The 56,438-nt window shown below is 51.8% G+C and carries 58 protein-coding genes, 1 pseudogene and 2 riboswitches (1 of these 61 running past the window's edge); of the genes and pseudogenes, 34 read left to right on the top strand and 25 right to left on the bottom strand.

Going from position 1 to position 56,438, the window contains the following annotated elements; translation table 11 throughout:
* The 3 genes in view from ACMV8I_RS00295 to ACMV8I_RS00285 are tightly spaced (at most 2 nt apart) and all read left to right on the top strand, a layout consistent with a single transcriptional unit that may run on beyond the window.
* A protein-coding gene (locus tag ACMV8I_RS00295; protein WP_498863255.1) for an amino acid ABC transporter permease crosses the window boundary here: on the top strand, window positions 1–331 show its final stretch. Its footprint begins 410 nt before the window's first position; 331 of the gene's 741 nt are visible here — the last part of the coding sequence; its start codon lies off the left edge, out of view; its stop codon occupies window positions 329–331.
* Between the two features lie 2 nt (window positions 332–333).
* A complete protein-coding gene (gltK, locus tag ACMV8I_RS00290) occupies window positions 334–1,011 on the top strand; it encodes a glutamate/aspartate ABC transporter permease GltK (protein WP_498863254.1) in 678 nt (225 codons plus the stop codon).
* The gene (locus ACMV8I_RS00285; RefSeq protein ID WP_498863253.1) at window positions 1,008–1,733 is read left to right on the top strand and encodes an amino acid ABC transporter ATP-binding protein; all 726 of its coding nucleotides are present in this window, start codon (window positions 1,008–1,010) and stop codon (window positions 1,731–1,733) included. Before gltK ends, ACMV8I_RS00285 begins: the two co-directional genes overlap by 4 nt.
* Before the next feature lie 56 nt (window positions 1,734–1,789).
* Here the strand turns inward: ACMV8I_RS00285 and ACMV8I_RS00280 are convergent, their stop codons facing one another.
* Window positions 1,790–2,290, bottom strand: coding sequence for a zinc ribbon-containing protein (locus ACMV8I_RS00280; protein ID WP_498863252.1), 501 nt, complete (start codon window positions 2,288–2,290; stop codon window positions 1,790–1,792).
* Window positions 2,291–2,582: 292 nt separating this feature from the next.
* Here ACMV8I_RS00280 and leuS point away from each other — a divergent pair, with 292 nt between their 5' ends.
* The 13 genes from leuS (at window position 2,583) to lipA (ending at window position 16,460) form a co-directional block, all read left to right on the top strand.
* Entirely contained in the window at window positions 2,583–5,165 is a 2,583-nt protein-coding gene (gene leuS / locus ACMV8I_RS00275) for a leucine--tRNA ligase (RefSeq protein ID WP_498863251.1), read from the top strand.
* Window positions 5,166–5,179: 14 nt separating this feature from the next.
* Window positions 5,180–5,827, top strand: a complete 648-nt coding sequence (gene lptE / locus ACMV8I_RS00270) for an LPS assembly lipoprotein LptE (RefSeq protein ID WP_498863250.1) — start codon at window positions 5,180–5,182, stop codon at window positions 5,825–5,827.
* Window positions 5,824–6,864, top strand: coding sequence for a DNA polymerase III subunit delta (holA, locus tag ACMV8I_RS00265; protein ID WP_498863249.1), 1,041 nt, complete (start codon window positions 5,824–5,826; stop codon window positions 6,862–6,864). The genes lptE and holA overlap by 4 nt, the downstream gene beginning before the upstream one ends.
* A gap of 46 nt (window positions 6,865–6,910) precedes the next feature.
* A complete protein-coding gene (nadD, locus tag ACMV8I_RS00260) occupies window positions 6,911–7,576 on the top strand; it encodes a nicotinate-nucleotide adenylyltransferase (protein ID WP_498863248.1) in 666 nt (221 codons plus the stop codon).
* Window positions 7,577–7,791: 215 nt separating this feature from the next.
* Window positions 7,792–8,109 (top strand): ribosome silencing factor, encoded by a 318-nt coding sequence (gene rsfS / locus ACMV8I_RS00255; protein WP_188469525.1) that lies wholly within the window; start codon window positions 7,792–7,794, stop codon window positions 8,107–8,109.
* Window positions 8,110–8,112: 3 nt separating this feature from the next.
* A complete protein-coding gene (gene rlmH, locus ACMV8I_RS00250) occupies window positions 8,113–8,583 on the top strand; it encodes a 23S rRNA (pseudouridine(1915)-N(3))-methyltransferase RlmH (RefSeq protein ID WP_498863247.1) in 471 nt (156 codons plus the stop codon).
* Between the two features lie 39 nt (window positions 8,584–8,622).
* Window positions 8,623–10,524, top strand: coding sequence for a peptidoglycan DD-transpeptidase MrdA (mrdA, locus tag ACMV8I_RS00245; protein WP_498863246.1), 1,902 nt, complete (start codon window positions 8,623–8,625; stop codon window positions 10,522–10,524).
* 6 nt (window positions 10,525–10,530) lie between these two features.
* On the top strand, window positions 10,531–11,643 hold the full coding sequence (gene mrdB, locus ACMV8I_RS00240) for a peptidoglycan glycosyltransferase MrdB (RefSeq protein ID WP_498863245.1): 1,113 nt from the start codon (window positions 10,531–10,533) through the stop codon (window positions 11,641–11,643).
* A gap of 9 nt (window positions 11,644–11,652) precedes the next feature.
* On the top strand, window positions 11,653–12,750 hold the full coding sequence (gene rlpA, locus ACMV8I_RS00235) for an endolytic peptidoglycan transglycosylase RlpA (protein WP_498863244.1): 1,098 nt from the start codon (window positions 11,653–11,655) through the stop codon (window positions 12,748–12,750).
* Window positions 12,751–12,926: 176 nt separating this feature from the next.
* A complete protein-coding gene (gene dacA / locus ACMV8I_RS00230) occupies window positions 12,927–14,135 on the top strand; it encodes a D-alanyl-D-alanine carboxypeptidase DacA (RefSeq protein ID WP_498863243.1) in 1,209 nt (402 codons plus the stop codon).
* A 164-nt stretch (window positions 14,136–14,299) separates the two neighbouring features.
* The gene (gene ybeD, locus ACMV8I_RS00225) at window positions 14,300–14,563 is read left to right on the top strand and encodes a DUF493 family protein YbeD (RefSeq protein ID WP_140470528.1); all 264 of its coding nucleotides are present in this window, start codon (window positions 14,300–14,302) and stop codon (window positions 14,561–14,563) included.
* Between the two features lie 91 nt (window positions 14,564–14,654).
* On the top strand, window positions 14,655–15,323 hold the full coding sequence (lipB, locus tag ACMV8I_RS00220) for a lipoyl(octanoyl) transferase LipB (protein ID WP_498863242.1): 669 nt from the start codon (window positions 14,655–14,657) through the stop codon (window positions 15,321–15,323).
* A gap of 171 nt (window positions 15,324–15,494) precedes the next feature.
* Window positions 15,495–16,460: a lipoyl synthase gene (lipA, locus tag ACMV8I_RS00215; RefSeq protein ID WP_498863241.1), complete on the top strand. Its 966-nt coding sequence runs from the start codon at window positions 15,495–15,497 to the stop codon at window positions 16,458–16,460.
* Window positions 16,461–16,605: 145 nt separating this feature from the next.
* On the opposite strand, the gene tatA is transcribed toward lipA, so the two are convergent.
* Window positions 16,606–16,806: a Sec-independent protein translocase subunit TatA gene (tatA, locus tag ACMV8I_RS00210; RefSeq protein WP_498863240.1), complete on the bottom strand. Its 201-nt coding sequence runs from the start codon at window positions 16,804–16,806 to the stop codon at window positions 16,606–16,608.
* A gap of 293 nt (window positions 16,807–17,099) precedes the next feature.
* On the opposite strand from tatA, the gene ACMV8I_RS00205 reads away from it, so the two are divergent.
* A complete protein-coding gene (locus ACMV8I_RS00205; RefSeq protein ID WP_498863239.1) occupies window positions 17,100–18,164 on the top strand; it encodes a diguanylate cyclase in 1,065 nt (354 codons plus the stop codon).
* Window positions 18,165–18,192: 28 nt separating this feature from the next.
* On the opposite strand, the gene ACMV8I_RS00200 is transcribed toward ACMV8I_RS00205, so the two are convergent.
* Genes ACMV8I_RS00200 through ACMV8I_RS00190 form a run of 3 tightly spaced genes read right to left on the bottom strand, consistent with a single transcriptional unit; the run spans window position 18,193 to window position 20,863 of the window.
* On the bottom strand, window positions 18,193–18,978 hold the full coding sequence (locus ACMV8I_RS00200; protein WP_498863238.1) for an amino acid ABC transporter ATP-binding protein: 786 nt from the start codon (window positions 18,976–18,978) through the stop codon (window positions 18,193–18,195).
* Complete coding sequence (locus ACMV8I_RS00195; RefSeq protein WP_498863237.1) at window positions 18,975–19,958, bottom strand: amino acid ABC transporter permease; 984 nt, start codon at window positions 19,956–19,958, stop codon at window positions 18,975–18,977. Before ACMV8I_RS00195 ends, ACMV8I_RS00200 begins: the two co-directional genes overlap by 4 nt.
* Window positions 19,955–20,863, bottom strand: coding sequence for an ABC transporter substrate-binding protein (locus ACMV8I_RS00190; RefSeq protein WP_498863236.1), 909 nt, complete (start codon window positions 20,861–20,863; stop codon window positions 19,955–19,957). The genes ACMV8I_RS00195 and ACMV8I_RS00190 overlap by 4 nt, the downstream gene beginning before the upstream one ends.
* Before the next feature lie 65 nt (window positions 20,864–20,928).
* Here ACMV8I_RS00190 and ACMV8I_RS00185 point away from each other — a divergent pair, with 65 nt between their 5' ends.
* On the top strand, window positions 20,929–21,063 hold the full coding sequence (locus ACMV8I_RS00185) for a hypothetical protein (protein WP_498863235.1): 135 nt from the start codon (window positions 20,929–20,931) through the stop codon (window positions 21,061–21,063).
* 19 nt (window positions 21,064–21,082) lie between these two features.
* Here ACMV8I_RS00185 and ACMV8I_RS00180 read toward each other — a convergent pair whose 3' ends face one another.
* Window positions 21,083–21,883: a deaminated glutathione amidase gene (locus tag ACMV8I_RS00180; protein WP_498863234.1), complete on the bottom strand. Its 801-nt coding sequence runs from the start codon at window positions 21,881–21,883 to the stop codon at window positions 21,083–21,085.
* Between the two features lie 15 nt (window positions 21,884–21,898).
* Window positions 21,899–22,870, bottom strand: a complete 972-nt coding sequence (locus ACMV8I_RS00175; RefSeq protein ID WP_498863233.1) for a substrate-binding domain-containing protein — start codon at window positions 22,868–22,870, stop codon at window positions 21,899–21,901.
* A gap of 178 nt (window positions 22,871–23,048) precedes the next feature.
* On the opposite strand from ACMV8I_RS00175, the gene ACMV8I_RS00170 reads away from it, so the two are divergent.
* The 4 genes from ACMV8I_RS00170 to ACMV8I_RS00155 all read left to right on the top strand — a co-directional run bounded on the left by ACMV8I_RS00170 (window position 23,049) and on the right by ACMV8I_RS00155 (window position 27,266).
* On the top strand, window positions 23,049–24,392 hold the full coding sequence (locus ACMV8I_RS00170; protein WP_498863232.1) for an aminotransferase class I/II-fold pyridoxal phosphate-dependent enzyme: 1,344 nt from the start codon (window positions 23,049–23,051) through the stop codon (window positions 24,390–24,392).
* Window positions 24,393–24,450: 58 nt separating this feature from the next.
* Window positions 24,451–24,513: riboswitch (Fluoride riboswitch) on the top strand.
* A gap of 69 nt (window positions 24,514–24,582) precedes the next feature.
* Window positions 24,583–24,966 carry a fluoride efflux transporter CrcB gene (gene crcB, locus ACMV8I_RS00165; protein ID WP_498863231.1) on the top strand — a complete coding sequence of 128 codons (384 nt, stop codon included), beginning with the start codon at window positions 24,583–24,585 and terminating at the stop codon, window positions 24,964–24,966.
* A gap of 408 nt (window positions 24,967–25,374) precedes the next feature.
* Window positions 25,375–26,028, top strand: a complete 654-nt coding sequence (locus ACMV8I_RS00160; protein WP_498863230.1) for a TetR/AcrR family transcriptional regulator — start codon at window positions 25,375–25,377, stop codon at window positions 26,026–26,028.
* Window positions 26,029–26,069: 41 nt separating this feature from the next.
* Entirely contained in the window at window positions 26,070–27,266 is a 1,197-nt protein-coding gene (locus ACMV8I_RS00155; RefSeq protein WP_498863229.1) for a multidrug effflux MFS transporter, read from the top strand.
* Between the two features lie 65 nt (window positions 27,267–27,331).
* Here ACMV8I_RS00155 and cspE read toward each other — a convergent pair whose 3' ends face one another.
* The 8 genes from cspE to ACMV8I_RS00115 form a co-directional block, all read right to left on the bottom strand.
* Window positions 27,332–27,541, bottom strand: a complete 210-nt coding sequence (cspE, locus tag ACMV8I_RS00150) for a transcription antiterminator/RNA stability regulator CspE (protein WP_140470542.1) — start codon at window positions 27,539–27,541, stop codon at window positions 27,332–27,334.
* 168 nt (window positions 27,542–27,709) lie between these two features.
* Entirely contained in the window at window positions 27,710–28,480 is a 771-nt protein-coding gene (locus ACMV8I_RS00145) for a DUF2076 domain-containing protein (RefSeq protein ID WP_498863228.1), read from the bottom strand.
* A 229-nt stretch (window positions 28,481–28,709) separates the two neighbouring features.
* The gene (locus ACMV8I_RS00140) at window positions 28,710–29,840 is read right to left on the bottom strand and encodes an ABC transporter substrate-binding protein (RefSeq protein WP_498863227.1); all 1,131 of its coding nucleotides are present in this window, start codon (window positions 29,838–29,840) and stop codon (window positions 28,710–28,712) included.
* 221 nt (window positions 29,841–30,061) lie between these two features.
* Window positions 30,062–32,137: a prolyl oligopeptidase family serine peptidase gene (locus ACMV8I_RS00135; RefSeq protein ID WP_498863226.1), complete on the bottom strand. Its 2,076-nt coding sequence runs from the start codon at window positions 32,135–32,137 to the stop codon at window positions 30,062–30,064.
* A gap of 114 nt (window positions 32,138–32,251) precedes the next feature.
* Window positions 32,252–32,398, bottom strand: coding sequence for a hypothetical protein (locus ACMV8I_RS00130; protein ID WP_498863225.1), 147 nt, complete (start codon window positions 32,396–32,398; stop codon window positions 32,252–32,254).
* Window positions 32,399–32,620: 222 nt separating this feature from the next.
* Window positions 32,621–32,800, bottom strand: coding sequence for a hypothetical protein (locus tag ACMV8I_RS00125; protein WP_498863224.1), 180 nt, complete (start codon window positions 32,798–32,800; stop codon window positions 32,621–32,623).
* Window positions 32,801–33,132: 332 nt separating this feature from the next.
* Window positions 33,133–35,094 (bottom strand): glycoside hydrolase family 127 protein, encoded by a 1,962-nt coding sequence (locus tag ACMV8I_RS00120; RefSeq protein WP_498864676.1) that lies wholly within the window; start codon window positions 35,092–35,094, stop codon window positions 33,133–33,135.
* A gap of 55 nt (window positions 35,095–35,149) precedes the next feature.
* Window positions 35,150–36,541 (bottom strand): MFS transporter, encoded by a 1,392-nt coding sequence (locus ACMV8I_RS00115; RefSeq protein ID WP_498864675.1) that lies wholly within the window; start codon window positions 36,539–36,541, stop codon window positions 35,150–35,152.
* 293 nt (window positions 36,542–36,834) lie between these two features.
* Between ACMV8I_RS00115 and ACMV8I_RS00110 the strand changes: the two genes are divergently transcribed.
* The 3 genes from ACMV8I_RS00110 to ACMV8I_RS00100 all read left to right on the top strand — a co-directional run bounded on the left by ACMV8I_RS00110 (window position 36,835) and on the right by ACMV8I_RS00100 (window position 39,460).
* A complete protein-coding gene (locus ACMV8I_RS00110; RefSeq protein WP_498863223.1) occupies window positions 36,835–37,650 on the top strand; it encodes a cupin domain-containing protein in 816 nt (271 codons plus the stop codon).
* Window positions 37,651–37,755: 105 nt separating this feature from the next.
* Window positions 37,756–38,442, top strand: coding sequence for a GntR family transcriptional regulator (locus tag ACMV8I_RS00105; protein WP_188469478.1), 687 nt, complete (start codon window positions 37,756–37,758; stop codon window positions 38,440–38,442).
* A 154-nt stretch (window positions 38,443–38,596) separates the two neighbouring features.
* Window positions 38,597–39,460, top strand: coding sequence for a hypothetical protein (locus ACMV8I_RS00100; RefSeq protein WP_498863222.1), 864 nt, complete (start codon window positions 38,597–38,599; stop codon window positions 39,458–39,460).
* A 48-nt stretch (window positions 39,461–39,508) separates the two neighbouring features.
* Here ACMV8I_RS00100 and thiD read toward each other — a convergent pair whose 3' ends face one another.
* Together thiD and ACMV8I_RS00090 are read right to left on the bottom strand one after the other, a co-directional pair.
* The gene (gene thiD / locus ACMV8I_RS00095; protein ID WP_498863221.1) at window positions 39,509–40,318 is read right to left on the bottom strand and encodes a bifunctional hydroxymethylpyrimidine kinase/phosphomethylpyrimidine kinase; all 810 of its coding nucleotides are present in this window, start codon (window positions 40,316–40,318) and stop codon (window positions 39,509–39,511) included.
* A complete protein-coding gene (locus tag ACMV8I_RS00090) occupies window positions 40,315–40,506 on the bottom strand; it encodes a hypothetical protein (RefSeq protein ID WP_498863220.1) in 192 nt (63 codons plus the stop codon). The genes thiD and ACMV8I_RS00090 overlap by 4 nt, the downstream gene beginning before the upstream one ends.
* 34 nt (window positions 40,507–40,540) lie before the next feature.
* Window positions 40,541–40,643: riboswitch (TPP riboswitch) on the bottom strand.
* A 72-nt stretch (window positions 40,644–40,715) separates the two neighbouring features.
* Between ACMV8I_RS00090 and ACMV8I_RS00085 the strand changes: the two genes are divergently transcribed.
* The 5 genes from ACMV8I_RS00085 to yjiA all read left to right on the top strand — a co-directional run bounded on the left by ACMV8I_RS00085 (window position 40,716) and on the right by yjiA (window position 45,499).
* Entirely contained in the window at window positions 40,716–41,141 is a 426-nt protein-coding gene (locus ACMV8I_RS00085) for a GNAT family N-acetyltransferase (protein WP_498863219.1), read from the top strand.
* A gap of 137 nt (window positions 41,142–41,278) precedes the next feature.
* The gene (locus ACMV8I_RS00080; RefSeq protein WP_498863218.1) at window positions 41,279–41,710 is read left to right on the top strand and encodes an OsmC family protein; all 432 of its coding nucleotides are present in this window, start codon (window positions 41,279–41,281) and stop codon (window positions 41,708–41,710) included.
* 362 nt (window positions 41,711–42,072) lie between these two features.
* Complete coding sequence (locus tag ACMV8I_RS00075) at window positions 42,073–44,226, top strand: carbon starvation CstA family protein (protein WP_498863217.1); 2,154 nt, start codon at window positions 42,073–42,075, stop codon at window positions 44,224–44,226.
* A 93-nt stretch (window positions 44,227–44,319) separates the two neighbouring features.
* Complete coding sequence (locus ACMV8I_RS00070) at window positions 44,320–44,523, top strand: YbdD/YjiX family protein (RefSeq protein WP_129953656.1); 204 nt, start codon at window positions 44,320–44,322, stop codon at window positions 44,521–44,523.
* 13 nt (window positions 44,524–44,536) lie between these two features.
* The gene (yjiA, locus tag ACMV8I_RS00065; protein ID WP_498863216.1) at window positions 44,537–45,499 is read left to right on the top strand and encodes a GTPase; all 963 of its coding nucleotides are present in this window, start codon (window positions 44,537–44,539) and stop codon (window positions 45,497–45,499) included.
* 13 nt (window positions 45,500–45,512) lie between these two features.
* Here the strand turns inward: yjiA and btsR are convergent, their stop codons facing one another.
* The 3 genes from btsR to ACMV8I_RS00050 form a co-directional block, all read right to left on the bottom strand.
* Window positions 45,513–46,232, bottom strand: a complete 720-nt coding sequence (gene btsR, locus ACMV8I_RS00060; protein WP_498863215.1) for a two-component system response regulator BtsR — start codon at window positions 46,230–46,232, stop codon at window positions 45,513–45,515.
* Window positions 46,226–47,914 (bottom strand): LytS/YhcK type 5TM receptor domain-containing protein, encoded by a 1,689-nt coding sequence (locus tag ACMV8I_RS00055; protein ID WP_498863214.1) that lies wholly within the window; start codon window positions 47,912–47,914, stop codon window positions 46,226–46,228. Before ACMV8I_RS00055 ends, btsR begins: the two co-directional genes overlap by 7 nt.
* Window positions 47,915–48,052: 138 nt before the next feature.
* Window positions 48,053–48,946 (bottom strand): LysR family transcriptional regulator, encoded by an 894-nt coding sequence (locus tag ACMV8I_RS00050; RefSeq protein ID WP_498863213.1) that lies wholly within the window; start codon window positions 48,944–48,946, stop codon window positions 48,053–48,055.
* Between the two features lie 86 nt (window positions 48,947–49,032).
* Here ACMV8I_RS00050 and ACMV8I_RS00045 point away from each other — a divergent pair, with 86 nt between their 5' ends.
* Complete coding sequence (locus ACMV8I_RS00045) at window positions 49,033–49,809, top strand: NAD(P)H-dependent oxidoreductase (protein WP_498863212.1); 777 nt, start codon at window positions 49,033–49,035, stop codon at window positions 49,807–49,809.
* Between the two features lie 261 nt (window positions 49,810–50,070).
* Window positions 50,071–50,697 carry an SMI1/KNR4 family protein gene (locus ACMV8I_RS00040; protein ID WP_498863211.1) on the top strand — a complete coding sequence of 209 codons (627 nt, stop codon included), beginning with the start codon at window positions 50,071–50,073 and terminating at the stop codon, window positions 50,695–50,697.
* Between the two features lie 134 nt (window positions 50,698–50,831).
* On the opposite strand, the gene ACMV8I_RS00035 is transcribed toward ACMV8I_RS00040, so the two are convergent.
* A complete protein-coding gene (locus tag ACMV8I_RS00035) occupies window positions 50,832–51,059 on the bottom strand; it encodes a helix-turn-helix domain-containing protein (protein ID WP_498863210.1) in 228 nt (75 codons plus the stop codon).
* A 337-nt stretch (window positions 51,060–51,396) separates the two neighbouring features.
* A complete protein-coding gene (locus tag ACMV8I_RS00030; protein ID WP_498863209.1) occupies window positions 51,397–51,930 on the bottom strand; it encodes a GNAT family N-acetyltransferase in 534 nt (177 codons plus the stop codon).
* Between the two features lie 361 nt (window positions 51,931–52,291).
* Between ACMV8I_RS00030 and ACMV8I_RS00025 the strand changes: the two are divergent.
* Window positions 52,292–52,653 (top strand): annotated as a pseudogene (locus ACMV8I_RS00025) (transposase); the annotation flags it as partial.
* Window positions 52,654–53,025: 372 nt separating this feature from the next.
* Here the strand turns inward: ACMV8I_RS00025 and ACMV8I_RS00020 are convergent.
* Window positions 53,026–53,520 (bottom strand): hypothetical protein, encoded by a 495-nt coding sequence (locus ACMV8I_RS00020; protein WP_498863208.1) that lies wholly within the window; start codon window positions 53,518–53,520, stop codon window positions 53,026–53,028.
* A 564-nt stretch (window positions 53,521–54,084) separates the two neighbouring features.
* Between ACMV8I_RS00020 and ampC the strand changes: the two genes are divergently transcribed.
* Complete coding sequence (gene ampC / locus ACMV8I_RS00015; protein ID WP_498863207.1) at window positions 54,085–55,227, top strand: CMY2/MIR/ACT/EC family class C beta-lactamase; 1,143 nt, start codon at window positions 54,085–54,087, stop codon at window positions 55,225–55,227.
* Window positions 55,228–55,380: 153 nt separating this feature from the next.
* Here the strand turns inward: ampC and ACMV8I_RS00010 are convergent, their stop codons facing one another.
* Together ACMV8I_RS00010 and ACMV8I_RS00005 are read right to left on the bottom strand one after the other, a co-directional pair.
* The gene (locus tag ACMV8I_RS00010; protein WP_498863206.1) at window positions 55,381–55,707 is read right to left on the bottom strand and encodes an NIPSNAP family protein; all 327 of its coding nucleotides are present in this window, start codon (window positions 55,705–55,707) and stop codon (window positions 55,381–55,383) included.
* Window positions 55,708–55,802: 95 nt separating this feature from the next.
* The gene (locus tag ACMV8I_RS00005) at window positions 55,803–56,198 is read right to left on the bottom strand and encodes a VOC family protein (RefSeq protein WP_498863205.1); all 396 of its coding nucleotides are present in this window, start codon (window positions 56,196–56,198) and stop codon (window positions 55,803–55,805) included.
* Window positions 56,199–56,438: the final 240 nt, after the last annotated feature.

Here is a 56,438-nt window from a genome sequence, read left to right as displayed (position 1 = left end):
GCCGAGTGGGCAACGCAACGCAGGGCTGGCAATGGGACTGACTCTGCCGCAAACCTACCGCTACGTGCTGCTGCCTAATGCTTACCGCGTGATCGTGCCACCAATGACCTCTGAGATGGTCAACCTGGTGAAAAACTCTGCCATCGCCTCAACCATTGGCCTGGTCGACATGGCAGCACAAGCCGGAAAATTGCTGGATTATTCAGCCCATGCTTATGAGTCATTTACGGCCATTACCGTCGCCTACGTCATCATCAATGCGGTGATCATGCTGCTGATGCATTTTGTAGAACGTAAAGTCCGCCTGCCGGGCAACATGGGAGGTAAATAATCATGCATGATTTTGACTGGAGTTCTATTGGTCCTGGCCTGCCTTATTTGTGGCAAGGGATGCTGATCACGCTGCAAATAACCGGCATTGCGATTGTGTTCGGTATTTTGTGGGGAACCCTGCTGGCCGTGATGCGCTTGTCGACGTTCAAGCCAATCAGCTGGTTTGCTGCTGCTTATGTGAATTTGTTCCGCGCCGTCCCGCTGGTCATGGTGTTGCTGTGGTTTTACCTGATTGTGCCAAGCTTTCTGCAAAAGGTACTGGGGTTGTCACCGAAAACCGACATCCGTCTGATTTCCGCTATGGTGGCCTTTGCACTGTTTGAAGCGGCTTATTATTCCGAAATTATTCGTGCCGGGATAATCAGCATAGCGAGGGGCCAGTCCTCCGCTGCGCTGGCGCTTGGTATGACGCAGTGGCAATCGATGAAGCTGGTGATTTTACCGCAGGCATTCCGTGCCATGGTTCCCTTGCTGCTCACTCAGGCGATTGTATTATTCCAGGATACCTCGCTGGTCTTCGTTCTCGGCCTGGCGGACTTCTTCCGCAGCGCATCGAATATTGGTGACCGTGACGGTACTCTGGTTGAGATGGTGCTGTTTGCAGGACTTATCTACTTTATTATCAGCCTTTCCGCTTCCTTGCTGGTGCGCTATTTGAAGAAAAGGACCGTTTCATGATTTCACTGAAAAATGTTTCTAAGTGGTATGGGCACTTCCAGGTGCTGACCGATTGCAGCACCGAAGTTAAAAAAGGTGAGGTTGTGGTGGTTTGCGGCCCGTCAGGATCAGGTAAGTCCACGCTGATTAAAACCGTTAACGGCCTTGAGCCGATTCAGAAAGGGGAAATTCTGGTCAACGGCACGCCGGTCAACCATAAGAAAACCAACCTGGCACAGCTACGCGCTAAAGTGGGTATGGTGTTCCAACATTTCGAATTGTTCCCGCATCTGTCGATCATTGAGAACCTGACGCTGGCGCAAGTCAAAGTGCTGAAGCGCGACACCGCCGCCGCAAAAGATAAAGGACTAAAACTGCTCGAACGCGTCGGGTTGTCCGCACATGCCAATAAATTTCCCGGCCAGCTATCAGGCGGCCAACAACAGCGTGTCGCGATAGCCCGGGCATTATGTATGGATCCGATAGCGATGCTGTTCGATGAACCGACCTCCGCACTCGACCCGGAAATGATCAATGAAGTTCTGGACGTCATGGTCGAACTGGCGAACGAGGGCATGACCATGATGGTGGTTACCCACGAAATGGGTTTTGCACGCAAAGTGGCTAACCGGGTGATTTTCATGGATGAAGGAAAAATTGTCGAAGACCGTAACAAAGACGACTTCTTCAATAATCCTGAATCAGATCGCGCCCGTGACTTTCTGGCGAAGATTCTGCACTGATTTATCCCTATACACTGAATTGCCAAGCCGCCAAGTACTGGCGGCTTTCATCTTTCTTAGGGTTCGAAGGCTTTTCTGCTGAACTCAGTTCCGCCACACTCAGGACATTTTGAAAGTATTTCCGGCGTATAGACCGCCAGCGTAAAGTGGCATTTTTCGCACACCAAATTCCCGAGCCCCACGACTTCACCGCTATGATAGATACCGTGGTGGTTAACGTCCTTAAATACCTCTTTCCACTCCAACTGAGTTTTATCGGTCATATCAGCCAGTTCTTTCCACAAACTCTCTTTTATTATGCGCATAAAGACGCTGTCATCTTCATTATCCTCAACCGGAGCCGCCTGCTGGTTGACCTCATAGTTGCGGGCAAATTCGTGAAGATCGCGTCGTATAGAATAGAGTAACTGCTCAATTTGCAGGTCGGTCAGCTTGCCTTCCCTTTCCAGCGTAGCGCGGGCATCCTGAACCAGGACATCGATATCGCGTTCGCCGTTTTGCAAACGCTCAGTTAATGACGTCACTAACTGACGATAATATTGCGCAACATTGTTCATAAAATCCCCTCAGCAAAACAACATTTAACCAACGTAACTCTTTATTTAACCCACCTAACTCCGTCGAGCTTCTCAATCTACTTTAGCCGTAAATCACTGATCCGGTACGGACAATATCCCGAGGTGCCTCGCACTTTAAGAATAATCACGTCCCATAAAGCAGAAAACCCCCTCCACAGCGTGCTTGGTGTTGTTGCCTCAGGCGCTTATCAGCTATGCTATGCGGATCTTTTGATTAAAACTATTAGAGCTACAGGCGTAGCTGTTTTCACTCACAGGACCACCGGCCGCCATGCAAGAGCAATACCGCCCAGAAGACATAGAGACACAAGTTCAGCTTCACTGGCAAGAGAAGCAGACCTTCAAAGTTACCGAGCAACCTGGAAAAGAGAAGTATTACTGTCTCTCGATGCTGCCCTATCCGTCAGGCCGCCTGCACATGGGCCACGTGCGTAACTACACCATTGGCGATGTGATCTCCCGCTATCAGCGCATGCTCGGCAAAAACGTTCTACAGCCGATTGGCTGGGACGCATTTGGTTTGCCGGCGGAAGGCGCCGCAGTGAAAAACAACACGGCACCCGCTCCGTGGACTTACGAAAATATCGAATATATGAAGAACCAGCTGAAATTGCTGGGCTTCGGCTATGACTGGGATCGCGAACTGGCAACCTGTAAGCCTGATTACTATCGTTGGGAACAGTGGTTCTTCACCAAGCTGTATGACAAAGGCATGGTCTATAAGAAAACCTCGGCAGTAAACTGGTGTCCGCATGACCTCACCGTTTTGGCGAACGAACAGGTTATTGACGGTTGCTGCTGGCGCTGTGATACCAAAGTGGAACGTAAAGAAATTCCCCAGTGGTTCATTAAAATCACCGCTTACGCAGACCAATTGCTGAACGATCTGGACCAGTTGGAAAACTGGCCTGAGCAGGTCAAAACGATGCAGCGCAACTGGATTGGCCGCTCTGAAGGTGTTGAGATCACTTTCGACGTCGAGAACAGTGAAGAGAAAGTGACCGTGTACACCACGCGCCCTGACACTTTCATGGGCGCCACTTACGTTGCCGTGGCCGCAGGACATCCGCTGTCCTTGCAAGCCGCTGCCACACAGCCTGCGTTAGCTGATTTCATCGACGAATGCCGCAACACCAAAGTTGCCGAAGCGGAAATGGCGACGATGGAGAAAAAAGGCATGGCCACCGGTCTGTTTGCTATCCATCCGCTGACTGGCGAGAAAGTAGCAATCTGGGTGGCTAACTTTGTGTTGATGGAATACGGCACTGGCGCGGTAATGGCCGTCCCTGCCCACGATCAGCGTGACTGGGAATTTGCCACCAAATATCATCTGCCTATTAACCCGGTTATCCTGAATGCGGATGGCACACGGCCGGATGTCACCTCCGAAGCGCTGCTGGAAAAAGGCACGCTCTATAATTCTGGTGAATTCGACGGTCTGACCTACGAGCAGGGCTTTAACGCCATCGCAGATAAACTGGTCAGCCTTAACGTTGGCCAGCGCAAAGTAAATTACCGCCTGCGCGACTGGGGTGTCTCCCGTCAGCGTTATTGGGGTGCGCCAATTCCAATGATCACTCTGGAAGATGGCACCGTGATCCCGACACCAGAAGATCAACTGCCAGTGATCCTGCCGGAAGATGTAGTAATGGACGGGATCACCAGCCCAATCAAAGCCGATCCGGAGTGGGCAAAAACCACTGTGAACGGTATGCCAGGCCTGCGCGAAACGGATACTTTTGATACCTTCATGGAGTCTTCCTGGTATTACGCGCGCTATACCTGTCCGCAATACGACCAAGGTATGCTGGACCCGGCTGCGGCCAACTACTGGCTGCCGGTTGATCAATACGTTGGTGGTATTGAACACGCCATCATGCACCTGATGTATTTCCGCTTCTTCCATAAACTGATGCGCGACGCGGGTCTGGTTAATTCTGATGAACCGGCCAAACGTCTGCTATGTCAGGGCATGGTTCTGGCTGACGCCTTCTATTACTCCGGCAACAGCGGTGAGCGCGTTTGGGTTTCCCCAGCCGATGCCACTGTAGAACGTGATGAGAAAGGGCGTATCGTGAAAGCCAGCGACCCGCAGGGTCGTGAGTTGGTTTACGCCGGTATGAGCAAGATGTCCAAATCAAAGAATAACGGCATCGACCCGCAAATCATGGTGGAAAGATACGGTGCTGATACCGTACGTCTGTTCATGATGTTTGCTTCTCCGGCAGAAATGACGCTGGAATGGCAGGAGTCAGGCGTCGAAGGGGCAAACCGCTTCCTGAAACGTGTCTGGAAACTGGCATTTGAGCATGCTGAAAAAGGCGCAACAGTCGCGCTGGATGTTGCAGTATTAAGCGAAGCGCAAAAAGATCTGCGTCGCGACCTGCACAAAACCATCGCTAAAGTCACCGATGATATTGGCCGTCGTCAGACCTTCAACACCGCCATTGCGGCCGTAATGGAGCTGATGAACAAGATGGGCCGCGTATCGCAAGATTCTGAGCAAGACCGTGCGTTACTGCAGGAGGCTCTGCTGGCTGTAGTTCGCATGCTTTATCCATTCACTCCACATATCTGTTTCAGTTTATGGCAGACTCTGGGTGGAGAAGGCGATATCGATACCGCACCGTGGCCACAAGCTGACGAAAAAGCGATGGTCGAGGACTCCAAGCTGGTCGTAGTTCAGGTCAACGGCAAAGTGCGCGGTAAAATTACGGTCCCAGCTGATTCGACGGAAGAGTTCGTGCGCGAACGAGCAGCGCAGGAACACCTGGTCGCTAAATATCTGGATGGAGTTACTGTACGTAAAGTAATCTACGTTCCGGGCAAACTGCTCAACCTGGTTGTAGGTTGAGTCAAGGAGGAGTTGTGCGACATCGTATTGTGATGCTGTTACTGAGTGCGGCAGTTTTGGTCATCTCCGGCTGCGGGTTTCACCTGCGTGGCGTAACCAATGTGCCTGACGACATGAAAACCATCGTTCTCGACAGTTCCGACCCTTACGGACCGTTAACGCGGAATATTCGTACGCAGTTGCGTCTTAACGGTGTGACCATCGTTGATGATCCAAAGCGCAAAGATATTCCTTCGCTGCGTATAATGGGTGAAATATCCGGACAAACTACGGCGTCAATCTTCCAGGACGGTAAAGCCGCTGAATACCAGATGGAAATGACAGTCAACGCTCAGGTGCTGCTGCCAGGTAAAGATCTCTATCCTCTGCAGGTGAGAGTGTTCCGTTCATTCTTCGACAACCCGCTGGCCGCGCTGGCGAAAGATAATGAACAAGATATCATTCTCCAGGAGATGCGCCAGCAAGCCGCTCAGCAATTGATACGTAAATTGCTAACCGTGCGTGCAGCCGAGAAAGAGAAACAGGAAGCTGCCGCCGTTGATGGAACGCCGGTTGTCATCACCACCCAATCCTCTGCCCGCGAAATGGCCGAGCAGAACGGGACAAGCGTATCAGAGGGTAAAACTGTCACGCCTAAACCGGTCAGTTCTTCCGCTCAATGATTCGACTTTATCCTGAACAACTTGCCGCGCAGCTCCGTGAGGGGCTGCGTGCATGTTATCTGTTATGCGGGAACGATCCTCTGCTGCTCCAGGAAAGTCAGGACAGCATTCGAAAAACAGCTCAGGCTGCAGCCTTTGAAGAACACTACACGTTTACCCTTGATGCCCATACCGAGTGGGATGCTATTTTCAGCATCTGCCAGGCACTCAGTCTGTTTGCTACCCGTCAAACCCTGCTGCTGATGCTGCCTGAAAATGGCCCACCGGCTCCGATGGGTGAACAACTGGTGAAACTCACCACGCTTTTGCACGACGACATCTTGCTGGTTTTGCGTGGCACCAAGTTGACCAAAGCGCAAGAGAACAGCGCCTGGTTCAAGGCCCTCAGCGATCGCAGCATCTTTGTCACGTGTCAGACGCCAGAACAGGCGCAGCTCCCACGCTGGGTAGCCAAACGTGCCAAAGCGTTATCGCTTGAACTTGATGAACCCGCGAATCAGCTGTTGTGCTACTGCTATGAAGGTAATCTGCTCGCGCTAGCGCAATCACTCGAGCGCCTTTCCCTGCTCTATCCTGACGGAAAGCTGACTCTGCCTCGGGTTGAAGAAGCGGTAAACGATGCTGCGCATTTCTCGCCTTATCACTGGTTAGACGCATTGCTGGCAGGGAAAAGTAAACGCGCATGGCATATTCTGCGTCAGTTAAAGCAGGAGGATAGTGAACCGGTGATCCTATTGCGCACCCTGCAGCGCGAGCTACTCATGCTGCTGAACCTCAAACGCAAAATGGACATCACGCCGCTGCGCGCCCTGTTTGATCAATACAAAGTGTGGCAGAACCGCCGCACAATGGTGACCCTGGCCCTGCAACGGCTATCACTACGCCAGCTGCAACAAGCCGTTCATTTGCTGACAAAAATGGAAATCACGCTCAAACAGGACTACGGTCAATCCATCTGGCCTGAACTTGAGAGCCTTTCCATGCTGCTATGCGGAAAACCTCTGCCTGAAAGTTTTATTGAGACCCGCGACTTTTGAAAGCTGGAAAGTTGCAAGTGGCAGGCACTAATCCAGGAACGCACTGATGGTACTGAACACCTCTCCTGACTCCTCTTTACTCGCGCTGTTTGGCGGCACTTTTGATCCCATCCATTATGGGCATCTCAGGCCGGTGGAGCAGTTGGCGAAAGAAACTGCGCTAGATCAGGTGATATTGCTGCCCAACAATGTGCCGCCGCATCGTGCCCAGCCTCAGGCCTCGGCACAACAACGGCTGAGGATGGTTGAACTGGCCGTGGAAGGTAACCCACTGTTTTCAGTCGATGCGCGTGAACTGGCGGTAGAAAAACCCTCCTACACCATCGAGACTCTTGAAACGTTACGTAAAGAACATGGCGCACTGCGTCCGATGGCGTTTATCATCGGCCAGGATTCATTACTTTCACTCTATAAATGGCACCGATGGGAAGAATTACTGGATTTTTGTCATTTGCTGATTATGGCGCGTCCAGGTTATTCCGAGTACCTCGATACGCCACCATTGCAGTGCTGGTATGACAAACATCGAGTCACAACGCCGGCAGAACTGAAAAGACGCCCACACGGCGTGATTTATCAGGCGAATACGCCGTTGCTCGACATCTCGGGAACTGAAATTCGTCAGCGTCGGCGAGAGGGTAAAAACTGTGCAGACCTCTTACCCGCCGCCGTTGAGCGCTATATCGATTCGCAGGGCTTATACCACGCGTAGTTAACGCGTGGTATACTTCGCCGCTTAATTTCGGCTTGCGACATAGCTGTAACAATAATGGGTGTAATTCATTGATTACCCATCATTTTCAGCATTAATCTCGTAGGTCAGCATATACTCTTTTTTGAAAGCCCTCTTCTGCACGCCGCGCAAGCGCCCTTGCAGCAGAAGGTTTTCATCAAGCTAACCCGTTTCAACATCCCCAGGGGGAACCTTTGCAAGGTAAAGCGCTCCAAGATTTTGTTATCGATAAAGTCGATGACCTTAAAGCACAGGACATCATTGCCATCGATGTTATCGGTAAATCCAGTATTACTGACTGCATGATCATCTGCACCGGCACGTCCAGCCGCCATGTGATGTCTATCGCCGGTCATCTGGTTGAAGAAGTGAAAGCGTTAGGCCTCGACGCCATGGGCGTTAAAGGTATTAACGAAGCTGATTGGGTGGTTGTCGACCTGGGAGAAGTGATTGTTCACGTCATGCAGGAAGAGAGCCGCCAGTTGTATGAGCTTGAGAAACTCTGGGCTTAAGACGTGAAACTGCAACTTGTCGCTGTCGGAACCAAAATGCCCGACTGGGTTCAGACCGGATTTAACGATTATTTAAACCGTTTTCCGAAAGATATGCCCTTCGAGCTGGTCGAAGTGACGGCAGGTAAGCGTGGTAAAAACGCGGACATAAAACGTATTCTTGAAAAAGAAGGCGAACAGATGTTGGCGGCTGTCGGAAAAGGTAACCGTATTGTGACCCTGGATATTCCAGGGACACAATGGGAGACACCCCATCTGGCCCAACAGCTGGAACGCTGGAAACAGGATGGCCGTAACGTCAGCCTATTGATAGGTGGTCCTGAAGGATTAGCTCCGGCCTGTAAAGCAGCTGCTGAGCAGAGCTGGTCGCTCTCTCCGCTGACTTTGCCCCATCCTTTGGTGCGAGTGCTGGTTGCGGAAAGTCTTTACCGCGCATGGAGTATTACCACCAATCATCCATACCACCGGGAATAATCGGTTGGTGAATGTCAGCAACATGAATTAAGTAGTGGGATGAAAATAGATCGTAACCCTTTTCGCGACTATACGGCTGAATCAGCCCTCTTTGTGCGCCGTGCACTGGTGGCGTTCGTCGGTATTCTGCTACTCAGCGGTATTCTGGCATTCAATCTTTACAACTTACAGATTGTGCGCTTTCAGGATTACCAGACCCGTTCTAACGAGAACCGCATCAAACTGGTGCCTATCGCCCCCAGCCGCGGCATTATTTATGACCGCTACGGTACGCCGCTGGCGCTGAACCGCACTATTTATCAGCTCGAACTAATGCCGGAAAAAGTCGACAATCTTCAGGCAACCCTTGAAAGCCTAAAGCCGATTATCGATTTAACCGCGGAAGATATCGATAATTTCCAAAAAGAGCGCAAACGCTCGCGCCGTTTCACTTCAATTGCCGTTAAAACTGGCCTGACCGAAGTTCAGGTCGCCCGGTTCGCGGTTAATCAGTTCAACTTCCCCGGCGTTGAAGTCAAAGGCTATCAGCGGCGTTATTATCCCTACGGTTCCGCTCTCACGCACGTCATTGGCTATGTGTCGAAAATCAACGACCGCGACGTCGAACGTCTGGATAAAGACGGCATACTGGCAAACTACGCGGCCACGCACGACATCGGTAAGCTGGGTATTGAGCGCTACTACGAAGATACTCTGCATGGTAAAACCGGCTATGAAGAAGTGGAGGTCAACAACCGTGGACGGGTGATCCGCCAACTTCACGAAGAGGCGCCGCAGGCAGGTAAAGATATCTATCTGACCATCGATTTACCACTGCAAACCTATATCGAAGCATTACTGGTGGGCAGCCGCTCCGCAGTCGTGGTCTCCGACCCGCGCGATGGCAGCATACGCGCTCTGGTATCGAATCCCAGCTATGACCCGAACCTGTTCGTTGACGGTATTTCGAGCAAGGATTACCGCACCCTGTTGGAAGATCTGAACAAGCCGCTGATTAACCGCGCCACACAGGGGATCTACCCGCCTGCATCGACGGTAAAACCCTATATTGCGGTCTCTGCGTTAACGGCCGGTGTGATCACCAAAAGTACCTCGCTGTTTGACCCCGGTTGGTGGCAACTCCCCGGCTCTGACAAACGGTTTCGTGACTGGAAACACTGGGGCCACGGCCGTCTGAATGTGACCAAAGCGCTGGAGGAGTCCGCTGATACCTTCTTCTATCAGGTTGCCTACGATATGGGTATTGACCGCCTGTCCGAGTGGATGGAGAAATTTGGTTACGGACATTATTCCGGCATTGACCTGTCCGAAGAGCGCAGTGGCAACATGCCGAACCGCGACTGGAAATTCAAACGCTACAAAAAGCCTTGGTATCAGGGCGATACCATACCGGTCGGTATCGGGCAGGGTTACTGGACCGCGACGCCAATCCAAATAATGAAGGCGATGACGACGCTGATTAATGACGGTACGGTTAAAACGCCACATCTGCTGCTCAGCACCAAGGTGGAGGGTAAACTTGTCCCTTATGAGCAGCAGGAAAAAACACAGATCGGCGATGTCCATTCCGGTTATTGGGAAATAGCGAAGGACGGAATGTATGGAGTGGCCAATCGGCCAAACGGTACGGCTCGCAAGAGTTTCGCTGATGCGCCTTATAAAGCTGCAGCTAAATCCGGTACAGCACAAGTTTACGGTTTGAAAGCCAATGAAATATATAATGCGCATAAGATAGCCGAACATCTGCGCGACCATAAATTAATGACTGCCTTTGCGCCATTCAATAATCCGACGGTTGCCGTCGCCGTTATTCTTGAAAATGGCGGGGCTGGTCCTGCTGTGGGTACCATTACCCGCCAGATACTCGACCATATTTTGTTGGGCGATAACACGACACAATTACCGGCTGACGCACCACCGCCGGGAACCGAAGGTGATTAACCAATCATGACTGAAAGCCAACAAAAAGGGTCGCTGTGGTCGAAGATGCACATCGACATTACCCTGTTACTGATTGTGCTGGCGTTGCTTGCCTACAGCGCCTTCGTGATGTGGAGCGCCAGCGGTCAGGATGTTGGCATGATGGAGCGCAAAATCGGCCAGATCGTAATGGGCCTAATTATCATGCTGGTGATGGCGCAAATCCCACCGCGTGTCTATGAAAGTTGGGCACCCTATTTGTATCTGTTATGCGTGCTGCTGCTGGTACTGGTTGATGCTTTCGGCACCATCAGTAAAGGCGCGCAGCGCTGGCTTGATCTCGGCGTAGTGCGTTTTCAGCCCTCAGAGCTGGCGAAAATCGCCGTACCGCTGATGGTCGCCCGCTTCATCAACCGTGACATCTGCCCGCCGTCACTTAAAAACACAGCTATTGCACTGGTGCTGATCTTCATTCCAACCCTGCTGGTGGCAGCGCAGCCCGATCTGGGCACTTCCATTCTGATTGCGGCCTCCGGCCTGTTCGTGCTGTTCCTTTCCGGGATGAGCTGGAAGCTGATCGCCGTTGCCGCATTGCTGGTGGCCGCTTTCATCCCCATTCTGTGGTTCTTCTTGATGCACGACTATCAGCGCGATCGCGTGATGATGCTACTCGATCCTGAGAGCGATCCACTCGGCGCCGGATACCATATTATTCAGTCCAAAATCGCTATTGGCTCCGGCGGATTATCGGGTAAAGGCTGGCTGCATGGAACGCAGTCGCAGCTCGAATTCCTGCCCGAACGACATACTGACTTTATCTTTGCCGTATTGGCAGAAGAACTCGGTCTGATTGGCGTTCTGGTACTGCTTGGGCTCTATTTATGTCTCATCATGCGTGGTCTGGTGATCGCCGCCCACGCACAAACTACCTTTGGCCGCGTTATGGCCGGGGGTCTGATGTTAATTTTATTCGTTTATGTGTTTGTTAACATCGGTATGGTCAGTGGTATTGTCCCGGTGGTTGGGGTACCTTTGCCACTGGTCAGCTATGGTGGCTCAGCGCTCATTGTGCTAATGGCAGGGTTTGGTATCGTCATGTCGATACATACTCATCGAAAAATGTTGTCGAAAAATTTATAGAGGTGAGCAATGCGTAAGCAATGGCTTGGAGCTGTCATCATTGGGTTGCTGTTGAGTGGTTGTGTGACTGACGAAACACAGCCACAACAAGCTGCACCGCAACAAGCCTATAACGGGCCGGTGGTAGAAATTGGTGGGGCGGACCCGCGTTACGAACCTTATAATCCAGGCACCAGCCAGGATTACTCCGTCAACGGCAAAACCTATAAGATTATCAAAGACCCTTCCAACTTTACCCAGACCGGTTTAGCCTCGTGGTATGGTCAGGAAAATGGCAGCAACACCACGGCTATTGGCGAAGAGTTTGATCCCAATGCCCTGACAGCAGCCCACCCTACGCTGCCTATCCCAAGCTATGTGCGTGTCACTAACGTGGCTACGGGACGTATGCTGGTTGTGCGCGTTAACGATCGTGGACCTTATACGCCCGGACGTATTATTGACCTCTCTCAGGCTGCTGCTGAGCGCCTGAACCTCACCAACAGCACCAAAGTTAAAATCGACTTTATCCGTGTTGCACCCGACGGTTCACTTTCTGGCCCTGGTACTATTGGCACGACCGTCGCCAAACAGTCCTACGCCTTGCCTGGCCGCCCTGATTTAGCGTCAAGCGGTATGGGAACTCCAGTGCAAAACACCCCACCGGATACCAGCGCAAGCGTCCATCCGATTGATAACAGCACGCTGAGCAACGGAGATGAATCCAACGCATCAGCCGCAGCCACAACCGGCGCATCGGGAGGCGGTTTTCTGAAAGCTCCCTCTTCCGTCCCGCAGGGGATCCTGGAAAGAGATGAACCTGCTGCACCAGAGATGGTGGCCGCTGTTGCCGCACCAGCTGCTATCGCCGCGCCATCAGCACCTTCCTCTTCGTCAACAACCGGCGGCAATTACATGGTGCAGGTCGGCGCGCTGAGCAATCCTCAGAACGCGGCATTGTGGCAGAAAAGCCTGAGCCAGAAGTTCTCTGTGCCCGGTAAAGTTCAGCCGAATGGAGGGATGTATCGGGTTCAGCTCGGGCCATTGACCCGTCAGCAGGCCGAGCAGCTAAAACAGCGCCTGGCCAGCGAAGCTCAACAGCAGTCTTTTGTTGTTTCAGCGATGTAATGGCAGCGTGAAATCGTTTCTTGAACGGGGCTGCAGCCCCGTTTCTGCAGGTTACCTTTTAAGGGTAAAAAGGATAAACACTTTCAAGCCGCGGTAATGGCAGATGTCCGAATATGTCGATTCTGCTATAGTGTGGCACGTTTTTAACTTACCTCTACGGATGTTGCTGTCCCCTCATGAAACTTGTAAATACCCCACTTTTAGTCAAGAGCCTCGCTTTTGGCACAGCCCTGACTCTCTGCGCAGCGTCCGCCTATGCCGACGATGTTAACTTAAAGACGATGATCCCAGGCGTTCCGCAAATTGATGCAGAAGCCTACATACTGATCGACTATAACTCAGGGAAAGTGCTGGCAGAAATGAATGCCGACGCACGCCGTGACCCTGCCAGCCTGACTAAAATGATGACCAGCTACGTCATCGGTCAGTCAATCAAAGCCGGTAAAATCACACCAGCCGACATCGTTACCGTGGGTCCGGATGCCTGGGCAACCGGCAATCCAGTGTTCAAGGGTTCTTCCCTGATGTTCCTCAAACCAGGCGATCGCGTGCCGGTATCTGAGTTGAACCGCGGCATCATTTTGCAATCAGGTAACGATGCCTGTGTGGCGATGGCAGATTATGTTGCTGGCAGCCAGGATGCCTTCGTTGGTCTGATGAACAATTACGTCAACGCATTGGGCCTGAAAAACACCCACTTTGGTACCGTGCATGGTCTTGATGCTGCCGGCCAGTTCAGTTCAGCGCGAGATATGGCACTGATTGGACAGGCGCTGATCCGTGACGTACCCGAAGAGTATGCGACCTACAAAGAGAAAGAGTTCACCTTCAACAAAATCCGCCAAATGAACCGTAACGGTCTGTTGTGGGACTCCAGCATGAACGTAGATGGCATAAAGACCGGCCACACCGAATCAGCCGGTTATAATCTGGTGGCTTCTGCAACCGAAGGACAGATGCGCCTGATCTCAGCCGTCATGGGCGGTCATACCTATAAAGGCCGCGAAGTTGAAAGCAAAAAATTACTCACCTGGGGCTTCCGTTTCTTCGAAACCGTTTCTCCACTGAAAGCGGGTAAAGAGTTCGCCTCGGAGCCAGTATGGTTTGGTGATACTGACCGTGTGGTGCTGGGCGTAGATAAAGACGCTTATCTGACCATTCCACGTGGCCGCATGAAAGATCTGAAAGCCAGCTATGTACTCAACAGTCCTGAGCTGCATGCGCCATTGCAGAAAAATCAGGTAGTGGGTTCAATCAACTTCCAGTTGGATGGCAAAACGATTGACGAGCGCCCATTGGTGGTGCTGAATGAAGTCAAAGAGGGCGGTTTCTTCAGCCGTATCGTCGATTATATCAAGCTGATGTTCCATCATTGGTTTGGCTAAGTCAGACTTGAAATAACCAACAACGTCCCCATTTGATAGTAATAAATTTTGATTTTAATAACTTTTTATTTCAATAAGTAATGCCATCAAATTTTATCACTCCCGCTTCAGATTGGCGGGAGTAATAATTTTATCAATACGTTGCTAACCACGCTGGAGTGCACATGAAAACCAAACTTAACGAACTGCTCGAATTTCCATGCTCCTTTACTTACAAAGTAATGGGCCTGGCACAACCCGAGTTAGTTGATCAGGTTGTGGAAGTCGTGCAACGCCATGCACCTGGCGACTACAATCCTCAGGTAAAACCGAGCAGTAAAGGCAATTACCACTCCGTCTCAATTACGATTAACGCCACCCATATCGATCAGGTCGAAACCCTGTATGACGAATTGGGTAATATCGAAATTGTCCGCATGGTGCTGTAAATCTTCGCTCACAAACTGACTAACGCAGTCCCCTGACAGGTGCTGCGTTAATTTTTTGCCCCTCCCTCTTTTCTAAATAACGATGGCTGCTGTGCTACAAGATAACCTGCAACAACGCATTGTGTTACGTCAGCTGGGTCTACAGCCTTACGAACCGGTATCCCGCGCGATGCACCTGTTCACCGACACCCGGACCGCCGACACGCAGGACGAAATCTGGTTGGTTGAACACCAGAAAGTCTTCACACAAGGTCAGGCTGGCAAAGCGGAACACCTGCTGCTTCCCGGTGATATTCCTGTGATTCAAAGCGATCGTGGCGGACAGGTAACCTATCACGGTCCCGGCCAGCAGGTGATGTACGTGATGGTAGACTTGAAGCGCCGAAAAATGGGCGTCCGTCAGCTCGTCACCGCTATTGAACAAACCGTTGTCGATACGCTGGCACACTTCGCCATCAACGCTTACCCGCGTGCCGATGCGCCTGGCGTCTATGTGGATGACAAGAAAATCTGCTCTTTGGGCCTGCGGATCCGCAAAGGTTGTTCACTGCATGGCCTGGCGCTCAACATCAATATGGATCTCGAACCCTTCCTGCGCATTAATCCCTGCGGATATGCCGGTTTACAAATGACCCAAGTTAGCGTCGAGAAGCCGGGGATCACCGTCGATGACGTCATGCCAGTATTGGTGAAATCCTTTAATGATCTGATGAATTATCAACAAATTGATTATCTTCCGTGGCAGGAAGAATCGTATTGATGTTAAAAAATTGTACGCTTTGTTGCCTGTAAGCACTTCCGGGGGCTGAATATTGATCGGCATCAGTGTTATAATTTTTGCAATATTCCTCATTTTTTAATAAATCAGCCCGTTCATTGAATGTCCTGAAAAACTCGAGTTACGAGAGACAAACCTGGAACCTGCAAGCTTATGAGTAAACCGATTCAGATGGAACGCGGTGTTAAGTACCGCGATGCAGATAAGATGGCGTTAATCCCGGTGAAAAACGTGGTCACTGACCGGCAGGAAATGTTACGTAAGCCGGCATGGATGAAAATCAAACTTCCGGCAGATTCGACCCGAATTCAGGGCATCAAAGCTGCACTGCGCAAGAATGGCCTGCACTCAGTGTGTGAAGAGGCAGCCTGCCCTAACCTCTCCGAATGTTTTAACCACGGCACTGCGACTTTTATGATCCTCGGCGCAATTTGTACTCGTCGTTGCCCATTCTGCGACGTTGCCCACGGGCGTCCGACAGCCCCAGACACTAACGAACCTGAAAAGTTGGCACAGACTATCGCCGATATGGGCCTGCGCTACGTGGTGATCACCTCTGTAGACCGTGACGACCTGCGGGACGGAGGGGCTCAGCACTTTGCCGACTGTATCGCCGCCATTCGCGCCAAGAACCCAACCATTAAAATCGAGACGCTGGTGCCCGATTTCAGAGGCCGTATGGATCGTGCACTGGAGATCCTCAACGTCACACCGCCGGACGTCTTTAACCATAACCTTGAGAACGTGCCACGCGTTTACCGTCAGGTTCGCCCTGGGGCAAACTACGAGTGGTCACTGACGCTGCTACAACGTTTCAAAGAAGCGCACCCTGAAATCCCGACCAAATCCGGTTTGATGGTGGGTCTGGGAGAAACTAACGCGGAGATTGTGGAAGTGATGCGCGATTTGCGCCGCCACGGTGTCACTATGCTCACTCTCGGCCAGTATTTACAGCCAAGTCGTCACCACTTACCGGTGCAGCGCTATGTTAGCCCGGAAGAGTTTGATGAAATGAAAGCCGAAGCGATGGCGATGGGCTTTACCCATGCCGCCTGCGGACCTTTCGTCCGTTCGTCATACCATGCGGACCTGCAAGCTAAAGGTCTGGAAGTGAAATAAGGGTTACACCTTGTTACGTCTTAAACGCTAAAAAAGACAAAACGGTTGCTCGCAAGAGCAACCGTTTCTATTTAGACACAACATGCTTATACACAGACCTTCAGGTGCAAGGAATAGGCGTATCCGAATAAAAAGCAGGCAGCAATCAGTCTTTGTGTTCTACGCGTGGTTCGACAGGCGTGGCATCAGCCTTTGCGGCTGGGGTAGGCTCATCGCTCATGGCTTTCTTGAAGCCACGTAGCGCAGCGCCCAAGTCACCGCCCAAAGAACGCAGTTTGCTGGTACCGAACAGCAGAATGATTAAAACGCCCACAACCAACAATTTAGTAATGCTTAAACCTTCCATACACACCTTCTTTTCACGAATAGCGAAACTGTTACCGGCGTAATGATAACCGGTACTTTTTGCATAAAAGAACCAAATCTATTGTCACTATTTACAAATAATAATGACGAAAATACAACCAAAATATGTAACAGAAATAATCGCGCGAAGATCCATCAGTGCGCATTATAACCAGACTGAGCTATTATGAACTTCAATAAGAGAGTCTTGAAGCATTTACTGGGTAAATCCGTTTTACGGCGATTTCCGCCGGATCATGCCGTGTTCCCCGCCCCGAACCATAATGAGCTCCGATGCCAAAAACGCCTCAAACCACGCTAATCAGCGATGCCCATCATTCAGGTCTGAGATTTGCGAGACGTGCCTATCTCCCTCGCATTATCGGATTGGGTATGGGTAGCATCTGCGTGGCACCCGTCCTTATCACATATTCGATTCACCCTGCGGTCTGGCTCATGCTGCTGCTGAACGGTTTTCTCTGGCCGCACATTGCCTACCTGATGGCTATACGCGCCAGCAACCCGTTCAAAACAGAGATCCGCAACCTGAAAATCGACGCCGCCTTAGGAGGCGTGTGGCTGGCCGCTATGGGTTTTAACGCCCTGCCGTCCGCCGTTATTATTTCCATGATGGGGATGAACAACATTGCTGCCGGCGGCAAAACCTTGTTCTTCAAATGCATACTTGCTCAGGCGGTGGTTGCTCTGGCAGTTTTTCTACTGACTGAAATTCCTTTTCAGCCGGAAACCACTCCGCTCCAGCTCTATCTCTGCCTGCCGATGATTGTGATTTACCCTATTCTTCTGGGTAATGTCACATTTAGGACCTCCAGAAGACTGTCTGAGCATAAAAATGCCATCATGCAGATCAGCGTTCGCGACGGCCTGACTGGCCTCTATAACCGCCATCACTGGGAATCACTGCTGGATAATGAAATTGAAAGTCATCGCCGTTATAACTACAAGACTACGCTAGTCCTCATCGACATCGACCACTTTAAGGAAATTAACGATAACTACGGCCACAACGTCGGCGATCAGGCGATTATACTTTTGGCGCAGGAGTTACAGCAGGCCATGCGCGTTGCCGACATTATTGGCCGCTATGGCGGTGATGAATTTGCTGCCATTCTTCCTCACAGCACGGCAGAGCAGGCGAAAAAAGCCATGGAGCGTTTACAGAGCCGGTTGGATAACGACCTGTTCCCCAATCACCCTGAGCTGCGGGTGCATGTCAGCGCGGGTATTGCCGAGTGCCGTAAAGACCATGAGAGCGCAGCACAATGGCTAAATGCAGCCGATACCGCTCTGTATAAAGCCAAAAACGGCGGACGAAATCGGATCGAAACGCGGATATAAGCGCCTATTTCCCGCTTGCCCGCCACTTTCAGATGAAACGGCTGAGAAACGTCTGCGTGCGCGGATGCTGCGGATTAACCAACACTTCATCCGCCGAGCCCTGCTCAACCACATAACCGCGATCCATAAACACCACCCGATCCGCCGCTTCTTTAGCGAAACCGATCTCATGCGTGACCACGATCATCGTCAACCCTTGCTGCGCAAGATCACGCATCGTCGTCAGTACTTCACCCACTAGCTCAGGGTCCAGCGCCGACGTGGGTTCATCAAACAGCATCAGCTTAGGTTTAACCGCCAGCGCACGTGCAATTGCCACGCGCTGCTGCTGCCCGCCGGAAAGATGGCGCGGATAAGCATTGGCTTTATCACTCAGCCCAACCTTTTCCAGCAGCTCACCGGCATACTTCTCTGCCGCCTGACGGCTCTGTTTATGCACACCAATCGGCGCTTCAACAATGTTCTGCAACACGGTCATGTGCGGGTAAAGATTAAACTGCTGGAATACCATACCAATATCGCGCCGCTGGCGGGCAATGGCCTTTTCCGGCAGCTTATGCAACCGGCTACCGCGCAGTGCGTAACCAATCTGTTCACCGCCCACCATGATCGAACCGCGATCGATATCTTCCAGATGATTAATACAGCGCAGAAACGTGGATTTCCCTGAGCCTGAAGGTCCGAGGATCACCACCACTTCGCTTGGCATGACATCCAGATCAATGCCCTTAAGCACTTCGTTGTCGCCATAGCTTTTATGCACATTACGCGCAACCACCAGAGGTGACGGCTGGTCGCTCTGCTGCTGACTCATAGATTATCCTTCTGGGCGACGCCCGGTTGCCTGACAATCGGGATAGTCTTCTCTTCAGCGGAAGTCTGACGGCGTTTAGTCGCGGATCCTGAACTGCGGGTACCACGTGAGTAATAGCGTTCGATGGCCGACTGGGCGACGTTCAGCACGGAGGTGATCAGCAAATACCAGATCACCGCCACCAGCAGCATCGGCACCACTTCGAAGGTGCGGTTGTAAATGGTTTGCACCGAGTACAGCAGGTCGCCCATGGCGATCACACTAACCAGCGAGGTCGCTTTTATCATGCTAATCAACTGATTGCCGGTCGGCGGTATAATCGCCCGCATAGCCTGTGGGATAATGATCCGACGCAGCGCCCGGCCACGGCTCATGCCGAATGCCTGCGCAGTTTCTGACTGGCCATTATCCACCGACAGCAGCCCGGCGCGGATAATCTCCGCCATATATGCCGCTTCGTTCAGCGCCAGACCCGCGATTGCCGCAGTCAATGGGGTGATCAGGTCGTTGGTATTCCAGCTCATGTACTCAGGGCCGAAAGGAATGCCCAGCACCACGCGCGGGAACAGTGTCGACATGTTGTACCAGAACAGCAGTTGGACCAGTAGCGGCGTTCCGCGAAAAAACCAGATGAACATGCCGGACAGGCGTCGCAGCAGCATACTTTGCGACAGCCGGGCAATCGCCAGCATCAACCCCAGCAATACACCCAGTATCATCGAAATCACGGTAAGGCCAAGCGTGACGCCCAGCCCCTTCATCACCGTGGCTTCGGTAAACCACTGCGCTACCACGTGCCATTCAAAATTCGGATTACGGGCGACGTTCCATATGACATCGGCGGCAATGAGCAGCACGACAATCCACGCCAGCCAGCGTCCGTAGCTGCGAGGCACATGGGAAAACTCCACGTTACGGCGCGTATCCGGCGTATAGCCATCCCTGACAGCAGGCGGGGAACTATACGTTTTGCCCGTCATTGAGGCTGCACCTTAGCCAGATTGATGCCCGGAGCGGCGATCATATTCTCTTCCAGACCCCATTTTTTCATGATGATGGCGTAAGTACCGTTATCAAACAGCTTCTGGTAACCCGCCAGAATCGCGTCACGCACGGCGGAATCTTTCGGCACCACGGTACCCTGGAAGATATCACCAAACCCGTTGGCTTTGCCGGTGCCCGTTAGCTCCAACTGACCGCCGGCTTTCTGTACGAAATAGGTCAACGGCGCCTGGGAGGAGAAGAAGGCATCGGAGCGGTTAGAGCGCACTGCTAAAATCGAGGTCGGTTGATCGGCGTAAGATTGAACATTAACCGCCGGTTTACTGCCTTTCACGCACAGATCCGACTGCTTGCGGATCACCTGCTCCGCCGATCCACCCGCCATCACCGCGATGCGCTTACCGCAGGTGTCTTCCAGTGAGTTGATCTTCTGTGGGTTGCCTTTATGCACGGCAAACACCACGAACTCTCTGACGAAATCGACGAAGTCATTTTTCGCCTGTCGATCCGGGTAATCACCAATCGGGCCGATCCCCATCTGATAACGCCCGGCCGCCATGCCGCTCAAAATACCGGATAAACCGCTGACCGAAGCATGCTTAATTTTCACCCCCAGCACGCCCGCCAGGGCATTGGCCAGATCGGCGCTGGCGCCGTCGAGGGAATTACTGCCAGTGACAATTTCATACGGCGGAAATGAGCCGTTATTTACCGACGTCATAAAGCCGGACTTTTGGATCTCAGCCGGTAATTTTGCGTGCAGCGCCGGGTCCATAGTTTGAACAGGGATAGCCACATTGTCAGCAGCCAAAACATGGGTGGAGAGTATTGAAAGTATCGCAGCCGTCAGTACCGCAGCCTGACGTAATTGTTTTGCCATCATCTCTATTTCCTCTGTTTAAAAGTCGGCCTGGATGTTGTGAAAAGAATAATGGGATCATTTTATTTTTGTTAACACCGTCCCTGGTGTTGATGACGCCCTATAAGTATTACACCGTCGGCTCCGGCGCTGATCCGGGGTGTTTACTGCAGCGCTCCCTGGTGTGGTTCGCGCTTTATCTCTATTGCCTCGCCAGCCGCTGAGGATCGGCTGGCGAAGTGATCAAAACTTGCCGCTGCGCAGTTGTGGAATATCAAAGCAGCGGTTTTCCAACACGGGCAATACTTTACGTGCATGTATAAGACGATCTTTGTCCAATTGAGCAAATATCAGAGCAGGTGCTTCGGCCGCACGGGCAATCGCCACGCCAAGCGGGTCAACGACCATGCTGTTACCGATATTGCGCTCGCCACACTCACCGACTGCCACCATATAAGTGGTGTTTTCCAGCGCACGGGCGGTCACCAGCACTTCCCAGTGCATCTCTTTAAGTGGGCCTTTCACCCAGGCGGCGGGCAACACCAAGACTTCGGCACCGTCGAGCACCAGACGGCGCGCCAATTCGGGGAAGCGCACGTCATAACAGGTCATGAGGCCGACGTTAAAACCCGCCACCTCAACCAGCGGCGGAACCTCTTTACCCGGCGTGACGTTTTTAGACTCTTGCGCTGAAAATGCGTCATACAAGTGCAGCTTGCGGTACTCAGAAATGATCTCGCCATTGCGAATTGAGATCAGCACATTCCATGCACGGCCATCGGGTGCAGGGGTGTGTACACTCATCATGGTGGTCATCTGATGACCAACGCTGGCTGCCAGTAACTGGCTGACAAATGGACCGTCGAGCGGCTGGGCGGCTTTCAATACCAAGTCAGGATCAGCGATATCCCGTGCCAGAATGCCTTCCGGCAACACCAGTAAATCGGCTCCAGCTTCTCGAGACGCGGCCATCAGCGAAAGACAAGTTTCGGCATTGGCTTGCCACTCTTTCGCAACGGCGAACTGCCCTAGTGCAACTTTCATGTTCATTCCTTAGGTTCAGTGGCTGGCAGACTCAGCGGCAAATTGCGGAAAAAGTTCTGCCGCGCTCAGGCGCCGGGCTATCAGGTTCTGCCGGTGTAACTCTTCGGCAAAATCTTCAATCATTTGTTTGTTGGCAACGTAACCGTTTGCGTTCCAGTCGGCAGGTAAGTCGATCACTGTGCGACGCAGATCGTCCAGCAACCACGGTGTGGTATCGGCATACTTGGCACGTTTATCCATCCAGACTTCATAAGAGCGTTCAATAATGTCGCTCAGCGCCTGAGGTAACCACGGGTGTGCTTCAGCCAGCGCGGGTTTAATCGCCAGCAGGTGAATCCCCGGCACGTAACCCACCTTATTAAAGTAGGCCAGTTCGGCCTGACGGAAATCGGGCTGAAACTGACGGAATCCGGAATCCGGTCTGAAAAAACCTTCCGGCATAAACGGCGTGAAGACGGCGTCTAGCCAGCCCTCTTGCAACAATTCCATCATCGGGCGCTCTTCGGGTACTGCTTCAATGCGCCCGGCGCGGCCAAAACCGGCCAGTCGGTCAACAATCGGATGATCGGCCGTCAGACGCCCCACGTACCAGTGAGCATCTTCAATCTCTACACCTTCGAGCGCTAGCAATGTGCGGGTCCAGGTGTTGCCGGAATCCTGCCAGCCCGTCAGCCCAATACGTTTGCCTGCCAATTGCGACAGCTCGGTTAATGGACTGTCGTCGCGAGTGATGATGCAGCGCTGACGAAAGCCTCGCATCAGGAAGTGCGGAATGGCCAGCAGATCGTTTTCCCCTTTGGCACGCCCCTGTGCATAACGGCTGAAGGAGACTTCGCCCGCGTCGTAACAATCGCTGGTGGCTAAATCGCCAACCAGAGTGCCGACACGGTCAATCTCAAGGTTGAAACCCTCAGGTTTCACATCACCCAACGCCAGCGGCGTAAAGTAATCCCAGTCACGAACAGCCAGTCTGATGGTGATTGCCACAGTCTTCCTCTTAATATATTTGCGGAATGAAATATCACAAAAACAACATCTCATTGACCATTAGCGATCATATTGACGCCAATGTGATTATTTTATCGCCTAATCAGGTTAAGTTTGATACTAATGCCATAATTTAATATGTACAATAGAATCTTTGTTACTGAACAAAAGGAACGAAATGAGTGATAGTTTGCTGGTAAAAACGCAGAATGCCGAGTGGTTCGCTGGCCATTTGCAAGACCGTTCAATACGCGGCATTGCGCTCGAAACGGCATCGATGATCCGCTCGGGCGTGATTGAGATTGGCACACATTTACCCGCAGTACGTGAACTGGCGCAGGCTCTGGGCGTCAGCCCGGCCACGGTGTCGGCTGCGTGGAGCCAGCTTCGCCGCCAGAAAGTCATTGCCGGGCGCGGCCGCAACGGCGTTTGGGTGTGCGGTGATACGCTTTCCCCTCGCCCGATGCGCTTTGAGAAAATCGGTAACTTCGGGGATCACATCATTGCCGATCTGGCGCTATCATCACCGGACCCGGCCCTGTTGCCCGATCTTAGCGCCGCGCTCCAGGCAGGCGCCTGCGCCGATAACCTCAACAGCTATCAGCGCGAGGCGATTGCGCCTGCGCTGCTGGAAGCCGTTAAACCCAGCTGGCCTTATAACGCCGAGGCTTTTATGGCAGCCGACGGCGGTTTTGACGCCATGAACCTGACGCTGCAAACCCTGCTGATGCAAGGCTCAGTGGTAGCTATTGAAGACCCGACCGCCACCCGCCTGCTGGATATGCTCGACAATCTGGGTGCGCAGGTTCTGCCGGTCAAATGTGATCAGTTCGGCCCCATTCCTGAATCATTACAGATGGCACTGGCGAAAAAACCTTCCGGCTTTATCTATCAACCGCGAACCCATTCTCACTGCGGCCACGCGCTGAATGCCGAACGTTATGCCGTGCTGGCGGAAATCCTCAGTGCCAGCAATACGCTGATCATTGAAGATGATGGCATCGGTCAGCTGTCGCGCGAAAAACCGATCAGCATGGGTAGCGTGCTACCACTGCGCACCATCCACGTTCGCTCGTATTCCAAAGCCTACGGGCCGGATCTGCGGCTGGCGGTGATCTCCAGTTCTGAAGATTTGATCAAACAGATCAAATCTTTCCGCAATTTCGGTGCCGGCTGGTCGAGCCGTATTTTGCAGCAAGCGCTGGCATACCTGATTAACGATGAAAAAACGCAGGAAGGAATTGAACACGCTAAGCGTGTTTATGCGAAGAGGCGCAAGGCGATGTCCGATGCGCTGAAAATACGCGGCGTAAATATCCCCCATCGGGACGGTCTCTCGATACTGATCCCAGTACCTTCTGAGCAGTTTGCCCTGGTCACTCTCGCTGCCAGAGGCATCGCCGTGCTGCCTGGTGAACGCAGCCGCACCGGGACCGGACAGTTTATTCGCATTAGTACATCTCAGCTCAAAACCGAACAGATTGATATTATCGCCGATGCCATTGTGCTGGCTCTTGGTTAAGATCATTAATCTCTGGCTGAGACGCTACAAATTATTGTCTCAGCCGTGTAAAATCATCCGACACGATGGAGATGACATTCCTCCGAAACCGCCTTTATCGGCTAATGATGTCTACGCAATCTCATTGAGAGGTTCGTAGCATGACGCCGGAACCTTTCTGAATAACCACTCAATCTTACGAAAGGCTTTTATGTTCAGCACATTACTTGCAGTATTTATTGGCGGCGGTTTGGGCAGCATTACCCGCTGGTATGTCAGTATCAAAATGAATGGCATGACGCCCGTTCTGCCTGTCGGAACCTTAACTGTCAATCTGGTCGGCGCGTTTATCATCGGCCTCGGCATTGCTATTTTCAACCGTCTTACCCACCTTGACCCAGTGTGGAAGCTGCTGCTGACCACCGGTTTTTGCGGCGGGCTGACCACCTTCTCCACCTTCTCGCTGGAAGTGGTATACATGTTGCAGGATGGTCGCTTTGCCGGTGCGCTGCTGAATATGTTCATGAACCTGGCCGGATCGCTGGCGATGACACTGCTGGCCTTTATGCTGGTCAGCTGGTTTTCCGCGCACTGAATTTAAATCATTACGATGCTTTTGTATGGCGGAAAGCATCGTAATTATCTTATTTTGTGAGATAAATCCGCCAGTCCCCGAGAATTTCGTCCTCATCTTAATGTTTCCTTCATTTTAGAACTTCATACTGACTGACATAAATCCTCACTGATCCAGAGCAAGCTATGTTCTCAATGCCAAAAACCTTTTATGAAATTCTACTGGTGTCGCTATGTATTCTTACCGCCGCCATTTTCCTGCACACTTATTTCATGGCCTGAACCCCTTGCCACTGCCCCGCTTAACAACAGTGCGCACTTTCTGAGTCTGCGCTGTTTTTAACGTTTACCTTCATCACTTGGCACTCTATACTTGAGAACGAACGTTCACACTCACTGTGCACGCCCAACCTCAGGTCATCCAAACTCAATGCATCATCCCCAAGAAAGTAAAGAACAGCGTATTAGCGCCCGACGGGATCAAATCATCGACGCATCGCGGGTTTGTTTTCGTAAACACGGGTTCCATGGTGCAGGCATGGCTGAAATAGCCAAAATGTCACGACTGAGCGTCGGGCAGATTTACCGTTATTTTGCCAATAAAGATGCCATTATTGAGGAGATCGTGCGACGTATCGTGTTTACAAAAATTCGTCTGATGACAGGCAACGTACACAACCTGCGCCAGATGGCCGAGAATCTTGCACACCGCCGTATTGGCAGCTTGCATGTAGAATACAAGCATAACGCCAGCCCTGATGGGATCCCGGAACAGACAGAAATAGACCATGCGCTGATGTTGGAAGTGGCAGCAGAAGCCACGCGCAACCCCATAGTGGAACAGATTTGGCGTGATGCAGAAAAACAGCTTTTTAATGAGGCCAAAGCCATGCTGGCAAAAGCCTATACCCATCTATCGGATGATGAATTAACCGCACGGGTCGAAATGCTGGCGGTTATTTGCGAAGGCTCGGCGTTCCGCCACCTGACTACCCTGCACGCAGATCCCATTAATCTTGATCTACTTTATGACAGGGTGTTTCGTCAACTGTTTGATCCTACAACGCTATCACCACAGACCTAACCCTCGTTTCCATCACAAAAACCAGCAGAAATGGACAAGTAATGAGTAATCACCTGACAGAAAAACGCCTGGGTTATGCCCTGGTTTTGGGTTCGCTCGCGGCGCTAGGCCCGCTGTGTACGGACCTCTATTTACCTGCGCTGCCCGAAATGGCGCTCGAACTTAATACCACCACCGCCGCCAGTCAGCTGAGTCTGACCGCCGGTCTGTTGGGTCTCGGTCTGGGGCAGTTGATTTTTGGCCCGCTGAGTGACAAATATGGCCGTATGCGCCCGCTGTTGTGGTCGCTGGCGCTGTTGTTGGTGGCTTCCGTGGGCTGCGCCGTCGCGCAAACCATTGACCAACTGATTGTGGCCCGTCTGCTACAGGGCGTAGCGGGTGCAGGCGGCGCGGTGCTGTCGCGCGCCGTGGCCCGTGACTTATATAACGGCCACGAGCTGACGCGATTTTTTGCGCTGTTGATGCTGGTCAACGGACTGGCGCCGATTGTCGCGCCGGTTCTGGGCGGTGGCTTGCTGAACTTTATGAGCTGGCGGGGCATTTTTGGCGCACTGGCGATCGTTTCCATTCTGCTTTTTTGCTTCTCCTCGCTGAAACTGCACGAAACGCTCCCCACAGAACGGCGCTCACAAGGCGGTGTGATGGTGATGGTGCGTTCGATTGGCAGACTGATGAAAGACCGACAATTTATGGGCCTGTGTTTAACTCAGGGCTTTACGATGGCGGGTATGTTCGCCTATATCGGCGCATCACCTTTTGTTTTGCAGCAAATCTATAGTCTCAGCCCGCAGATGTTCAGTCTGTGCTTTGCCGCCAATGGCTTTGGCCTGGTGATTGCCGCGCAGGTCTCAACGCGCCTGAGCCACAAGTTGGGTGAACTGACTCTGGTTAAAATCGGCCTGTGTGTCGCCGCCGCCGGTTCCGTTTCACTGGTCATCGCGGCCAGTCTGCACGCTCCGCTGATGGTGCTGATGATACCGCTGTTCTTCTCGGTCATTACTATCGGGATTGTCGGTCCGAATGCGGGCTCACTGGCGATGCAAAGCCAGGGAAAGAATGCGGGCAGCGCGTCGGCACTGATTGGGGTGTGTATGTTCGCGCTGGGATCGATTAGCGTCCCGATCAGCGGGCTGGGCGGCACGTCGGCGTTATCAATGGGGCTAACGATCCTCGGCTGTTACGCGATCGCCATTACGCTGTTTGTGACACTGGTGCGTAAAGTGACTGCTGCTGTGTAACCACACAACTGAAAAAAAGCCAAAAAAAACCCGCATCAGCGGGTTTTTTCAAAATTTGGCTAGCGTTAAATAGGTTTAACGTCAGCAGCCGATGGACCTTTAGCGCCCTGTGTGATTTCGAATTCAACACGTTGGCCTTCAGCGAGGGTTTTAAAACCGTTGCTGGCAATAGCAGAGAAATGAACGAAAACATCTTTGCTACCATCTTCAGGGGTAATGAAACCAAAACCTTTAGATTCATTGAACCACTTAACGCTACCTGTAATCTTAGACATCAAACTTACCTTTACGTGAATGAACGACACAAAACGTGTGTCAATTACAGTACAGCAACAGATCTGGCTTTTGTCCAGAAGTCAGATTGCAATAAGCGATAAACCTCTCACTCTGGCAGCTTGTACGATAATTCCTACTGTCAAAACGCCTTCACAAACCATAAAAAGTCAGAAAAAGGAGTCGTCGTCATTACTGTAATCATCTGAGCTGCCGTCGTCAGCGCCAAAACCAAAGCCTGCACTATCATTATTATCGCTCATTGAGGCGTCCTGCCAGTCCGGCTGACCGCTGTCGAAATTTTGCTGTTGGAAATCATTATTATCGAGGGCGCTGGTGTCGTTCGGATCCAGATTCTGCACCGGTGGCTCCTGGATGATATTTACAATTTCCTGCGGCTGAGTCTGATGGAACATGCCGGTCAGCATCTCGGCCAGCACCACGCCACCGGCCACACCGGCGGCAGTGCGCAAGGCGCTACCGAGGAAACCTGGCTGCTGAGGCGCGGCCTGCTGGGGTGCTGCCTGTTGCTGGTAAGGCTGTTGCTGTTGCGGCGCATTGCGGTTATCCCAACCGCTAGTACCGGGGATAGGCTGGCTGCCAGAATGACTTTGTCCTGCGGCCTGCGGCTGACTTTGCGCCGATGAGCCACCGCCAAATAGCCCGGCCAGGAATCCACTGCTTGGCGGACGTACGGATTTGGCCTGCTCCTGCAACTGCTGAATTTGTTGCTGCTGCGCCTGAACCTGCTGATTCAACTTGGTCAGGGCGGCCTCCTGAATAATCATCGCCTGCGCCATATAATAAGGCGCTGAAGGCTGCTTACTGATGCAAGCCTGAATCACACGTTCTGCTTCGGCATCGCGCGGTGCCGTAACGGACTCAGCCTGTTGCAGACGGCTAAAAAGACCTTCGATTAAACGCTGTTCTTCGGATTGCATAAATTCACCTTGTCGATGTGTGTTGCTCCCCCTTCGCGTTATCAAAAACGCATAGCAGAAAGAGGAAATCTATCGATCACACTAAACCAAATAGTTACCGGGATGAATTAACCGAGTGTCAACAAATGTGATCTCTGCAAATAACCGGAGCTGGCGGATTTCGGGAAGAGGCTCGGTGAGGGGGAAACTCTGTCTGCCAGCGAGGCAGACAGAGTGCATCATTGGGCCGTTACTTAGCTTCTGACCAGCCGAGAATGAACGCAGTGTCCGGTAGATTGGTGTAGTTCCGCACCAGATCGTGGTAAGTCTTGGCGGGGTCCAGATCCTTAAACTGCTGCGGATAGATAAACTTCGCCAGATATTCCATGCCCACAATATTGTACGGATGGTTGTAGAACTGATGGTAAATGCCATAAGCGCGCTTGTCGGTCACGGCCGAGATCTGCGCGATACCGTTACGGGCCAGCAGTGCCTGACCTTCACGATCGACGCTGGCCTGGTTGGCACCGTAGCCCAGCGGCAGAATATGGGACACACTGCCATTACTCGGGCGCGCCGAGCCGGTCATGATGTAAGCATCAGGCTTCATGCTGATCACTTTTTCCAACGACACGTCACCAGAAGCTCCCGGCAACAGGTCGGTGCCGATATTGTCAGCGCCTACCGCCTGAACTAATTTTCCCCAACCGGAGTCGCCATGGGTAAAACAGCAGGAGTCAGAACGTCCGGCGATGGCTTCAATAAATACCTTAGGTTTCGGCGTCACCGACGCCACTACCTGCCGAATATGCTGATAGTGTTGATTGTAGAAGGTACTGTAAGCGCGGGCGTTATCTTCCTGGTTCAGCACTTTACCCAGCAGTTCAATACTCGGCGCGGTATTTTTCGCCGGATCACGTTCGTAATCCACGAACAGAACCGGGATCTTCAGCGCGCTGAGTTTGTCGAGAACACCCGCCTCTTTCAGCGAATCTTTTGCCCGTAGTTGCGCCACCATCAGGTCGGGTTGTTGGGCGATCACCGTTTCGAGATCAACCTGTCCTTTGTCACTGAACCCCATATCCAGAATTTTAGCAGAATCCGGCCACTTGCTTTTCAACATGTCCCAGGTACCACTGTCGGTCTTCTTCAGCAGATTGTTCCACGCGACTACGTGCTGGAACGGGTTAGCCTTATCAAGCACCGCCAGCGAAAGAATATCGCGGCCATCCTGCAAAATAATGCGCTGTGGCGCTTTGGTGAACGTCAGTTTCTGGCCATCAAGGTCGGTGACAGTCAGCGGATAGGTGGTGGCGAAACTGGTAAAAGAGGCGGCCATCAGGCCTGCAACAGAGAGTACACGAGCGGTATTCTTTAACATGTTTGTATCCGGAAATGAGAATTAAAAAGAAATGATTTTGATAACCATTATCAAATAATGCCGGAATCATAAACAATCCTCGAACGGCAGGGCAATACTTTTAAGACGTAAAATCTTGATAAAACATGTCTAAATATAAACATCCGCACTTTAACCGCAGAAATAAAAAAGTCCGGCCATCGTTGACCGGACTTTTTCAGCACTTCTATACAGCCAGACGTTTAACGGGAGCTTCGCCCGGTGAAGCGCAGCAGGAACTGGCTGACCATGGCGCGTTTGAATGCTGACTGCGCTTTATCCGCCGCCGCACTGTGACCGCCCTCGGTATTCTCATAGAACCAAACCTCCGGTATGCCCAGCGCCTGCATTTTAGCCGCCATTTTACGCGCATGTCCCGGCCCTACCCGATCATCACTGGTGGCAGTGGTGAACAGCACCGGCGGATATTTTTTGGTTGCATCAATATTGTAATACGGCGAAAAAGCACGAATAAACGCCCACTCGTCAGGCTTCTGCGGGTCACCATATTCAGCAATCCACGAGGCACCGGCCGAAATTTGCGTATAGCGCTGCATGTCCAGCAGAGGGACTTCGCAGACAATTGCGCCGAATAACTCAGGATACAGCGTCAGCATATTGCCGACCAGCAGCCCTCCGTTGCTCCCGCCCTGCGCGGCCAGATGTTGCGCAGAAGTGATGTTGCTGGCCACCAGTGCTTTGGCGACCGCGGCAAAATCTTCATAGGCGCGCAGGCGATTTTCTTTCAGCGCTGCCTGATGCCAGCGTGGGCCATATTCCCCGCCACCGCGAATATTGGCGAGAACAAACACCCCACCGCGATCCAACCAGGCCGTGCCGCTGACGCCGAGATAATAAGGTTCGAGTGAAACGTCAAAACCGCCGTACCCGTACAACAGCGTCGGGTTCTGACCGTCCAACACCACCTCTTTTTTCGCCACCAAAAAATAAGGCACGCGCGTTCCATCGTCGGATTGTGCAAAATGCTGGCTCACCGCATACCCTGAGGCGTCAAAATGCGCCGGATCCTGTTTGAGGATTTCAGGCGGATCCTTGCGGTCAAGATTGCCGAGGTAGAGCGTGGTCGGCTGCAGAAAACTACTCACCGTCATCATGTAATCATTACTGTCGTCATCGACACCGTTGGCGCTGATATCACTCATCGCAGGCGCATTGCCGAAAGGCTCACGCAGCCAGTCACCGGTTTGAGGCGTCAAAATTTCCAGACGGTTCACCACATCTTCGGAAACGCTGAGGATCAAGTAGTCCCGGGTCATCGAGAAGCCACTCAGCGCCGTCGTCTCGCCGGGCATAAACAGCATCGTCATATGACGATCACCCGCCATAAAGTCATCAAATTTTATCGCCAGCAACGAACCTGAAGGAAAGCTCTGTCCGTCGATACCCCACGGGCTGACCGGCTGAACCAATAGCCATTCGCGCCACAAGCCAGACTTTGCATCCTGAGGTAAATCAACTTTATGGTGAGTGTTCTGCGCATCGAGCAGAAAGGTTTCACGGCGATAAAAATCGATCACACGGACAACGAAGTTACGCTTATAGCCCTGAGAATCACTGTGATAACCCACCACCATCATATCGTCATGTTCAGCACTGAACTGAGTTTGTGCCGCACTCAGCGGCGTGCCGCGTTGCCAAATTTTGGTGATACGCGGGTAGCCAGAAGTCGTCATCGAGCCGGCACCAAAATAGGTGGAAACAAACACACGATCGCAGTCTATCCAGCACACACGACTTTTAGCCGCAGGCAGAGTGAAGCCGTCGGTGACGAAACTCAGCGTTTGCAGGTCAAATTCACGGATAGCCGACGCATCACCGCCGTCAGGAGAAAGGTGTAGCAGCGCGCGCCGGTAGTCAGGTTTGAGTGCCTGAATACCGTGATAAACCCACTCTTGCTGCTCGGCTTTACCGAGCGCGTCGATATCCAGTACGGTTTCCCATGCCGGTTCGGCCTTACGGTATTCATCAAGCGTGGTGCGGCGCAGCAGGCCACGCGGGTTTTTTTCATCTTGCCAGAAGTTGTACCACTGGTTTCCACACTTATGGATACCCGGGATCTGCGCCGGTGAATTCAGGCCGGTAAGCACTTGCTGGCGAACGCGTTCGAAATCGTCACCGGTAGCGAACTGACTCACTGTCCGGCCATTCTGCTGCTGCGCCCACTCGAGTGCGGACTGTTCGCGGATACCTTCAAGCCAGATAAAGGGGTCCTGTTTGTCTGCGCTCTGTTCAGGTAACGCGTTATTTTCAGACGACATAATGGATGCTCCTGCGGGTCTAAAAAGTAAGAAGGTGAAGTTTACTGCTGACGGTTTATTGCAACAGAATGCCCTGAATCAGACTGGCTTTCACTACTGTCACTTGCGGTATTTTCAGTGCCTGCAGGCAAGCGGCTGAGTAAGGGTTGGTTTCTCTTCCTGCTGTTGCGGGTTCTCCTGCAACAGCAGCTGTTTCTCATAGGCTTTAAAGAACGGATAGTAAATTACCGACGAAATGGCGATTAAAATCAGTACCAGCAATGCAGCACGTAAATCCCCATAGGTTTCAGAAACCGGTTACGGTTTTGTGATTGGCTTCATAAATAAAAGTATTACACAGGGAAATGGGGGGAATGATGAGGGAATGAGGGCTAAAGGAATTTGGCTATCCAGGAAATCATTCGAATCTATTAGGGGAAGTGATCACACAGCCCACCAGCACTGAATGTGCAGTAGGCCGCGGTCGCGCTCAGCTCATTAAATTCAGCCTTTGGTCACTGAGACAATATCTTTGATCTGGCTAAAGTTGGAATCACCGTGATTGGTTTTGACTGTCGGGTAAACGCGCTCCCCTTTTTTTACAAAGCCTGTTACCACGTGGGTAGAACCGCTCTTTACAGTAAGAGTATCGCCAACACTGATCGAACTTTCGATTTCGCTCATAACAATCCTTAATACTTACAATTGCTTAACTTCAGGGTACCCAATTAATACCTATAAAGAGTAGGCCTTTATCTCAGACATAACCAGCGGCATCGCCTTGTTGGTCCTTTTCGCTCACCGCGTAATCACTCATCTCGGAAAATTCCTGAACGCATCACCCTAAGTCAAATTATAATAAGTTGTGCTTGAACATGTAATACCTGAAGTTATTATGAGTGTGCGATTACTTATTCCCCTATAGGTCGTTGCATCTCATTGGACTATCCCCTTGTAAGGTATTACGCATCCCGCCCTCCTTGGGCGGGATTTTTTTATCTATCATTTGCCGGGCTTTAGCCTTCGTTGACCCACACGCGCATCTCCCCTTCCCCACGGTTCGCCCAACTGAAATAGGGAACAAACGTCAGGGTTTGTGGCAGCATCTGCGCATGAGGAGGGTTAAAACTGTAGAGCGGCTGCTGCAAGGCTTGGGTAGAATTCACCCTCGTTCCTTGCGTTTGCAACAGGGTTTTTCCTGTGAACAAACCGCTGCCGGCAATCAACTTGAACGACGCATCATCAGGCAGTTGCAGATTGTGCAGTTCACTGCCGTTATCTGCCTGTTCGAGACAATAGACCAACGGTCCTCGTTGAATGGCCACTTTGCCAGCGACGTGGCGCAGCAGCGGATTCCCTTTAACGCGCGTCACTGGCATTGGAAGCGTAAGTTGTAAAACATCGCCGTTCTGCCAGTGGCGAGTCAGGCGCACGTAACCACGCTGCATCTGGTCGCGAAGTTCCTGCGGCTCACCATTAACTAACAGCTGTGGGCTGGCACACCAGTCCGGCAGACGCAGGGCCAGCGTCGCCTCCACCGAGTTCGCCGTTTCCAACTCGATCTTCACGGTGTCTTGCCACGGATAACCCCCGCTCTGTTTGAGCCGCAAGACTTCCCCGCCCACCTCAATCTCCACGTCACTGCCGATGTACAGATTGATATCTACGCCGTCATCACGGCGGGTATAAATATAACTGCCAAGCGAAGCCAGTAGCCGCGCGATATTTGGAGGACAACAGGCACAGCCGAACCAACGCTGACGTACCGGTTTAACATGATCATAAATATGGTTGAACTGAATACTTTTTGGATGCACTTCCAGCGGATTAACGTAGAAGAAGTGCTTACCGTCAAGCGCCATTCCAGCCAGCACGGTGTTATACAGTGCGCGTTCCATCACGTCGCCATAACGGCTGTCAGCCTCCAACTGCAACATCCGGTTGGCAAACATCATCAGACCGATGGACGCGCAGGTTTCGGTATACGCCGTGTCGTTCGGCAGATCGTAATCACAACTGAACGCCTCGCCGCTGCTTTGTGAACCGATAGACCCGGTGATGTACATCTGCCGTTGGGTCATGTTTTCCCATAGCCGCTGACAGACGTCGCGCTTTTCCTGATCCTGACTGAGACGTGCCAGATGTGCCACGCCAGCATACAAATAGACGAATCGCACCGCATGGCCGATAGCAGTTTTCTGTAACGCGACCGGCAAATGCGCCTGACTGTAGGCTTTGTCTTTGACCATCCAGGCGGGCCCGTGAATATTCCAGTGCGAGGTGCGCCCACGCTTTTCATACTCAAGATCGTAAAAATGGGGCTGAGTACCACGCTGCTCGACGAAATAACGGGTCAGATCAAGATAACGCCGCTCGCCGGTCGCTTCATACAACCGCATCAGTGCCAACTCAATTTCCGGGTGACCAGGATAGCCTTGAATCTGTCCATTTTCCGGCCCGAACACCTGTGCGATATGGTCAGCCAGTTTACAGACGACCTCCAGCAGACGGTTTTTCCCGGTGGCCTGTGCATAGGCCACGCCCGCCTCAATCAGATGCCCGGCACAGTACAACTCATGGCATTCCGCCAAATTGCTCCAGCGTAGTTCGGGCGCTTTAACGGTGAAATAGGTATTCAGGTAACCGTCGGGCTGCTGAACGGCGGCAACCAGCTCAATCACCTGATCAGCCGTCTCTTCCAGCGTAGCATCGGTTTTTTTCACCAGCAGATAAGCCACGGCTTCCAGCCATTTCGCCACGTCACTGTCCTGAAATACCATGCCGTAAAATTCACCGTCACTCTGCCCAGCAGCGATGCGGAAATTTTCAATTGCATGGCTGGGTTCGGCTTCCGCCACCTGATCATTGAGCGCCAGCCACTGATATGGCACCACCACCTCCTTCACCAGACGCTGATACTCGAGCCAAAATGCATCGGTTATCTGGACTTTATCCAGCGGGACCTCAAGGCAATCAATAGGATGAAAAGACATGCAATCTCCTGAATTTGTGTCGTTAAACAATGTCGTAAAATTAAATGTTTCTGGCCAACTCGGCGGACATCCGATTGAGCAGGCGGTTATCGAGCTTGCAGAAGGTAATGGTGATAGCCAGCATCAGATGCAGTGCGGCAGGCAGTAGTGTTTCAAACAGCCGGATGCCGGTCAGCGAGGCTGACGTTTGATGGTCAACACCGGCATGATAGGAAACCAGAATAAACACCAGAGCGATGATCCCGGCACTGGAAGCCCAGGCCAGTTTGATGAAAAAAAGATTGAAGGCGAAGTTCATGCCCGAAGAGCGGATACCATTTTTCCAATATCCATAGTCGTCAGCAAACGCCATGATGGAGAAGTGCAGCGGCAGCGTGAAGCCAAGGATCACACAGTGTACAAAGATGATACCGAGCCACAGTGACTGACACTGTTCGCCCACCGGCACAAACCACATCAGCAGCGAGAACACCGCCAGCACGAGGTTAGTCAGCATGTACAGGCGCACAGTGTCGATAAACTTGGTCAATTGATTGACGATCACCGCGCCAAGAATCGACGCCAGCGTCACCATGCCAAAAAACATCGAGGCATATCCGGCTCCTCCCTTCAACACATAGGTGATGAAATACATATAGCCGCCTCCGCGTAGATTAAACACATTGATCAGCAGGAAGGACATCAGCAACACCAGTAGCAACTGATCATTTTTCAACATACCGCGAATATGCTCACGCACGCTGAACTGGCCGAGCATAGACAGCGGCAGACGTTCACGTACGGTAAAAAAGCACCACAGGAACATCACGACGGCGACCGCACACAATAGCCCCACACCCTGTTGATAACCGAGCGCGACGTTACCATCGCCAAAATATTCCACCAGCCACGGCAACCCTACCGACACCAAGAACCCGGCAACACCGCACAGTACAAAGCGCCACGCCTGACAGGAGATAACTTCACGGTGATCGGTGGTCATCGTGTTGATCAGTGCGCAGTACGGCACATTGATAGCGGTGTAAGATACGGAGAGCAAAAAGTAAGTGAAGAAGGCATAGGCAATTTTGGCATCGCCACTGAGGCCGGGTACGGTGAAGGTCAAAAAACCGATCATGCCAATAGGCAGGGCGATCCACAATTGCCATGGGCGAAAGCGTCCCCAGCGGCTTTGGGTACGGTCAGCCAAAATCCCCATCAGCGGATCGGAGATGGCATCGATAATACGCAGGGAAATAAATAGCGTGCCGACAATCGCCGGGGTCAGACCAAAAATATCGGTATAAAAAAAGGTCAAAAAATTGGCAATCAGGCAAGTAATAATTGTGCCACCAGCATCACCGAGTCCGTAACCTATTTTCTCGCTGACCGTTATTCGGCTATTCTTTTCTTTAATCTGCGCAGGGACAGTATCAATCGCAGTGGTTTGCATCATTTCCTCGCTCATATTTATACTTTTTATTCTCAGCAATAAGAAACAGAGAGCCATAATATAAATAATCATGGCATCAGGACGTTTTTAAATAATAAGGTACATACCTAATCTGACATGACAGCAAAAGGACAACAAGTGGTGAATCAAGTAGTAAAAAGGGATAATTCCGACCTGCATCTGGTTTTGTGAAGCGGATCAAATCTTGCACAGCCCAGTCAATGTCGGGAACGCGACTCTGCTAGCCTAAAGCCTGTACACACCCGTCTTCCATTACCGGAGTGCAGAATGAAATGCTTTCTATTTCCGTAAGTTATCCGCTACGCGTGCAAAATGGTGGCCTGTTTATCTCTCGCGGCATCGGCACACATCCGACCCGCACATTGACTTCTTTTGAACTGATCTATGTCGTACGTGGGTCGCTCTCATTAGAGGAAGAAAATATCCGTTTTGATTTGCAAGCCGGTGAAAGTCTGATTCTATTTCCCGATAGAAAACATCAGGGCATCGGCGTATTTGACGCACAATTAAAATTCTATTGGCTGCACTTTGATATTTTACAGCATCAGCAAAAAGATCCTTCTTTACAGCTGAATATTCCACAGCACTGTAAAGTTAGCGATGCTGAGAGAATATTGGCGTTATTCAGATTATTTTTAAATGAGCAGCAGCGCAGTGCGCAAAGCCCTTCGCTGGAACTGTTTTTGTTATTGTTATTACAGGAAGTCGGGCAGGCGCCCGTCGGAGTTCCCGAACCGGGTGGTCCTGGCGTGGCGCTGGCATATAAAGCACGGCAGTTGATTGCTACGCGTTATCACCAACCGCTGGGTACCGCTGAACTGGCGACACTACTCCACTGTAATGCGGACTACCTTGGTCGCGTTTTTCGCTCTACCTTTAACCTCACGCTCACCGATGCCTTGCACCAGCAGCGCGTTTCGGCAGCAGAAAACCTACTGCTGACCGATAGCGATAGTCTGGCGGAGGTGGCACGGCGAACAGGTTTTAATGATGTGGCTTATTTCCGGCGGATATTCAGGAAACGAGTCGGGATGACACCGGCTGCTTATAAAAAAAGATACTGCCGTGAACACATTAATTCTGACTAAGCACTCATCGGATCTGTTATGAACAATGAGGTAACAATCTCAAAATTCTGAGGAAAGTCATGATACTATTGGGCTATTCAAGCTGCTGAAAATGTCAATTTACCTATGACTAAATCCTACGAATTTCTCAATAATATGCCGGTAAATCAGCAGATCTACCGGGCCTTGCGTCAGGACATCGTCACCTGTGAGATCCCGCCGGGAACGCTGCTGTCCGAGAAAGAAATTTCGTCACGCTTTAACGTCTCGCGCCAGCCGGTACGTGAAGCCTTTATTAAACTGGCGGAAGCGGGTCTGGTACAAGTTTTACCCCAGCGAGGAACCTTCGTGATGAAGATTTCCGCCAAACGTGTGGCCGATGGCCGTTTCATCCGTGAAGCGGTGGAAACAGCGGTGGTGCGCCGCGCGGCCATGGTAGCGACGCCCAATGACCTGGCACTGTTAGAACATAATCTGCAGCGCCAGCGGCTGGCAGCAAAAAGCCAACAGACGCAGGAATTTCTGCTGCTCGACGACGAATTTCACCGCACGATCGCGCAAGTCATTGACTGCCGCCTGGCGTGGGAAACCGTCGAGCACATCAAGGCCACTATGGATCGCGTACGCTTCCTCACCCTGAGCAAGGTCTCGCCGCCAGAAAATTTGATCGAGCAACACGACAACATTTTTGCGGCGCTGAAAGCCCATGATCCGGACGCCGCCGAGCGCGCCATCCGCATTCATCTGCAAGAGATGATCTCGACCATCACACCTATCGCCGAGCAAAATAGCGACTGGTTCGAGGCCGAATAACCGCTGGGCTGTCATGCCCCTATGCGGTTCGGGCTGTACAGGCGTTTTACAGCAATAATCTATATAAAAATGCGGTTTATGTTAGCCGTGACATAAATATGTATAACAACTTAAGCTAAGCTGTAAACCATGTGCTTTCTATGGAATTTCTGTTATGTCCTCTGCTGCGCCTTTAACACCCGATACGTTGAAAAAATGCTATTACAGTGCTGAAGAAACCCTTTCCCTCGGCCTGCTGGATGTAGAAAAAATTGAACAGATCGCCCGTGATTTGGATATTGCCGAGAGTGAAAAAGAGCATTATGTCACCGGCTGGATGGGACAAAACAGCGTGGTTCTGGTACGTAATTATCAGGAAAAACGCGGCACCTCCAATGGGCTGGTGATGTCACGCGGGCAGCGTTACAAACTCAGCGTCCAGGCGATAAAATTCCGTATTCCAAAGTTTCTATTGTGGGTAACTTTTCGCCGCAGGCCCCGCACTATGTCAGTGGTCGGTTATACCAAACTGGGTGAACAGGCCAGCGGTTTACAACAATTCCACAATATCCTCGATGACGAACTTAAACTTCAGTTGGAAAATGACTGGCGGGAGTTGAATGACTATCTCGGCATGGCCTGCTGGCAGATGGAAAATAATCAGCCGCTATGGCGCACTTTACAGCGGGAGATCACACCGCAAGCCTTATGGTTCATGGCTGACAGCAACTGGTTCAACGGTAAGAAGTTGCAAAAAGATGGCGACTGCGAAGGACTGTGGGCGCACAACCGTTTTGTTGGCCGCCGTACCGGCGAACATGCCGCCTTGATGATCTCCTGGCGCGATGAAGAGAATGACGACATCGCCAGCTATTTCTTCGAGCGCGTTTCCGCCACGCAGATCAGGTTGTCAATGCGTCCCCGCAAAGAGGACAAATTCTACCCACTCAACCCGTTCGATGCGCGGCATTTACAGAACGCGCTGGCCCTGTTCCAGCAGGCAGCATCAGAATTATGTCATGAGAAGATTCGCGCCTGATGAGGATGTAGGTTTCCCTTTCAGGTTCAACGGGAAGGGGTCTTTGGCTTACCACCATGCGTGAAAATGGTGTACCGGCCCGATGCCGTGCCCTACCTCCAGCGAGTCGGCCTGTATCAGCGCCTGTTGCAAATACTCTTTGGCAGCATGTACGGTGTCAGGCCAGTTATCGTGGCGTGGACGCAGTGCCGCCAGCGCTGCCGACAGCGTACAGCCGGTGCCGTGAGTGTGGCGGGTATTGACACGCGGTGCGCTAAAACGCTGGCGGAAATCGTGCATAAACAGCCAGTCTGGGCTTTCATCGTTGTCGTCCGCCTGCAAATGTCCGCCCTTCATCAATACGGCTTCACACCCCATTGCCAGCAGCGCTTCGCCCTGCTCCCGCATCGCCAATTCGTTATGTGCCATGTCGCATTGCAGCAACGCAGCAGCTTCCGGCAGGTTGGGTGTGATCATCGACACCTGCGGCAGTAATAATCGTCGCAGCGCCTCTACGGCATCCGGTTGTAATAACGGATCGCCACTTTTTGCCAGCATCACGGTATCAAGCACCACAAAAGGTGGTGCATAGTGCCGCAGTCGCTCCGCGACCACGTGGACGATCGCCGAATTCGCCAGCATGCCGATTTTGGCACTATCAATGCGCACATCACTCAGAACCGAATCCAACTGGGCCGCCACAAATGCCGGTTTAATGCTGTACATCGACTGCACGCCGCAGGTATTTTGCGCAACCAGTGCAGTGACCACGCTGGTGCCGTAGGCGCCAAGCGCGGAGAAGGTTTTGAGATCGGCCTGAATACCCGCACCGCCGCTTGGGTCGGTACCGGCAATGGTCAGCGCATTAATGCGTTTCATGACCGTGTCTCCTGATCCAGCATCTTTGCCGCCGATAAGATTAGGAAGACGCCCTTACCACAGCAGGAATCGCTAATGCCGCTGAGTACACGGATTTTAGAAGCATCGCCACGAATAGCAGCATGACGAAGGTTTTGCACAGCACCGGCAGCACGTGCGCCGGAAAAATCGGTAGGTTGGATAGTCATATGTCTCCCCACCGGCGCTCAAGAAGGCGGTATCGGGAGAGATACCTGACTTCCCTACGCTGGCATAATCCAGATCAGGTAATACGGGTCAGTTCTCAGCCCTTTCTTTTGCAAGTAGGGCACCCCGAGTCAAGGAAGCATTATTGGTGGGCGCTGCAGGAAGATCAACCTACAATCATCCTAAGACAGGAATAACGGAGAGTAACCCCTTGCAAATTCGCCCTTATCAGGAAGCCGACCGCCCCTTTTTGCGCACACTCTATCTGGCGTCGCGCAAAGATACCTGGACATGGATGAACACGGAAAATTTACAGCTGGAAGATTTTGACCGCGCGACGCTTGGCGAAACGGTGATCGTGGCCGTTCGCGACGCGAAGCTAATCGGTTTTGCGTCAATATTCACACAGGAGAATTTTCTGCATAACCTGTTTGTCGATCCCGCAGTCAAAGGCACCGGCGCAGGCACCGCGCTGCTCCACGCGGCTGAAGCGATGTTTACCGGCACCGGCTCGCTGAAGTGCCTGATCAAAAGTGAAAAGTCTGTCGGATTTTATCTCGCCAAAGGCTGGAAGATTATCGCCGAGGGCGAAAGCCCCAAAGGGGATTACTATCTTTTTCATTTTTTAAAGCACTAGCCCCGGCGGATCTCACCATTACTAACGATCAGTAGGGGTCGATAATCCAGATAAATCTGTTAATCGGCCCTGTTGGCTTCCTCCTGTCGGTTAATGACTATACTTATCCTCAATGTTCAATAAACCGGAGGATTAACATGACCATTCATAAAAAAGGACAGGCACACTGGGAAGGCGACATTAAGAAAGGGAAAGGCACAATTTCTACCGAAAGCGGCGCGCTGGAAAAACAACCTTATGGTTTCAATACGCGCTTTGAAGGCAAACCGGGAACCAATCCGGAAGAACTGATTGGTGCTGCACATTCAGCTTGTTTTTCAATGGCGCTGTCCCTGATGCTCGGCGAAGCAGGTCATACCCCTGAAAGCATTGATACTGTCGCTGACGTGTCACTCGATAAAGTCGATGGTGGTTTTGCTATCACCAAAGTGGCGCTGCAAAGCACGGTGAAGCTACCCGGCATCGAGAAAGCAGCGTTTGATAAAATTATTCAGGCAGCCAAAGCGGGATGCCCGATTTCTAAATTACTTAAAGCAGAAATCACCCTCGATTATCAGCTTGAAAACTAAGCCAGCCTGACCTTTCAATATTTCCCGTAATAAATGATAAAGCCCTCTGCAAATGCTGGGGGCTTAGTCCATGGTGACTATCGGCCAGGCAGACGATTTAGGGCCAAATCACATTCTATTTCAACAGCAGAACAATGAGATCTAAATCACAAATTTCAATCAGTTAGCCACCGGTATAAACCGCTTAGCCAGCCCAATAACCGCTTATCCCTCTATATGACCGCTTAACCACTCTTTCACCCGCGAAGTAGGAAAAATCGCCATCATATATCCGGTATTTAAATGCGCCCATCTCTTATAAAAGTCTCATTCAACAATAAGGAGAGGGATATTTTTTGGCTATTCTGTTAACCGGGTCTCTTATGAATAAAAAAACACTATTCAAGCACATACCCTGGATGATCCTTGGGATCATCGGTGCTTGTTGTCTGGCAGTGGTTGCCCTGCGGCGGGGTGAAAGTATCAGTGCGCTGTGGATTGTTGTCGCATCGGTTTCGGTCTATTTGGTGGCCTACCGCTATTACAGCCTTTATATCGCGCAGAAGGTCATGAAGCTGGATCCTACGCGTGCGACACCGGCAGTGATCAACAATGATGGTCTGAACTACGTTCCAACTCACCGTAATGTACTGTTCGGGCACCATTTTGCTGCTATTGCCGGCGCGGGTCCGTTGGTGGGTCCCGTGCTTGCTGCACAGATGGGCTACCTGCCCGGCGTGCTGTGGCTGCTGGCTGGCGTAGTGATTGCCGGGGCAGTGCAGGACTTTATGGTGTTGTTTATCTCGTCCCGCCGTAACGGCGCCTCTCTGGGTGAGATGATCAAAGAAGAGATGGGGCCCATTCCGGGGACCATTGCTTTGTTCGGCTGTTTCCTGATCATGATTATTATTCTGGCTGTGCTGGCATTAATCGTGGTGAAAGCACTGGCGGAAAGCCCATGGGGCGTATTTACCGTCTGTTCGACCGTGCCCATTGCGTTGTTCATGGGTATTTACATGCGCTTTATTCGCCCCGGACAGGTATTCGAAATCTCAGTCATTGGAGTGGTACTGCTGGTCGCCTCCATTTGGTTCGGCGGTGTGATTGCCAGCGACCCTTACTGGGGCCCGGCGCTGACCTTCAAAGATACCACGATTACCTTTACCCTGATTGGCTATGCCTTTGTCTCTGCACTGTTGCCGGTGTGGCTGATTCTGGCCCCGCGCGACTATCTGGCCACCTTCCTGAAAATCGGGGTGATTGTCGGCCTGGCTATCGGCATTGTGATCCTGAATCCTGTACTGAAAATGCCCGCCATCACCCAGTACATCGACGGCACGGGTCCGCTGTGGAAAGGTGCACTATTTCCGTTCCTGTTTATTACCATTGCCTGCGGTGCGGTTTCCGGCTTCCACGCCCTTATCGCCTCCGGCACGACGCCTAAGCTGCTGGCCTGTGAAACTGACGCACGCTTTATCGGTTACGGCGCGATGCTGATGGAATCCTTTGTGGCCGTGATGGCACTGGTAGCAGCCTCAATCATCGAACCGGGTCTCTACTTCGCCATGAACACACCACCAGCCGCCCTTGGCTTTACCATGCCAAACCTGCATGAATTGAGCGGTGGTAACGCGCCGATGATCATGGCGCAGTTGAAGGATGTGACCGCTCATGCAGCCGCTACCGTCAGTTCCTGGGGTTTTGTGATTTCCCCTGAACAAATCATGCAAACGGCTAAAGACATTGGTGAACCTTCCGTGCTGAACCGCGCCGGTGGCGCACCGACGCTGGCGGTAGGCCTCGCTCATGTATTCCACAAGATTTTACCGGTGGCGGATATGGGGTTCTGGTATCACTTCGGTATTCTGTTTGAAGCACTGTTTATCCTGACCGCGCTGGATGCCGGTACCCGCTCGGGGCGCTTTATGCTGCAGGATCTGCTGGGTAACTTTATTCCGTTCCTGAAAAAGACCGATTCACTGGTCGCCGGGGTGGTCGGTACCGCGGGTTGTGTCGGACTGTGGGGCTACCTGTTGTATCAGGGCGTGGTCGATCCGCTGGGCGGCGTGAAAAGCCTGTGGCCACTGTTCGGGATCTCCAACCAGATGCTGGCGACGGTGGCGCTGGTACTGGCGACAGTAGTGCTGGTGAAGATGAAGCGCACCCAATATGTCTGGGTCACCATCGTTCCTGCCGTTTGGCTGTTGATTTGCACCAGCTGGGCGCTGGGGCTGAAATTGTTCAGCAGCAATCCGCAGCTGGAAGGCTTCTTCTACATGGCGAGCCAGTATAAAGAGCGCATTAAGACCGGCGGTGCCGAGCTAACAGCTCAGCAGATCGGCAATATGAATCATATTGTGGTTAACAATTACACCAACGCCGGTCTGAGCATTCTGTTCCTGTTTGTGGTGTACAGTATTCTTTATTACGGTATTCGGTCTTGCATTCAGGCAAGCAAAACCGACGCACGTACGGACAAAGAAACACCTTATATTGCAGTGCCCAAAGAAGGGGTGAAACTTTCTTCAGGCCACTGATAACGTTGTCTCATAGCCCCGCCACTGCGGGGCTTTCTTCCCGGTCGCCGGCGATTTCAGCTGGCAATCGGGAGATCCGATAAGGAGCCGCGTATGTTTGACAATTTAGGCGCTGCTAAAAAATACCTCGGTCAGGCGGCGCGCATGCTGGTCGGTATTCCCGACTACGATACTTACGTCCTGCACATGCAAACCAATCATCCGGATACCCCGGCGATGACCTACGAAGAATTTTTCCGCGAACGTCAGCAGGCTCGCTACGGCGGCGACGGTAAAGGCGGGATGCGCTGTTGTTAACAGGAATGATGTTATGACACCTATTGCGGTAACCGTACTAACCGGTTTTCTGGGCGCAGGAAAAACCACTTTGCTGCGTCAGATGCTGCACCACCAGCACGACTATAAAATTGCCGTCATTGAGAATGAGTTTGGTGAAACTGCTATCGATAGCCAGCTGATTGGCGATCGTGCTACCCGCATTACGACGCTGACCAACGGCTGCATCTGCTGTACCCGCTCACGCGAGCTGGAAGACGCATTACTGGATCTGCTCGATAGTCTGGATAAAGGCGAGGTACAGTTTGACCGGCTGGTCATTGAGTGCACCGGCATGGCAGACCCCGGACCGATCCTGCAGGCATTCTTCTCCCATGAGATTATCTGTCAGCGCTATCTGCTGGACGGCGTCATTACGCTGGTCGATGCGGTACATGCTGCACAGCAGCTGGATAAGTTCCCCCTTGCCCAGTCGCAAATTGGCTATGCCGATCGTATTTTACTGACCAAAACCGATGTGGCCGGTGACAGTAGCGCGCTGACGGAGCGCCTGCAGCGCATCAACGCCCGCGCGCCCGTTTACCCGGTAGTGAACGGCAATATCGATTTGGCACTGCTGTTTGATACACGCGGATTTATGCTTGAAGAGGCGGTAGTGGTCGCTAAGCCCCGCTTCCAGCGTATCACGCAGCCGGAGAACAGCATTTCGTCCATTGTGGTGGAATTTGGTTACCCGGTGGCGCTGCCCGCAGTGTCTGCGGTGATGGAGAATCTGTTGTCCAGTTTTGCTGATAATTTGCTGCGGTATAAAGGCATGCTGTGGATTGAAGATCAGCCGTGCCGTTTACTGTTTCAGGGGGTTCAGCGGTTATACAGTGCTGACTGGGACCGACCCTGGCAACCCGATGAAATACCGGTAAGTACGCTGGTGTTTATCGGTATCGCGTTGCCGGAAGCAGAGATCCGCGCGGCCTTCGCCGGGCTGAAACAGAGTTGACTGACGGTGGGGATCACAGCCCCACCGCCTCTTTCAGCGCTTTCAAATAGCGGCGGCTGACCGGCACGGTTTGCCCGTCGCGCAGTAACAGCTCGGCCTGACTGTTATCTCCCAGACGGATCTCTTTCAAATAATCCATATTAACCAGATACTGCCGGTGGCAACGCATCAAGGGTGTGCGGCTCTCCAGCGTGCGCAGGGTCAGTTCAGTAAACCCCTCTTTACCATCCTGACTGGTCACGTAGACGCCGCTCATCCGGCTGCTCACGTAGGCCACTTCTTCGATCTGTAACAGACGGATACGGCTGTGGCCGCTACAGGGTATGAATTTCAGTGATTGCAGGGTTTCCGACATGGGCGGGATGTCCTGCACCTGCTGTTTCTGCCGCAGCCTCGCCAGCGTTTTTTGCAGCCGCAACGGTTCAATCGGTTTAAGCAGATAGTCGAATGCGCACTCTTCAAAGGCCTGTACCGCGTACTCATCAAAAGCAGTAAGAAATACAATATGCGGACGGTGCCGGTTATCGAGCATCCCGACCATCTCCAGCCCACTTATGCGCGGCATCTGAATGTCGAGGAACAGCACATCGGGGCGAAGTTTATGCACCGCACCGATCGCTTCAATGGCGTTGGCACATTCGCCGACAATGTCAATATCGTCCTCATCCTGTAGCTGTATACGCAAATTCTCACGCGCCAGCGGTTCATCATCAACAATCAGCACTCTTAACATGCGGGTTCCTCTATCGGCAGGCGCACTGTGACACGGGTGAAACGGTCCATTTCGCAATCAACCGTCACACCGTAGCTGTCGCCAAAACGTGCGCGCAGACGTTTATCCACCAGGCTCATGCCCAGTCCATTACTGTCGATTTTTGGCTGGTACAGTCCGGCATTGTCCTCCACCTCCACGATGACGTGGTGCCCGTCACTGCGGGCGCGGATAGTGATGACGCCGTTACCCAACAGCTGCGAGGTGCCGTGCTTAATCGCATTTTCCACAATCGGCTGCAGGATGAAGGCGGGCAAGCGCTGAGTCGCCAATGTGTCAGGGATCTGGAACTCAACGTTCAGCTGCGACTGAAAGCGTGCCAGTTCGATCTGCAAATAAGCGTTTACGTGCTCAATCTCGTTAGCCAGCGTGACAATCTCAGAGGAGCGTTTCAGGTTTTTGCGGAAAAATGTCGACAGATACTGCACCAGTTGCCCGGCTTTATCACTGTCGTGGCGGATCACTGCCATCAGCGTATTCAGCGCATTGAATAAGAAATGCGGATTTACCTGCGCTTGCAGCAACTTGATCTCCGACTGCGCCAGCAGCGCCTTCTGCTGCTCATATTTACCGGCCAGGATCTGTGCTGACAGTAGCTGAGCAATTCCCTCGCCCAGCGTACGGTTGATCGAGCTAAACAGGCGGTTGCGTGCTTCATACAGTTTTATAGTGCCGATGACCCGTTGATTTTCACCGCGCAAGGGGATCACCAGCGTTGATCCGAGCTTGCAGCCGGAATGTAGCGAACAACGGTAAGGCAATTCGTTGCCATCGGCGTACACCACTTCGTCGTTCTCAATGGCCCGCAGTGTATAGACGGAAGAGATGGGTTTGCCGGGCAGGTGGTGGTCATCGCCGACGCCGGTAAACGCCAGCAGTTTCTCCCGGTCGGTGATCGCCACGGCGCTAATATCCAGCTCATTATGGAGCACCTGCGCCACTTTCATGCTGTTCTCTTCGTTAAAACCCTGGCGCAGGATCCCTTCGGTGGAGGCGGCCACTTTTAACGCGGTGGCGGAAAAGGCCGACGTGTATTTCTCAAACATGGCCCGTTTATCCAGCAGAATACGCATAAACATCGCAGCGCCCAGGGTATTGGTCACCATCATCGGCGCTGCGATGCTGCTCACCAGATGTAGCGCATCCTGAAATGGCCGGGTGATCAGCAGGATAATCAGCATCTGCAGCAGCTCGGCGATCAGCGTGGTGACGCCGGCGGTCAGCGGGCTAAACAATTTATCGGTACGGCCGCGTTTAATCAGAATGCTGTGGATCAGGCCACCGAGCAGCCCTTCCGTGATGGTGGATACCATACAGCTGAGGGCGGTCATCCCGCCCAGTGAATAGCGGTGTAATCCTCCGGTCAGTCCCACCAGCCCACCCACTATGGGTCCGCCGAGCAGCCCACCCATCACCGCGCCGATAGCACGTGTGTTGGCGATAGAGTCGTCAATATGCAGGCCCAGATAGGTACCCAAAATGCAGAAAACGGAGAAGGTGATATAGCACAGCAGTTTATGCGGCAAGCGCACGGTGACCTGCATCAGCGGGATAAACAGGCGAGTTTTACTCATCAGCCAGGCAATAACCAGAAAGACACACATTTGCTGTAAAAGCAGTAAAACCAACTTGAACTCGTACATGCCCGGACATCCACAACCTATGAGGCGGACAACCTAACGCGATTAACAAAAAATTTCTTAGGCACAGGCCAAAAAAACGAGATCGGTTTCTCAATTTTTTTGCTGCATAAAGCGGCCTGCGGGGTATTGCGCCCAATATCAGAGTGCATCAGCAATTAACGCACGCAACCACTGGTGCGCAGGGTCCCGGTGAGAGCGTTCGTGCCACACCATAAACATCTCAAAACCGGGGATAGCCAGCGGCGGTTCAGCCATTTGTAACGCCGGGTTTCCGCGTACCAGACGCTCGGGAAGCATGGCGACCAGATCGGTGCTCATCAGCACCTGGATCACGAATAGAAAATGCGGTACCGAAAGCACTACGCGCCGCGACAAGCCGACTTCCGCCAGCGCGCTATCCGTGATGCCATGAAAGCCCCCACCATCCGGGGAAACAATCACGTGTTCCAGTGCGCAAAACGCCTTTGTCGTTACCACGCCGGTTGCCTGCGGATGTCCTTTCCGGCTCACCAGCACATAGCGTTCGGCGAAAAGTAATCTGCTGTGAAGGCCGTTCATCACGGCTTCGCCGGTATGAAATGCCAGATCCAGCTCTCCCCGCTCCATTTTTCGCACAATCCGTACTGGCGACGTCTCAAAGATTGCCAACCGCGCCGAAGGCGCCGCCGCGCGTAGCGCCTGCAAGGCGGGTAAAACAATGGTCGATTCGCCGTAGTCTGCCGCCCCTAAGTTCCACGTATTGGCCGCCGTTGAAGGATCAAAAACGTCGCCGGTATTAATAGCCTGTTCCAGTGCGGCAAGGGCCTGTCGCAGCGGTTCACGTAATTCATCTGCACGTGCCGTTGGCTGCATTCCGCGCGGCCCCGGAAGCAATAGCGGGTCGCCAAAAAAATCCCGCAATTTAGCCAGCTGGACGCTAACAGAAGGCTGCGACAGGTTCCGCCGCTGCGCAGTCCGTGTGACATTGTGCTCTGCCAGCAGGACATCCAGCGTCAGCAGCAGATTGAGATCAAGTTGTTTGAAATTATGCATGACTATACCTGGTATATTTTTAATTCATTTTAACTATACCTGACAACGCCCTACTCTGCGTCTAACCACCTTACGGAGAGTCAGTCATGAATGTTTTAATCGTCTATGCCCATCCCGAACCTCATTCCCTGAACGGTTCACTGAAAGATTTTGCCATCACACATTTGCAGGCGGCCGGCCACACTGTGCAGGTTTCCGATTTGTATGCCATGCAATGGAAAGCGTCGCTGGATGCAAGCGACAATCAGGCCCCTTCGTCTGACATCCCGTTCCACCCTTCGAAGGATTCGCAGCGCGCTTACCAAAATGGTACGCAATCCAATGATATTGCTGCTGAACAGGAGAAACTGCGTTGGGCCGATACGGTGATTTTTCAGTTTCCGCTGTGGTGGTTCTCTATGCCCGCCATCATGAAAGGCTGGGTAGAACGCGTTTATGCCTACGGATTTGCTTACGGCGTGGGTGAGCACTCGGATACTCACTGGGGAGATCGCTACGGAGAAGGCGCGATGGCGGGCAAACGCGCCATGCTGATGGTCACGACAGGCGGTTGGGAACCGCACTACAGTGCCCGCGGGATTAACGGTCCGATCGACGATCTGCTGTTTCCGATCCACCACGGGATCTTACATTATCCAGGTTTCGAGGTTCTTCCGCCGCTGGTGTATTACCGGACCGGCCGCGTTGATGATGCGCGCTTTAAGCAAATCCGCGACGAACTGGCCCAACGCCTCGATACATTACAAAGCACCGAGCCCCTGCCCTTCCGTCAGCAAAACGGCGGCGATTACGAGATCCCGTCACTGACGCTAAAACCTGAAATTACGCCGAAAAAAATCGGCTTTGCGGCGCATCTTAAATAAGAATCAGCAAGGTATCGAAGTAGGAAAAACGCCAGTGGATCTTGCGATTCCGCTGGCGTTTTTTAGTATTATTTATATTTGCCAGTGTCAGCAAATGCCGTAGAAACAACCTACGGGGCAGACCTTCCAGCGAGACTTGATAATCTTGTTTTATCTACCCTATGCAGTGAGTTATCTTTATCTTCCGACGCCAGAGATCGATACCCGCTACCGCTTCACTCTCGACAGCAAGACCTATTCTTCTTGAGGCCAACGTTAGATATGAATTCAAATACCAACAAACCTCTTCCTGCCAGCGAAATCCCGCCATTGGTTTGGCCAGAATTTGCCGATGACAAAACACGGCTGGACTGGTGGCGTACCTGCGTCCAGGCCTATCTCGCACTATGGGAAAACCCTGCGCCCCTCACCCCGGTCACCGCCAAAGAATTAGAAGCTCTCGGGCAGCGTCTGAGCTGCTCCATTCCCCCGTTACTTCGCACCTATCACGAGCAAATTGGCACTCTGAACCTGGCCGAAACGTTGTGCAGTGTGACGCCCGCGAAATACGCCAGCATCGAACCGCTACGCGACGCCTATCCCGGAATTACTGACATTCTTGAAGATGCCCCCGACGCTGACCAGCAATGGGCGCGGGTCAACCCATTGATCGTCTTCGGCGACTATCTGGGCAACGGCAACTTATGGTGCTTTCACCGGGAAACGGGCGAGGTCTGGTACTTCGATCACGACTGTTCGCCCATGCTCACGCAAATCTTCACCGACGTGGGCCAGTACCTCGACACACTGATGTTCAAGTGCCTGCTCGAAGCCCATGGCGAGGAGGAAAATGAAGACCTGCTGCGCGAGCGACTGGGCGATGCCGTGGTGGAAAAATGGATGTATTGAGGTGACATCTGAAATAAGCGTCAGAAAGGAATCGAAGCATAAAAAGCGCCAGTGGAATGTTTCAATGCCGCTGGCGTTTTTTGAACCCAGTTTTAGATGACCTATCGCTGGGTTGATTTTTTATTGTTAAGGGACTATTTGGCCTGCCATTTATCTTTCTGATAGCGCGAGGACCAGATATCTTCGGGCCGTTTACCTAAAGCTTCGGCAATCAACCGCTCACCTTTCGGCCAGGGCCGCGACAGTGCATTAGACAACGTTGATGATGCCAATCCTGATTTTCTGGACAAGGCTGCCAACGTTGTCCCCCGTTTTTTTAAACCCGCGATAATGTCAGCGGGATGCCAGTCGGTTTGTTTCATACTTATCTCCACATTACTAAGTGATTAGGTTCATCTGTATAGATAAGTATCAACTTCAGCTAGCTATCAGGCCACGGACGATGAGTCACATTTGGAGAAATTTTTTGGTTATTGCTATGAAAAAGCGTTCGAACCCTTCGCCAACAAGAGTTTGAAAAACAGAATTCTTAAATTAAGGACTTCTAGTAGAGTGGGGCAATTTTTGTTGAACACTTCAAAACCCTTAGCATCCGTGCGTTAGGCATTTTATTTAGATTCATAAAGTATGATGAGTTGTCGCTCAATCTAACGGTCAACTCAGAGCGAGAAGCGGATATACATCGGTGGCTGAATTCACCTACTTCCACTCTTTTTTGAGAAGCGCGTAGATAAAGGTATCATCGTATCTTTCTTCACTACCATCCTGTATGAACGATACAAATTCTTTAAAACAGCCCTCCTGCCGCATATGGAGGCGAGCACAAAGCTTTTGAGAGGCTAAATTGTAGTCTTCGACGTAAGCATAGAGGCGTCGCGCTTCTTTTTGAGAAAACAAATATTGAAACAATGCAGTAACGGACTCCGTAGCATAACCCTGACCTTCGTAACGCTGGTTAAAGTGCCATCCCACTGACCAGGTGTTCCTATCCGGCTCTTCACTGTTATCTGCAAAAAGATGACCAATCAATCCATCAGTCTCTTTTATGCATACAGCTAGCTGGCTGGTATCACGGGCTCTTCTATCAACCTCTTTTATTGCATCTTCCAGTGAATTGAGTTTCTCGTCCTGAAAACAAGGTGTGCGGGGTGAAGACAGGTAATCGAAAAGTGCAGAGGCGTCTTTCTGTTTGAATGCGCGAATAATGAGTCGCGGTGTAGTAGTTAAAATCATTAAGACCTCAAATTATCTGGCAGGCGTTTATGCATTCTAATTAATATCGATCTCTGACATGACTCCAAATTTTACTTGACCATATTTTTACTCACCCTGATGTTAGCAACCCCCGATTCTGGCACGAAGCGATCAGGTTGAAGGACCACAAGGTCTGCTATGAGCTGTGGGTTAAACCGATGGATGCAACACACTGATTGAACCGCTCTGCGGGTGATTCATAGTCTAGCGTTTTTCCTGGCCTCTCATTGAGCTGTCTGGCAACACTGTTTAGCCTTTGCTGGGGCTTTGTTGAATAAATCGAACTTTTGACCGCAATCAGGATCAGATCACCACATCCCTGACCCTCTGGCGGTATCCCATGGCAAAACAAAAGTTCAAAATCACCAACTGGAACGCCTACAACAAGGCGCTCATCAATCGGGGCTCGCTGACATTCTGGCTTGATGAGTCGGCCATTCAGGCCTGGTACGACGAACCCAAAACGTCTTCGCGGGGCCGTCCGCAACGTTATTCTGATATGTCTATTACCACCGTACTGATGCTCAAACGCGTCTTTCACCTCACACTGCGCGCCGCTCAGGGATTCATTGATTCCATTTCACCTTAATGAAGCTCCCGCTCCGTTCCCTGGAGTATTCCTGCGTCAGCAGACGAGCTAAGTCCGTCTGCATCCCTTCCAAAAAATCCACGCGCGGTGAAATTGCCCACCTGGTTAACGACTAAGTTTCTTATTCGATAAAGGGATCTCGCGGCGTTATTTATCCTGGATAAGGTTTTGAAGGGGTTGGTTTGGGGAACGGAAGTTTTTGTACGTTAAGAGCATTATTTAATCAATTGGGACAGCTAATTGATTGATCTTGAGTTGCTGGTTATTTATTTTAAGTTATCGCGCGTTCGGTGTTTCATTTAGGCAATATCATTGCACCAAAATATCACCGATTAGCCGTGTCACGCGGGAGTACACCTTACTTGCGATATGTAGGCTGTTCGAAAAACAGGCCTACAGTAAATATTGTCCGAATCCCAAACGCACTCCTTCTTTGGCGGTCGCCGCCGGTAAAAGACGGTGGCAGACAGGCTGCCACCTTGCGATTACTTGTGTTTCCAACGGGTGGACACCGGGTTGGTCACGGTGTTTTTTTCCTGCGTGTAAGTCCCGTTCTGCTGGGCAATGGCTTCGCCGGTATCAACAATCGCGTTCTGAATAAACACGTTCTGCTTGTCGCCACGAACAAAGGTTAACTGGTGGAAAGCCGTTTTATTGCCCCAGTCTGTGGAAGGCAGCGAGATAAAGCGCACAGTGAAGGTTTCATCATCAAACTTACCCTGCATCACGTAAACGCCGTAGTGGTTTTCGCCCTGCGAGATGATTTTATAGGTGCCGTTGTCGTAGTAATAAATTTCGGCATCGGGAAAGGGTTTTTTGTCGTACATTTTGCGATAGTGCAGTACCTGCTTGATGGTTGGCTGGCCGAAGCTGACGGTCAGGTTTTTACCATCCGGCGAGGTGGTCAGCCCTTCTGCCTGCGCGGTCACGCCACTCATTAACATCAACAGACTTGCCGTTGCCGTTGCGATTGCTTTCACGTGATTCTCCTGGTCTGGTTCTATGGATAAGATGCGTCAACGTACTGAGACTGCACCCGAAATGTACACTGGCGTAACTATTTATCAGAGTGGTAATTTTTACGGTAATTAGTTTTCGGAAGAGTCCGATTCGGGAAGCGTCCGCAGAATCACAGGGTAGGATTCAGTACCATTCTGACCTGCGGCGCGCAGGCGCAGGTTGGCATTTTTTACTTAATAATCAGGCCAGCTGCTAAGCTCAGCATATGGATAAACAACTCGTACAGGGCAGCCTGACGGCTGCAAATTGAAAACACCCGCAGAACGTTTTAACAAGTGTGTTGCATCCATCGGTTGAACTCACAGCGAAAAGCGAACGTTTTACTAGGAAAGAAACGGCATGGAAGTGTCGAGATTACGCGTGACGATTCAACAGCTGCGGATATCGCAGTATCCATTAGAAAAACTTCAGGCAGATCCTAAATTTTATCGTTTGCAGCCCGATGTCGAATGCATCAAATTAAGCGCGTACATCCCTTTTAAGCGCGTACATCCCTTCAACGTTTAATTATGGAAGATAGACAGATGCATAAAAACCTTTCCTGTGTACTGCTGCTCGTCGCGTCAGGTTCCGCGTTTGCAACGATTCAAACGGAAGAAAAACTAAGTGGAATCGTTGATAATGTCGTTATTCCTTTGATGAAAGAACAGGCCATTCCTGGCATGGCGGTGGCAGTTATCTATCAGGGAAAACCTTACTACTTTACTTGGGGAATGGCAGACGTCGCAGGCAAACAGCCCGTTACGCAGCAGACCTTATTCGAGCTCGGCTCCGTGAGTAAAACCTTCACAGGGGTACTGGGTGGCGATGCCATTGCTCGTGGTGAAACTAAACTTAGCGATCCTGTGAGTAAATACTGGCCCGCGCTTTCTGGGAAGCAATGGGAAGGGATTAGTTTGCTGAATTTGGCAACCTATACCGCCGGTGGCTTGCCGCTCCAGGTGCCGGATAATGTTACCGATGAGGCGTCATTACAGAATTACTATGAAACCTGGCAGCCGCAGTGGACAACGGGGACAAAACGTCTTTATTCGAACGCCAGTATTGGGTTGTTTGGCAAACTGGCAGTTAAATCTTCAGGCATGAGCTTTGAACAGGCGATGAGCAAACGCGTGTTCCAGCCATTGAAGCTAACGCATACCTGGATACATGTTCCACAACGTGAAGAAAAACACTATGCGTGGGGCTATCGCAATGGGAAAGCCGTTCACGTTTCTCCGGGTATGCTGGATGCTGAATCCTACGGCGTTAAATCTTCAATAGAAGATATGGCAAGTTGGGTGCGGGCCAATATGGTGCCTTCTGAAGTAAAAGAGGCTTCGTTGCAAAAGGGGATTTTGCTTGCTCAGTCACGGTATTTTCAAGTGGATGACATGTATCAGGGGCTGGGCTGGGAGATGCTGAACTGGCCGATGAAAGCAACGATCGCGGTCGACGGTAGCAATAATAAAGTCGCACTCGCACCACTAAGTGCAGCAGAAATTAATCCGCCAATGCCAGCCTTAAAAGCCTCATGGGTACATAAAACTGGCTCAACCGGCGGATTTGGAAGCTACGTGGCTTTCATTCCCGAGAAGAATCTCGGTATCGTGATGCTGGCGAACAAAAGTTATCCCAATCCTGCACGTGTCGAAGCAGCTTACCGCATTCTTGAAGCTTTACAGTAAATAGCATGGCCCGCCTCTGGCATATAGCAGCCTACTGAGAAACGTCGTCGGCTAAGAGCGAGAAGCGGAAGTGGCGCCTGGAAAATAAATACGGGGCAGCATCGACTCGAAAGTGTCTGCTCTACTCGTGGCAATTCAAACTGCCGATGAGCCTCACCTTCTCAAAGCATCGATCGCAGTCAGAGTAAGAGTCAGCACTGATTTTACGCTGGTTTGAATTCGACCAATGATGGCTGCCCGAGGCCCGAATCGCCATGCATCACCGCTGTAAAATGCTTCCTGTGACGACTTTAAATGCTCAAGATCATCGTAGGTACGGATCAGGTAGTAAGAATCCTCATCGTGTATGGAATTTCCAAAGGAAACGACATCTATTCCAGCATCACGATGGAGAGGCACACTTTGCTCAACCATGATTTTATGAAAATCATGTCCTGTTCCTGGCTTTAATGTGTACTGCAATAGCTCAACTATTTTCATCGTTCTCATTCCTGCAGTTGATACCCTTGGACTTGCCATAGCATGGCATCCGCATAGCAAATCGAGAGAATACCGCCCACGGGAGCTCCGTAAAATCAGTTATTTTGGTATAGATCCCAGCGATTTCCGTAGAGGTCCTCAAACACCACGACCACTCCGTACTCTTCCTGCCGCGGCTCCTCGCAAAAGTGAACGCCCGTGGCCTTCATCGCATTATAGTCTCGCCAGAAATCGTCTGTTTGGAGGAAAAGGAAAACCCGCCCGCCGCACTGATTACCGACAAACGCTTCTTGTCTGTCGTTTGAGGCACGCGCCAACAGAAGATTACAGTCGCTTTCTGGGTTCGGTGTCACCACCACCCAACGTTTCCCTGGCTGCGGGGTATCTTCGACCAGCGTAAAACCGAGTTTTTCTGTGTAGTACTTGATCGCCCGATCGTAATCGTCGACGACGATAGCTATATACCCCATGCATCTTTTCTGCGTTCTCAAAATCCACTCCGTCTATTTTCGGATCTGCCAATCACTCGAATTTACCATACCATCAACTATGAATGTCCGCTTCTGACACCGTTCGGATCTCTGTCGGTTATGAGCGAGGAGCAGACATGACACTCTCGGGATAGTTTGGAAACAGTGTTGCCCCATCACCCGTTTTGGGCTGATGCTTTCCTTAGCAGGATGCTTTATGTTGGTCACACTCATCCTGCAGGGTATAACCATGATAACAGT

The sequence above is a fragment of the Ewingella sp. S1.OA.A_B6 genome (assembly GCF_049889095.1).
In the GTDB taxonomy this organism is placed as follows: domain Bacteria; phylum Pseudomonadota; class Gammaproteobacteria; order Enterobacterales; family Enterobacteriaceae; genus Ewingella.
The sequence above is the reverse complement of the archived record's forward strand: the minus strand, read 5'-3'. Positions and strand labels throughout refer to the sequence as shown.

What these genes read in the sequence shown, in the direction of transcription:
- gltK (WP_498863254.1), top strand. Translation starts at nt 334, where the DNA reads ATGCATGATTTTGACTGGAGTTCTATTGGTCCTGGCCTGCCTTATTTG.
- ACMV8I_RS00285 (WP_498863253.1), top strand. Translation starts at nt 1,008, where the DNA reads ATGATTTCACTGAAAAATGTTTCTAAGTGGTATGGGCACTTCCAGGTG.
- ACMV8I_RS00280 (WP_498863252.1), bottom strand. Translation starts at nt 2,290, where the DNA reads ATGAACAATGTTGCGCAATATTATCGTCAGTTAGTGACGTCATTAACT.
- leuS (WP_498863251.1), top strand. Translation starts at nt 2,583, where the DNA reads ATGCAAGAGCAATACCGCCCAGAAGACATAGAGACACAAGTTCAGCTT.
- holA (WP_498863249.1), top strand. Translation starts at nt 5,824, where the DNA reads ATGATTCGACTTTATCCTGAACAACTTGCCGCGCAGCTCCGTGAGGGG.
- nadD (WP_498863248.1), top strand. Translation starts at nt 6,911, where the DNA reads ATGGTACTGAACACCTCTCCTGACTCCTCTTTACTCGCGCTGTTTGGC.
- mrdA (WP_498863246.1), top strand. Translation starts at nt 8,623, where the DNA reads ATGAAAATAGATCGTAACCCTTTTCGCGACTATACGGCTGAATCAGCC.
- mrdB (WP_498863245.1), top strand. Translation starts at nt 10,531, where the DNA reads ATGACTGAAAGCCAACAAAAAGGGTCGCTGTGGTCGAAGATGCACATC.
- rlpA (WP_498863244.1), top strand. Translation starts at nt 11,653, where the DNA reads ATGCGTAAGCAATGGCTTGGAGCTGTCATCATTGGGTTGCTGTTGAGT.
- dacA (WP_498863243.1), top strand. Translation starts at nt 12,927, where the DNA reads ATGAAACTTGTAAATACCCCACTTTTAGTCAAGAGCCTCGCTTTTGGC.
- ybeD (WP_140470528.1), top strand. Translation starts at nt 14,300, where the DNA reads ATGAAAACCAAACTTAACGAACTGCTCGAATTTCCATGCTCCTTTACT.
- lipA (WP_498863241.1), top strand. Translation starts at nt 15,495, where the DNA reads ATGAGTAAACCGATTCAGATGGAACGCGGTGTTAAGTACCGCGATGCA.
- tatA (WP_498863240.1), bottom strand. Translation starts at nt 16,806, where the DNA reads ATGGAAGGTTTAAGCATTACTAAATTGTTGGTTGTGGGCGTTTTAATC.
- ACMV8I_RS00205 (WP_498863239.1), top strand. Translation starts at nt 17,100, where the DNA reads ATGCCAAAAACGCCTCAAACCACGCTAATCAGCGATGCCCATCATTCA.
- ACMV8I_RS00200 (WP_498863238.1), bottom strand. Translation starts at nt 18,978, where the DNA reads ATGAGTCAGCAGCAGAGCGACCAGCCGTCACCTCTGGTGGTTGCGCGT.
- ACMV8I_RS00195 (WP_498863237.1), bottom strand. Translation starts at nt 19,958, where the DNA reads ATGACGGGCAAAACGTATAGTTCCCCGCCTGCTGTCAGGGATGGCTAT.
- ACMV8I_RS00190 (WP_498863236.1), bottom strand. Translation starts at nt 20,863, where the DNA reads ATGATGGCAAAACAATTACGTCAGGCTGCGGTACTGACGGCTGCGATA.
- ACMV8I_RS00180 (WP_498863234.1), bottom strand. Translation starts at nt 21,883, where the DNA reads ATGAAAGTTGCACTAGGGCAGTTCGCCGTTGCGAAAGAGTGGCAAGCC.
- ACMV8I_RS00170 (WP_498863232.1), top strand. Translation starts at nt 23,049, where the DNA reads ATGAGTGATAGTTTGCTGGTAAAAACGCAGAATGCCGAGTGGTTCGCT.
- crcB (WP_498863231.1), top strand. Translation starts at nt 24,583, where the DNA reads ATGTTCAGCACATTACTTGCAGTATTTATTGGCGGCGGTTTGGGCAGC.
- ACMV8I_RS00160 (WP_498863230.1), top strand. Translation starts at nt 25,375, where the DNA reads ATGCATCATCCCCAAGAAAGTAAAGAACAGCGTATTAGCGCCCGACGG.
- ACMV8I_RS00155 (WP_498863229.1), top strand. Translation starts at nt 26,070, where the DNA reads ATGAGTAATCACCTGACAGAAAAACGCCTGGGTTATGCCCTGGTTTTG.
- cspE (WP_140470542.1), bottom strand. Translation starts at nt 27,541, where the DNA reads ATGTCTAAGATTACAGGTAGCGTTAAGTGGTTCAATGAATCTAAAGGT.
- ACMV8I_RS00145 (WP_498863228.1), bottom strand. Translation starts at nt 28,480, where the DNA reads ATGCAATCCGAAGAACAGCGTTTAATCGAAGGTCTTTTTAGCCGTCTG.
- ACMV8I_RS00140 (WP_498863227.1), bottom strand. Translation starts at nt 29,840, where the DNA reads ATGTTAAAGAATACCGCTCGTGTACTCTCTGTTGCAGGCCTGATGGCC.
- ACMV8I_RS00135 (WP_498863226.1), bottom strand. Translation starts at nt 32,137, where the DNA reads ATGTCGTCTGAAAATAACGCGTTACCTGAACAGAGCGCAGACAAACAG.
- ACMV8I_RS00125 (WP_498863224.1), bottom strand. Translation starts at nt 32,800, where the DNA reads ATGAGCGAAATCGAAAGTTCGATCAGTGTTGGCGATACTCTTACTGTA.
- ACMV8I_RS00115 (WP_498864675.1), bottom strand. Translation starts at nt 36,541, where the DNA reads ATGCAAACCACTGCGATTGATACTGTCCCTGCGCAGATTAAAGAAAAG.
- ACMV8I_RS00110 (WP_498863223.1), top strand. Translation starts at nt 36,835, where the DNA reads ATGCTTTCTATTTCCGTAAGTTATCCGCTACGCGTGCAAAATGGTGGC.
- ACMV8I_RS00105 (WP_188469478.1), top strand. Translation starts at nt 37,756, where the DNA reads ATGACTAAATCCTACGAATTTCTCAATAATATGCCGGTAAATCAGCAG.
- ACMV8I_RS00100 (WP_498863222.1), top strand. Translation starts at nt 38,597, where the DNA reads ATGTCCTCTGCTGCGCCTTTAACACCCGATACGTTGAAAAAATGCTAT.
- thiD (WP_498863221.1), bottom strand. Translation starts at nt 40,318, where the DNA reads ATGAAACGCATTAATGCGCTGACCATTGCCGGTACCGACCCAAGCGGC.
- ACMV8I_RS00090 (WP_498863220.1), bottom strand. Translation starts at nt 40,506, where the DNA reads ATGACTATCCAACCTACCGATTTTTCCGGCGCACGTGCTGCCGGTGCT.
- ACMV8I_RS00080 (WP_498863218.1), top strand. Translation starts at nt 41,279, where the DNA reads ATGACCATTCATAAAAAAGGACAGGCACACTGGGAAGGCGACATTAAG.
- ACMV8I_RS00075 (WP_498863217.1), top strand. Translation starts at nt 42,073, where the DNA reads ATGAATAAAAAAACACTATTCAAGCACATACCCTGGATGATCCTTGGG.
- ACMV8I_RS00070 (WP_129953656.1), top strand. Translation starts at nt 44,320, where the DNA reads ATGTTTGACAATTTAGGCGCTGCTAAAAAATACCTCGGTCAGGCGGCG.
- yjiA (WP_498863216.1), top strand. Translation starts at nt 44,537, where the DNA reads ATGACACCTATTGCGGTAACCGTACTAACCGGTTTTCTGGGCGCAGGA.
- btsR (WP_498863215.1), bottom strand. Translation starts at nt 46,232, where the DNA reads ATGTTAAGAGTGCTGATTGTTGATGATGAACCGCTGGCGCGTGAGAAT.
- ACMV8I_RS00055 (WP_498863214.1), bottom strand. Translation starts at nt 47,914, where the DNA reads ATGTACGAGTTCAAGTTGGTTTTACTGCTTTTACAGCAAATGTGTGTC.
- ACMV8I_RS00050 (WP_498863213.1), bottom strand. Translation starts at nt 48,946, where the DNA reads ATGCATAATTTCAAACAACTTGATCTCAATCTGCTGCTGACGCTGGAT.
- ACMV8I_RS00045 (WP_498863212.1), top strand. Translation starts at nt 49,033, where the DNA reads ATGAATGTTTTAATCGTCTATGCCCATCCCGAACCTCATTCCCTGAAC.
- ACMV8I_RS00040 (WP_498863211.1), top strand. Translation starts at nt 50,071, where the DNA reads ATGAATTCAAATACCAACAAACCTCTTCCTGCCAGCGAAATCCCGCCA.
- ACMV8I_RS00035 (WP_498863210.1), bottom strand. Translation starts at nt 51,059, where the DNA reads ATGAAACAAACCGACTGGCATCCCGCTGACATTATCGCGGGTTTAAAA.
- ACMV8I_RS00030 (WP_498863209.1), bottom strand. Translation starts at nt 51,930, where the DNA reads ATGATTTTAACTACTACACCGCGACTCATTATTCGCGCATTCAAACAG.
- ampC (WP_498863207.1), top strand. Translation starts at nt 54,085, where the DNA reads ATGCATAAAAACCTTTCCTGTGTACTGCTGCTCGTCGCGTCAGGTTCC.
- ACMV8I_RS00010 (WP_498863206.1), bottom strand. Translation starts at nt 55,707, where the DNA reads ATGAAAATAGTTGAGCTATTGCAGTACACATTAAAGCCAGGAACAGGA.